Origin of the sequence: Mycobacterium sp. 5-140-3-2 (assembly GCF_035666375.1) — a bacterium.
GTDB classification, from domain to species: Bacteria; Actinomycetota; Actinomycetes; order Mycobacteriales; family Mycobacteriaceae; genus Mycobacterium; species Mycobacterium intracellulare.
Genome location: NZ_CP142025.1, coordinates 4681177 through 4737958, shown reverse-complemented (window position 1 = coordinate 4737958; position 56782 = coordinate 4681177). Strand labels below are relative to the sequence as shown.

At 65.0% G+C, this 56782-nt stretch carries 55 protein-coding genes, 4 pseudogenes and 1 riboswitch (2 of these 60 running past the window's edge); of the genes and pseudogenes, 31 read left to right on the top strand and 28 right to left on the bottom strand.

Going from position 1 to position 56782, the window contains the following annotated elements; all coding sequences use genetic code 11:
• From P6281_RS22160 to P6281_RS22135, 6 genes are all read right to left on the bottom strand, one after another.
• Positions 1-716, bottom strand: the 5' portion of a protein-coding gene (locus tag P6281_RS22160) for a hypothetical protein (protein WP_008260785.1). 28 nt of this gene lie to the left of the window's left edge; only the first 716 of its 744 coding nucleotides appear in the window; it begins with the start codon at positions 714-716; its stop codon lies off the left edge, out of view.
• A complete protein-coding gene (locus P6281_RS22155) occupies positions 713-1621 on the bottom strand; it encodes a hypothetical protein (protein WP_170320627.1) in 909 nt (302 codons plus the stop codon). The genes P6281_RS22160 and P6281_RS22155 overlap by 4 nt, the downstream gene beginning before the upstream one ends.
• A gap of 623 nt (positions 1622-2244) precedes the next feature.
• On the bottom strand, positions 2245-2406 hold the full coding sequence (locus P6281_RS22150) for a hypothetical protein (RefSeq protein WP_008260783.1): 162 nt from the start codon (positions 2404-2406) through the stop codon (positions 2245-2247).
• The gene (locus P6281_RS22145; protein WP_310917267.1) at positions 2399-3901 is read right to left on the bottom strand and encodes a replication initiator; all 1503 of its coding nucleotides are present in this window, start codon (positions 3899-3901) and stop codon (positions 2399-2401) included. The genes P6281_RS22150 and P6281_RS22145 overlap by 8 nt, the downstream gene beginning before the upstream one ends.
• Positions 3902-3903: 2 nt before the next feature.
• Positions 3904-5340 carry an FtsK/SpoIIIE domain-containing protein gene (locus P6281_RS22140; protein WP_014942901.1) on the bottom strand — a complete coding sequence of 479 codons (1437 nt, stop codon included), beginning with the start codon at positions 5338-5340 and terminating at the stop codon, positions 3904-3906.
• Between the two features lie 83 nt (positions 5341-5423).
• A complete protein-coding gene (locus tag P6281_RS22135; RefSeq protein WP_008260780.1) occupies positions 5424-5765 on the bottom strand; it encodes a hypothetical protein in 342 nt (113 codons plus the stop codon).
• Positions 5766-6013: 248 nt separating this feature from the next.
• Between P6281_RS22135 and P6281_RS22130 the strand changes: the two genes are divergently transcribed.
• Positions 6014-6814 carry a helix-turn-helix domain-containing protein gene (locus tag P6281_RS22130; protein WP_008260779.1) on the top strand — a complete coding sequence of 267 codons (801 nt, stop codon included), beginning with the start codon at positions 6014-6016 and terminating at the stop codon, positions 6812-6814.
• A 7-nt stretch (positions 6815-6821) separates the two neighbouring features.
• Positions 6822-7289 (top strand): NUDIX hydrolase, encoded by a 468-nt coding sequence (locus tag P6281_RS22125; RefSeq protein ID WP_008260777.1) that lies wholly within the window; start codon positions 6822-6824, stop codon positions 7287-7289.
• A gap of 7 nt (positions 7290-7296) precedes the next feature.
• On the opposite strand, the gene P6281_RS22120 is transcribed toward P6281_RS22125, so the two are convergent.
• Positions 7297-7833, bottom strand: coding sequence for an HD domain-containing protein (locus P6281_RS22120; RefSeq protein ID WP_036429517.1), 537 nt, complete (start codon positions 7831-7833; stop codon positions 7297-7299).
• Positions 7834-8454: 621 nt separating this feature from the next.
• On the opposite strand from P6281_RS22120, the gene P6281_RS22115 reads away from it, so the two are divergent.
• The gene (locus P6281_RS22115) at positions 8455-9378 is read left to right on the top strand and encodes a cation diffusion facilitator family transporter (protein WP_008260765.1); all 924 of its coding nucleotides are present in this window, start codon (positions 8455-8457) and stop codon (positions 9376-9378) included.
• A gap of 787 nt (positions 9379-10165) precedes the next feature.
• Here P6281_RS22115 and P6281_RS22105 read toward each other — a convergent pair.
• Positions 10166-10516 (bottom strand): hypothetical protein, encoded by a 351-nt coding sequence (locus tag P6281_RS22105; RefSeq protein ID WP_225325533.1) that lies wholly within the window; start codon positions 10514-10516, stop codon positions 10166-10168.
• A gap of 541 nt (positions 10517-11057) precedes the next feature.
• Between P6281_RS22105 and qcrB the strand changes: the two genes are divergently transcribed.
• The gene (gene qcrB, locus P6281_RS22100) at positions 11058-12746 is read left to right on the top strand and encodes a cytochrome bc1 complex cytochrome b subunit (RefSeq protein ID WP_036429510.1); all 1689 of its coding nucleotides are present in this window, start codon (positions 11058-11060) and stop codon (positions 12744-12746) included.
• 606 nt (positions 12747-13352) lie between these two features.
• Here the strand turns inward: qcrB and P6281_RS22095 are convergent.
• From P6281_RS22095 to P6281_RS22075, 5 genes and pseudogenes are all read right to left on the bottom strand, one after another.
• Positions 13353-14951 (bottom strand): Nramp family divalent metal transporter, encoded by a 1599-nt coding sequence (locus P6281_RS22095; RefSeq protein WP_152979319.1) that lies wholly within the window; start codon positions 14949-14951, stop codon positions 13353-13355.
• A gap of 74 nt (positions 14952-15025) precedes the next feature.
• Positions 15026-16318 carry a magnesium transporter MgtE N-terminal domain-containing protein gene (locus P6281_RS22090; protein ID WP_008260758.1) on the bottom strand — a complete coding sequence of 431 codons (1293 nt, stop codon included), beginning with the start codon at positions 16316-16318 and terminating at the stop codon, positions 15026-15028.
• Between the two features lie 179 nt (positions 16319-16497).
• A complete protein-coding gene (gene ctpC, locus P6281_RS22085; RefSeq protein ID WP_014942896.1) occupies positions 16498-18741 on the bottom strand; it encodes a manganese-exporting P-type ATPase CtpC in 2244 nt (747 codons plus the stop codon).
• An 8-nt stretch (positions 18742-18749) separates the two neighbouring features.
• Positions 18750-19031 (bottom strand): DUF1490 family protein, encoded by a 282-nt coding sequence (locus P6281_RS22080; protein WP_008257367.1) that lies wholly within the window; start codon positions 19029-19031, stop codon positions 18750-18752.
• Positions 19032-19245: 214 nt separating this feature from the next.
• Positions 19246-19512 (bottom strand): annotated as a pseudogene (locus P6281_RS22075) (IS21 family transposase); the annotation flags it as partial.
• Positions 19513-19676: 164 nt separating this feature from the next.
• On the opposite strand from P6281_RS22075, the gene P6281_RS22070 reads away from it, so the two are divergent.
• The 5 genes and pseudogenes from P6281_RS22070 (at position 19677) to P6281_RS22050 (ending at position 25162) form a co-directional block, all read left to right on the top strand.
• On the top strand, positions 19677-21503 hold the full coding sequence (locus P6281_RS22070) for an IS481 family transposase (protein ID WP_014942895.1): 1827 nt from the start codon (positions 19677-19679) through the stop codon (positions 21501-21503).
• 561 nt (positions 21504-22064) lie between these two features.
• The gene (gene ltrA, locus P6281_RS22065) at positions 22065-23582 is read left to right on the top strand and encodes a group II intron reverse transcriptase/maturase (protein WP_306454289.1); all 1518 of its coding nucleotides are present in this window, start codon (positions 22065-22067) and stop codon (positions 23580-23582) included.
• A 251-nt stretch (positions 23583-23833) separates the two neighbouring features.
• Positions 23834-24064 (top strand): annotated as a pseudogene (locus P6281_RS22060) (methylated-DNA--[protein]-cysteine S-methyltransferase); the annotation flags it as partial.
• A gap of 52 nt (positions 24065-24116) precedes the next feature.
• Positions 24117-24425 (top strand): hypothetical protein, encoded by a 309-nt coding sequence (locus P6281_RS22055; protein WP_008260736.1) that lies wholly within the window; start codon positions 24117-24119, stop codon positions 24423-24425.
• Positions 24426-24448: 23 nt separating this feature from the next.
• On the top strand, positions 24449-25162 hold the full coding sequence (locus P6281_RS22050) for a hypothetical protein (RefSeq protein ID WP_008260734.1): 714 nt from the start codon (positions 24449-24451) through the stop codon (positions 25160-25162).
• A 40-nt stretch (positions 25163-25202) separates the two neighbouring features.
• On the opposite strand, the gene P6281_RS22045 is transcribed toward P6281_RS22050, so the two are convergent.
• Complete coding sequence (locus tag P6281_RS22045) at positions 25203-26348, bottom strand: PPE family protein (protein ID WP_008260733.1); 1146 nt, start codon at positions 26346-26348, stop codon at positions 25203-25205.
• A gap of 362 nt (positions 26349-26710) precedes the next feature.
• Here P6281_RS22045 and P6281_RS22040 point away from each other — a divergent pair, with 362 nt between their 5' ends.
• The 3 genes and pseudogenes from P6281_RS22040 to P6281_RS22030 form a co-directional block, all read left to right on the top strand.
• A complete protein-coding gene (locus tag P6281_RS22040; RefSeq protein ID WP_008260731.1) occupies positions 26711-27010 on the top strand; it encodes a PE family protein in 300 nt (99 codons plus the stop codon).
• A gap of 12 nt (positions 27011-27022) precedes the next feature.
• On the top strand, positions 27023-28192 hold the full coding sequence (locus P6281_RS22035) for a PPE family protein (RefSeq protein WP_008260723.1): 1170 nt from the start codon (positions 27023-27025) through the stop codon (positions 28190-28192).
• A 124-nt stretch (positions 28193-28316) separates the two neighbouring features.
• Positions 28317-28471 (top strand): annotated as a pseudogene (locus tag P6281_RS22030) (IS256 family transposase); the annotation flags it as partial.
• 387 nt (positions 28472-28858) lie between these two features.
• Here P6281_RS22030 and P6281_RS22025 read toward each other — a convergent pair.
• The 7 genes from P6281_RS22025 to P6281_RS21995 all read right to left on the bottom strand — a co-directional run bounded on the left by P6281_RS22025 (position 28859) and on the right by P6281_RS21995 (position 35658).
• Positions 28859-30526 (bottom strand): NRAMP family divalent metal transporter, encoded by a 1668-nt coding sequence (locus P6281_RS22025; protein ID WP_008260722.1) that lies wholly within the window; start codon positions 30524-30526, stop codon positions 28859-28861.
• Between the two features lie 31 nt (positions 30527-30557).
• Complete coding sequence (locus P6281_RS22020) at positions 30558-30902, bottom strand: CBS domain-containing protein (protein ID WP_225325986.1); 345 nt, start codon at positions 30900-30902, stop codon at positions 30558-30560.
• A 347-nt stretch (positions 30903-31249) separates the two neighbouring features.
• On the bottom strand, positions 31250-31534 hold the full coding sequence (locus P6281_RS22015; protein WP_008260719.1) for a WXG100 family type VII secretion target: 285 nt from the start codon (positions 31532-31534) through the stop codon (positions 31250-31252).
• 28 nt (positions 31535-31562) lie between these two features.
• On the bottom strand, positions 31563-31859 hold the full coding sequence (locus P6281_RS22010) for a WXG100 family type VII secretion target (RefSeq protein ID WP_008260715.1): 297 nt from the start codon (positions 31857-31859) through the stop codon (positions 31563-31565).
• Between the two features lie 115 nt (positions 31860-31974).
• Positions 31975-33195: a PPE family protein gene (locus tag P6281_RS22005; RefSeq protein ID WP_008260714.1), complete on the bottom strand. Its 1221-nt coding sequence runs from the start codon at positions 33193-33195 to the stop codon at positions 31975-31977.
• A gap of 14 nt (positions 33196-33209) precedes the next feature.
• The gene (locus P6281_RS22000; protein WP_036429503.1) at positions 33210-33509 is read right to left on the bottom strand and encodes a PE family protein; all 300 of its coding nucleotides are present in this window, start codon (positions 33507-33509) and stop codon (positions 33210-33212) included.
• Positions 33510-33802: 293 nt separating this feature from the next.
• Positions 33803-33973: riboswitch (M-box (ykoK) riboswitch) on the bottom strand.
• Positions 33974-34387: 414 nt separating this feature from the next.
• Positions 34388-35658 (bottom strand): IS3 family transposase gene (locus tag P6281_RS21995; protein WP_085978347.1). Its coding sequence is split into 2 segments (ribosomal slippage): positions 34388-35385 and positions 35385-35658, totalling 1272 coding nucleotides; the frame shifts between segments, so codons are not numbered across the junction.
• A gap of 1002 nt (positions 35659-36660) precedes the next feature.
• Here P6281_RS21995 and P6281_RS21990 point away from each other — a divergent pair.
• The 7 genes from P6281_RS21990 to P6281_RS21960 all read left to right on the top strand — a co-directional run bounded on the left by P6281_RS21990 (position 36661) and on the right by P6281_RS21960 (position 43478).
• Positions 36661-37788: a pyridoxal-phosphate dependent enzyme gene (locus P6281_RS21990; RefSeq protein ID WP_008260707.1), complete on the top strand. Its 1128-nt coding sequence runs from the start codon at positions 36661-36663 to the stop codon at positions 37786-37788.
• A gap of 145 nt (positions 37789-37933) precedes the next feature.
• A complete protein-coding gene (locus P6281_RS21985; protein ID WP_008260705.1) occupies positions 37934-38965 on the top strand; it encodes a cation diffusion facilitator family transporter in 1032 nt (343 codons plus the stop codon).
• 219 nt (positions 38966-39184) lie between these two features.
• The gene (locus P6281_RS21980) at positions 39185-39421 is read left to right on the top strand and encodes a hypothetical protein (RefSeq protein WP_306454287.1); all 237 of its coding nucleotides are present in this window, start codon (positions 39185-39187) and stop codon (positions 39419-39421) included.
• 109 nt (positions 39422-39530) lie between these two features.
• Positions 39531-40676: a PLP-dependent cysteine synthase family protein gene (locus tag P6281_RS21975; protein ID WP_036429502.1), complete on the top strand. Its 1146-nt coding sequence runs from the start codon at positions 39531-39533 to the stop codon at positions 40674-40676.
• Positions 40673-41977 carry an MFS transporter gene (locus P6281_RS21970; RefSeq protein ID WP_008260700.1) on the top strand — a complete coding sequence of 435 codons (1305 nt, stop codon included), beginning with the start codon at positions 40673-40675 and terminating at the stop codon, positions 41975-41977. The genes P6281_RS21975 and P6281_RS21970 overlap by 4 nt, the downstream gene beginning before the upstream one ends.
• Entirely contained in the window at positions 41974-42273 is a 300-nt protein-coding gene (locus P6281_RS21965; protein ID WP_036429500.1) for a PE family protein, read from the top strand. The genes P6281_RS21970 and P6281_RS21965 overlap by 4 nt, the downstream gene beginning before the upstream one ends.
• A 14-nt stretch (positions 42274-42287) precedes the next feature.
• Positions 42288-43478: a PPE family protein gene (locus P6281_RS21960; RefSeq protein WP_008260696.1), complete on the top strand. Its 1191-nt coding sequence runs from the start codon at positions 42288-42290 to the stop codon at positions 43476-43478.
• 378 nt (positions 43479-43856) lie between these two features.
• Here the strand turns inward: P6281_RS21960 and P6281_RS21955 are convergent, their stop codons facing one another.
• From P6281_RS21955 to P6281_RS21945, 3 genes are all read right to left on the bottom strand, one after another.
• A complete protein-coding gene (locus P6281_RS21955; RefSeq protein ID WP_014942886.1) occupies positions 43857-44192 on the bottom strand; it encodes a TFIIB-type zinc ribbon-containing protein in 336 nt (111 codons plus the stop codon).
• 122 nt (positions 44193-44314) lie between these two features.
• Entirely contained in the window at positions 44315-45052 is a 738-nt protein-coding gene (locus P6281_RS21950; protein WP_008260692.1) for a DUF1275 family protein, read from the bottom strand.
• 330 nt (positions 45053-45382) lie between these two features.
• Positions 45383-46036 (bottom strand): cation transporter, encoded by a 654-nt coding sequence (locus tag P6281_RS21945; RefSeq protein ID WP_043955849.1) that lies wholly within the window; start codon positions 46034-46036, stop codon positions 45383-45385.
• A 610-nt stretch (positions 46037-46646) separates the two neighbouring features.
• Here P6281_RS21945 and P6281_RS21940 point away from each other — a divergent pair.
• From P6281_RS21940 to rplO, 11 genes and pseudogenes are all read left to right on the top strand, one after another.
• Positions 46647-47036 (top strand): annotated as a pseudogene (locus tag P6281_RS21940) (hypothetical protein); the annotation flags it as partial.
• A gap of 229 nt (positions 47037-47265) precedes the next feature.
• Positions 47266-47634, top strand: coding sequence for a 50S ribosomal protein L14 (gene rplN, locus P6281_RS21935; protein WP_003403649.1), 369 nt, complete (start codon positions 47266-47268; stop codon positions 47632-47634).
• Entirely contained in the window at positions 47635-47952 is a 318-nt protein-coding gene (rplX, locus tag P6281_RS21930) for a 50S ribosomal protein L24 (RefSeq protein WP_008260626.1), read from the top strand.
• 1 nt (position 47953) lies between these two features.
• On the top strand, positions 47954-48517 hold the full coding sequence (rplE, locus tag P6281_RS21925) for a 50S ribosomal protein L5 (RefSeq protein ID WP_008260625.1): 564 nt from the start codon (positions 47954-47956) through the stop codon (positions 48515-48517).
• 4 nt (positions 48518-48521) lie between these two features.
• On the top strand, positions 48522-48707 hold the full coding sequence (locus P6281_RS21920; protein ID WP_003873499.1) for a type Z 30S ribosomal protein S14: 186 nt from the start codon (positions 48522-48524) through the stop codon (positions 48705-48707).
• A gap of 244 nt (positions 48708-48951) precedes the next feature.
• Positions 48952-49350 (top strand): 30S ribosomal protein S8, encoded by a 399-nt coding sequence (gene rpsH, locus P6281_RS21915; RefSeq protein ID WP_008260619.1) that lies wholly within the window; start codon positions 48952-48954, stop codon positions 49348-49350.
• Positions 49351-49361: 11 nt separating this feature from the next.
• On the top strand, positions 49362-49901 hold the full coding sequence (gene rplF, locus P6281_RS21910; protein WP_008260611.1) for a 50S ribosomal protein L6: 540 nt from the start codon (positions 49362-49364) through the stop codon (positions 49899-49901).
• A gap of 41 nt (positions 49902-49942) precedes the next feature.
• A complete protein-coding gene (gene rplR, locus P6281_RS21905) occupies positions 49943-50311 on the top strand; it encodes a 50S ribosomal protein L18 (RefSeq protein ID WP_008260609.1) in 369 nt (122 codons plus the stop codon).
• 37 nt (positions 50312-50348) lie between these two features.
• Positions 50349-51029, top strand: coding sequence for a 30S ribosomal protein S5 (rpsE, locus tag P6281_RS21900; protein WP_008260606.1), 681 nt, complete (start codon positions 50349-50351; stop codon positions 51027-51029).
• Positions 51026-51211, top strand: coding sequence for a 50S ribosomal protein L30 (gene rpmD, locus P6281_RS21895; RefSeq protein ID WP_009951873.1), 186 nt, complete (start codon positions 51026-51028; stop codon positions 51209-51211). Before rpsE ends, rpmD begins: the two co-directional genes overlap by 4 nt.
• Positions 51208-51651: a 50S ribosomal protein L15 gene (gene rplO / locus P6281_RS21890; protein ID WP_008260595.1), complete on the top strand. Its 444-nt coding sequence runs from the start codon at positions 51208-51210 to the stop codon at positions 51649-51651. Before rpmD ends, rplO begins: the two co-directional genes overlap by 4 nt.
• Here rplO and P6281_RS21885 read toward each other — a convergent pair.
• Positions 51648-52574, bottom strand: coding sequence for an LLM class flavin-dependent oxidoreductase (locus P6281_RS21885; RefSeq protein WP_201408841.1), 927 nt, complete (start codon positions 52572-52574; stop codon positions 51648-51650). The two genes, rplO and P6281_RS21885, sit on opposite strands and share 4 nt — an antisense overlap.
• Positions 52575-52612: 38 nt before the next feature.
• Between P6281_RS21885 and sppA the strand changes: the two genes are divergently transcribed.
• A complete protein-coding gene (gene sppA / locus P6281_RS21880; protein WP_009951876.1) occupies positions 52613-54400 on the top strand; it encodes a signal peptide peptidase SppA in 1788 nt (595 codons plus the stop codon).
• Between the two features lie 7 nt (positions 54401-54407).
• On the opposite strand, the gene P6281_RS21875 is transcribed toward sppA, so the two are convergent.
• The 3 genes in view from P6281_RS21875 to P6281_RS21865 are tightly spaced (at most 10 nt apart) and all read right to left on the bottom strand, a layout consistent with a single transcriptional unit that may run on beyond the window.
• On the bottom strand, positions 54408-55322 hold the full coding sequence (locus P6281_RS21875; protein WP_009951877.1) for a class I SAM-dependent methyltransferase: 915 nt from the start codon (positions 55320-55322) through the stop codon (positions 54408-54410).
• Between the two features lie 10 nt (positions 55323-55332).
• Positions 55333-56241, bottom strand: a complete 909-nt coding sequence (locus P6281_RS21870) for a class I SAM-dependent methyltransferase (RefSeq protein WP_029383862.1) — start codon at positions 56239-56241, stop codon at positions 55333-55335.
• A protein-coding gene (locus P6281_RS21865) for a class I SAM-dependent methyltransferase (protein WP_014385798.1) crosses the window boundary here: on the bottom strand, positions 56234-56782 show its 3' portion. 396 nt of this gene lie beyond the right edge of the window; only the last 549 of its 945 coding nucleotides appear in the window; its start codon lies beyond the right edge, outside the window; the stop codon is at positions 56234-56236. Before P6281_RS21865 ends, P6281_RS21870 begins: the two co-directional genes overlap by 8 nt.

Genomic DNA, 56782 nt, shown 5'->3' with positions numbered 1-56782 from the left:
CGAAGCAGAACCCGCACCCGGGCCGGAACTAGCCGGGGCGGGCTGACGATCATCCGTCCCGCTGCCCGAGCTGCGTCTTTGCGCTCACCGAACTTGGTGACAGCGGGATCATGCATCCGCCACGGCGAAGCGCGGTACTTCGGTTGCGACGCAACGATCTCCAGCATCGTCTCGATGTCCTTCACGTCGCGGTCGGAGTGCCGCACTGTCCATGCCAGCATCTTCATCACGAACGCGGCCTCAACGTCGGGAAGCGGGACTTCGAATTCCAGATAGGTGCCGTCGGTGAGCCGCGCTGTGACCGCGACCTGGATCGGCGGTGACGCCAGCGCCAGGCGCAATCCGGGCGCCCCGTCAAAGGCCCGTTCCCCGAGGTATCGCTTGCCCGCCTTGGCCTCGGTGGGTACCAGGAGATCGACCGCCTGCCCACCGAGCTCGTATCGGTTTCCGCTGGTGTCCGTGTAGCCCAGCGCAGTGAGCTGGTCGTGCAAGTCGCCGGCGACAGCTACCTGCTCGTCAATTCCGGTATCGGCATCGGAGGTCACCCGCGGGATTCCCGGCACGTCATAGACATGACGTAGCAGCCGCACCATGTGGCCGCCGATGACGCGGTAATCCAGGTCAGCGGCTACGGTGAACACGTCGTGCAGCGCGCGCATCCCGTTGTCATCGGCCACGGCGGTGCACGCGACGATGACCGATACCGCGCCGGTCACCGGCCCGCGATCCAGTCGTCGAGTCGTTGCAGGGCGCCGTCACCAGCATCAGCACCGGCGTTCATATCCTGCAGGACAACCACCGGGTCTGCGGTGATGATGTCGGAATGCTGCACATCGGTGAGCTGGTTCCACCACGCGGCGGTCGCCCACACCGTCGAGTCGGCAGGAACACGTACGGTCAAGGTTGCTTCCTCAGCGGTGGCTTGCACCAGACCGAAGTCGGTGAGGTCGATCAGCTCCTGGGCGTAGACCAGGCCGTGTCTCGGCACCCGCCACGGCGCCAGCACGTCGGCGGCGACCTCACCGCCGGCGATCACCGGCACGGTCAGCTCTGCGCCGAGCCGGATCGCGCTGCGGACCTGGTCGGTGACGGGGTCCATCCCGTACCAGTAGGTCTCAACGACTCCGTCATCGGCTGGCACTGACGCCAGCTCGACGAGCGACTCCCGACGAGCGTCGGGCGCCATGGGGGTATCTGGCAGCGGCTCCTTCTCGACCATCTTCGATACCGCCTGCTGGCTGACGGCGATGGCCGCGGCGAGGTCGCTTTGGCGCAGGTGCTCGCGGGTGAGCACGCAGACCCGCTCGGCCGCGCGCCGCCGCCAGCTACGTTCGCCTGCGCCTCGGTGTGGGCGCGCCCCCACGGGGGCACGATAGGTCGTCCCGGAGAGCACCAGTTCGCCGGTGCTGGCGACGCTGAGGTCCACGTTAGTGTCGGCCAGCAGAGCTGAACGTGCCTCCTCGGATATGGTTTCGCAGATGAGGAAGATCCGGTGGCCGGGGCGGCGATCGCGGCCCAGCACGGATGCTGGTGACGACACTCGGTCGGCCAGGACGAGTTCGGCGGTGACCGCGTGGTTGCCATCGCGGTAGGTGATGCTGCGGGCATCGCCTGTGACCACCGGCACTCCGGCTTCGACCAGGCGTGCAGGCACCGACGTAGGACGCATTTCTTTACTCTAACACCGAGGGAAAGTCAAACAACTATATTTGCGGATGGGGGCACACAGTTGTTTGACTGGTACTGCGGAAGGCGGGTATAATTGGGTTCCCCGACGATGGCTGCGCTGCTTCGTCTACGCGCCGGGTCTTTCTAGTCCATCAGGCCGGGTCTTTCTAGTCCATCAGGTAGACCATCTCGGGTCTTGGCTTCGGTGTCGTATCCAGCGACCTTGGCATGTGGCGCTCGTGCACCACGAGCGCCCGTCGCGGTGGCAAAACTGGGGCGTCGGGTCGGGTATCGGGGTGGTAGCTCATCGCACACTGTCCCGGGCGACCCGGATAACTGGCCAGTGCGCATCGCGTAGTGAACCGGTCGCTGAATCACGGCTGTCCTGTTGCCTGGTCGCAGTCGAGTGTGTGTTGGCTGACGCTTGGCGTCAAGGCTCAACCCCTGGTTGACCGCCGGCGGCACGGCCTTGACATCAACTGTCAGCCAACGGATTGCGCTGATATGGCCAGGCAAGGAACAACTCGAACGTTGATACTCTTTCGTGGCCAGCACCCGGATGTGTCGGCTGTGAGCTCAGCGCAGCAAAGTGGCGATGTCGGCAAGGATGGCGGGGTTGGCGATGGTGACTGCGAGTTGTTGGCGCTCACAGGATTTGATCAGCCAGGCGGTGAATTCTTCACGGCTATAGGGTTTCTCACTCCGCTGGCTCGCGGCGTGCGCCGGGAAGCTAGCCATCGGGCACCTCGACAGGAAAGCCGCTGCGCTGCGGTTGTTGTGCCTCGCGCGCGGTATGACGCTGTTGAATGCGCCGTAGTGAGGCACTGATGATCAAGGTCCGCTCACCGAGGCTGGCATGGCCGGCGCGGTCAAACTCCCACCCCACCAGATCCTCATTATCAACGGGGCTAGCGGAATCGTCACTCGATCCTGAACCAAATTGGCGTGCAGTGCTTTTCGAGTGTTGTTCGCGAGTCCAGGTAGCGCGGCGTTCACGTAGGGAGGTCATCGTGGTGGAGTAACGGCGGGATTTGCTGGTGATGTGGCCGCGGAACCCGAGGGTGTGCAACCAGCGTCTGATGCCGCTTAGCCCTTGGTCGGCGAGCTCGCTGATAGTGGTCAGGATGGCGCGCACATGCTCAGACACATCCAAGTCCGGGATCGCCTCGGTTGAGAGACGGCGTGCGTTGATCCCCAGGTCGGCCACTGATTTAGTGACGTATTTGGCGAGATAGCGCGCCACCTGTCTGCCGGATAGCGATCGGCCGGTAGGTGGATTCTGTTCTGTTGGGGCACTCGTCACCGGCTCACAGGATGCGCTGATGGGCTGGGTGTCGAGCTGTGTGCCGAAAATGATCGTCCGCACGGCGCTGTCGGCGGTTGGGTCCTGGATGGTGAGCGTCACGGCGCGGGCGGCGTACTGAATGATGCTGGCGAGGTCTGTTGCGCTAATCGGTGATTCCCACTCGGTCTGATCGGGATCGTCGTGGGGGTCAAGGCGAATCAGAGCGTGGATGTGCGGGATGGCGCGGGCCTGCAGTTCGACGATTTTGATGAAGCTGACCCGCACCGTATCCAGGTCGCATGTGGCGGCTTTCAGTTCTTTGCGTAGCGCGCGTCGCAGGGCGATGGTGAAGCGGCGCCATAGTTCGGGAAGGTGCCAGGTGAACAGCACGTGCCCGGCATAGTCGTAGCACTCTCGGCAGAGTGGCTGGCCGACGTGTGGATCATCATGGTCGTGGGTGGTGCTGCACCATAAGGGCTTTCCGTGCGGGCAGCGGCGGTATCCACCAATCCGACGGTGGCCGCGGCATACCTGCTGGTCCTTGTCCCTTGACTTCGTGGTGGTGTGGACAGCCCCGTAGCTGGGGGCGGTGAGGGTGACAAATACTTGCGGGCGGTGCGCCACCGCGGCGGGCATGTCGTGGTGGCCGCCTGCGGCGCCGGCGTGTACGAGTTGCCAGGTGTCGCGGGCGTAGAGGTCTGAGCATGAGGGGCAGATGTGGGCGCGTCGGTTGTTGCACCGTGTCCATACCACTCGATCCCGACCGTATTCATCGGTGCTGACCAGTTGAATGGGGTGGGCGCAGAAGCCGACGGATTCTGCTCGTTGCCACCATGTTTCATATCCGAATGAGGAGGCGCGGCGCACCATCTGATCCACCACAGCAGCGGTGTCGATCGAATCAGGAACGCCGGGCAACACCATGGCACCCTTTGGTGTGATGGCCATCGTCACGGACGATCCCCACCCAAGTCGGGACTGCTGGCATTGCGTGGCGTGTCACCGCCGTACCGGCGAACTGGTGCGCTGAACCGCGCAGCGAGGGTGGTGATGTCGTGGTCGGTGACATGGAAGGCTCGCACCCGTTGCGGTTGGGCGCTGCCGTCGATAAGCACATAGCCCACACCCGGCGTCGCATCGGAGATACGGTCACATTCAGCGCCGGCGTCGCGTGCGCCCTGGCCGAGGACCATGGTGGTTTGGGTGGCTTCGGTCAGCCGCAACCCGATGCGCACAGTGAAGAGTTGCCGCACGGGCAGTGTCTCTTTGGCCGGATCTTGCACCGCGGCCACCACACTAATCCCCACGGCCCGGCCCTGGGAGAGCAGCAGACCGAGAAGTTGTTCGATTTCGGCGCGGATTTTGCGGTCGGTGACGTAGGCGGTGAGCGCGGCAATCTCATCAATGACCACGACGAATAGCGGTTCGGATGGTGTGGGGGTGTGTAGACGGGTCTTGCCGCGCAGCCGGTTTGCTCTGGCGTGCATCACCTCCACCAGTTGGCGCAACAGGCGCAGGGTGGTGTCGGTGGCGTCGTGGGTGAACACCGTGAACAGCGGTGCCCCGGCGCCCAGTTCCATGCCCCCTTTAGGGTCGATCACGCATAGCCGCACGAGCCCGGTTTTCACGGTGGGGGCAATCCCGGCGATCAGTGACCACAACACGCTGCCTTTGCCGGCCCCGGTGGCCCCAGCTGTCAGCACGTGATGGCCCAACAGGGGCAGGTACCACCAGTGGCGAGTTTCGGTGATCCCGACCGGCACCGCCCGTAAATCCACTGAGGTTGTCGAAGTGGCTATGGGCAGGTCGACGTGGTCAGCCAGCACGTCGCCGCGCATGAGGGTGATGCGGAGCTCTCCAGGTGCGGTCGAACGGATAGTGATCCGGTCGGCGCGCCAGGCGGCGGCCAGTGCGTCGGCTTGTTTGTGCCAATCAATCAGGGATTGCCCGGTGACCATCCGCAGCGTCAGAACGTCGGTGGTCTTGCCGATGTGTACCGACTGCAGGGTTGGCACGAGGGTGCATTCACCTAGGCGGGCAGTCAGTCCGTGCAAGATGCACACCGATTCCCAGGTGCGGGTGTAGCGCGACCAGGTCAGCCAGCGGTGCCGCACCGGTTCGGTCACCCAGGCATGAAATGACCGCGGGTCAAGCCATGCCCATCCCACATACGCGGCACCGAACGCGACGGCGGTGATCAGGCCCGGCTGTGGGCCGTGGGTGATGGCGACCGCCAGACTGGCGATGATGGGGATACTAATGGCGGGGAAGAGAATCGACCACCACAGCAGGTACCCCATGGCCTTGGCCAGAGACAGAATCAGATCTTCGAACCAGTCGCCTTGAGTCGACCCAGAGCTGTTGGTGTGCTTGTTGTTTGATGCCATGACAAGTGCCTTCCGCGAGTTTCGGCGATAACAGTCCCGTGTTGGGGCGCGACAGGCGCCCACGCCGCGCCCCAACAATCGGGTTATTTCTGCGGGCGCGCCTGTTCGCTGGATATAGCGGCGCCGGTCGTGGGGGTAATGGCGTCGGCGCGGAAGGCCACGCCGTTGCGGTCACCTTGAGCCCAGGGGATGGCCACCAGTCCTGACACCGATACCTGCTGTGTCACACCGATTTTCGGGTCACCGGCTACGGTCACATTGAGTACTTCGCCGCCGGTGTCATCCAACGCCAGCAGCTGCGCAGCGTAGAGCGGTACGCCGGTCGCGGTGTCGACTTTGGGGCTGCCGGTGTCGAAATTCAGCCGCGGCTCGGCCGCCCTGGTGACAATGAACCGCGTCCCGGATGTATCAATTCTCAAACGCATTGTCCTGCTGTTCCTTTCGTGATCTGTACACGCCCGATCAGGCGCAGATTTCAGTTCACGCGGACACAGCAGGCATCACCAGGGACCTTTGCCTACGTTGCCGACACGGCCACGGGCATTACAGACACAGGCAGGGACATAACCGCCGGCATTGCCCGACACCGGGCCAGTCGCCGCCGTCATGGCACACTGGAACCCGAGGCCGCCACACGCGGCGGCATCGACACGGGAGGTCTGTGCGAGGGGCCATGGAAAGTGCCGATGATTGCCCGGTTTTCGCGATGATGCCCAACGAGCGGCTCAAACAACGACTCCACGCCAAGGGGCTATCGCCGGCTCAGTTCGCCCGCGCGATCGAGGTGGACCTCAAGACCGTTCGACGCTGGCTGTCCAACACCGATCTCAACGTCCGGGGGGACAATGCCCGCCGCGCCGCCGACGCACTCGACTGCACTCCACACGACCTGTGGCCCAACCAATTCCCGCCCTCCACGATCAGCACACTCTCTACGATCACCAGTGCGCCATTCACCGCGACGCTCTACGCCAGCCGCACCCAGTTACCGATCACCGCATGGAAGCAGCATTTCGCTCATGCGAGCACCGGCATCGACATTCTGGTGATTGCGGCTACGTTCCTGTTCGACACGCTCGACGGATTCCTCGATATCCTGCTCGACGCCGCCAAGCGCGGCGTGCAGGTCCGTTTTCTCACCGGAGACCCCGACAGCGCCGCCATGACCATCCGCGGCGCCGAAGAAGGCATCGGAGAAGCCGTCATCGCCCGCTGTCGCACCTCCGTCGAACTCCTCACCCCATATACGGGCACACCGGGACTACACATCCGCACCCACGACAGCACGCTGTACACGTCAATCTTCCGCGTCGATGACACCATGATCGTCAACTTCCACATCTACGGCTCCCCGGGACGCAACAACCCTCTGCTCGTGCTGTCCCGCCACCATGAACCACGCCTCTGGACCACCCTCGAACAGGCGTTTGACCGTGTCTGGGACAACGCCACCGCCCTGACCAGGAAAGGTTGATTTTGGAATGCGGACCGACTACTACAATGACCCTAACGCCCCCCAACCCAACAGCGTGGTCCCGTCCGCCTCAGCCATCGTCACCGACGAACAAGGCCGCATCCTTCTGGTCAAACGCCGCGATAACACCCTATGGGCACTGCCCGGCGGCGGACACGACATCGGCGAAACCATCGCCGACACCGCCGCGCGCGAAGTCAAAGAAGAAACCGGCCTCGACGTCGGAGTCACAGGGCTGGTTGGCGTCTACACCAACCCCCATCACGTCGTAGCATTCTCCGACGGGGAAGTCCGCCAACAATTCTCGCTGTGCTTCACCACCACCGTGCTCGGCGGCACCCTGGCCATCGACCACGAAAGCACCGACATCACCTGGAGCCACCCCGACGACATCGCCGCGCTGGATATGCACCCCTCGATGCGACTGCGCATCGACCACTACCTGCAACACCGCGACCGCCCCTATCTGGGCTGAGCTGGTCTCACAGCCAGCCGCGCACCCGGCCCACCGCTGCCAGCAACTCCTCCCGCGCGGCATCAACAGCCCGATGCACCGGATCATCGGGCCCATAGCGTGCCAAGACATCGCTGAGCCGATCCTCGACCGACACCGCAGAACCATCAGGTCCAGTCGTCAAATCACAAAACGTCAACGCGTCCAACACCTCTCGGGGAGGCTCGCTGAATGCCGATAAGCCCGACACGCCCCGTTCGCATGCCTCCCCGCGCGCTCCGCTATGAAACGCCACCAACGACGCAACCAGCTCCCCAAAGCCTGCCGATCGGGCAAACATCGCGCCATCGAGGGGATGGAAACCGGTTTGGCGCACCGACGGCGCATAGCCGATATCGTGTAGCCAGGCAGCCGCCACCAGACAATCAGCAGTCTCGGCGTCGAAATGTCGGCCAAGCTGCCCCGCTGCCGCGACCACACCCCGCACATGCGCCAACCGCCGAGGCTGCCGAGCAAGCCGCGTCTCGGCCTCCCACCGTGCACGCTCTGCCAGCACCCCGCTCACACCAGCCAGCCTACGAGGCCCACCGTCATCTCGCAGTCCCCATCCCACACCTGCACACCGAACACAGCGTGTAACCAGCACGCATCCAGTGGCCACCTGCGGGCTTCGCTTCGCTCCCTGTGCTCCCGTCCGCTGACGCTCCCGTCCGCGCCGGTCGCTACGCTTCGCCCTCCGTCCGCCACCACAGCAGCGCCCATCAGCAACGACCTCCGCGTGCGCCCTGGCATTACTGAACGGCCGGCGACTCCGCAGCCCCGCCCCACTGCCAGCATGATCCCGGGAAGCTGATCCTAGCTCAGGGCGACGCCACCCCGCTCGTACCAACCGGGCCGGACCGCCTCTGACCTGCGGTGTGAGAATTTTCTTTACTGGTATCAAGCGGCTGTCCGGTCGGCTATTTCCTGGATTCGCTTGCCGTGTGGCGCGAAGCGCACCGGGCTGGCACTCACCCCGCCTTGGCCCCACCTGCTTTCTGCGCCCGCTGCTGGCAGTATGGCGGGTGAACTTTGCCGAGATGGCGACGGCGACGACCCTCAGCTCGCTAGCGTGAAATATGTAGTGGTCATTTAGCTAAACGCGGGAGACATCCAGATGAGCTCATCCAGCAAGCGCGATAACACTATGGAGCCCACTCCCAGCCGGCCCGATGGTGACGGGCACGGGCTGCGCATCGGCAGCGCCGGTGAACGCCATCAGAAACCGTTGATGATCGCATTCGCGTTGACCGCCACCTATGCCATCGTGGAGGTCATCGGCGGTATCGTCACCGGGTCCCTGGCGCTGATCAGTGACGCTGCCCATATGGGTACCGATGTGCTCGGACTCGGGCTCGCCTTGTCCGCGATCTATATGGCAAAGCGGCCGGCCGCAGACCAGCGCACCTATGGCACATACCGGTTGGAGGTGCTGGCCGCAGTAATCAATGGGCTGTTGCTATTTGGCGTCGCCTTTTACGTCCTCTATGAGGCGGTGCGGCGCTTCCTCGCGCCGCCAGAGGTACTGGGTGTGCCGATGTTGATCGTGGCCACGGTCGGGCTGGCGGTCAACATCATTTCCTTTCGGCTGCTCACCGCAGGCGCCAAGGAGAGCCTGAATGTCAAGGGGGCCTACCTGGAGGTGCTCTCCGACATGCTCGGTTCGATCGGCGTCATCGTCGGAGCCATCGTGATAGCAATCACCGGATTCCGCTATATCGACGCCATTGTCGCCGCGGCTATCGGCCTGTTCATCCTTCCGCGCACCTGGCAACTCATGCGTCAAGCGCTGCGCATCATCATGGAGGTCGCACCCCCCGGAGTCGACGTCAACGGCGCCGCCCGTGACCTGACCGCAATTCCGGGTGTCCGTGAGGTCCACGACCTGCACATCTGGACGGTCACCAGCGGCATGGAGGCCGCAACCGCACACGTGGTGATAACCGATGGCGCCAACTGGCACGCTGTGCTGGACTCAAGCCGCCAACTCCTTGCCGAACGCTACGGGGTAACCCATTCCACAATCGAGGTCGAGCCTGCCGGCCACGTCGAACAACCCGCCGGCTTCTGACCGCAGCGAGCAAACGGGTGTCCGAAGCGAAGCCTCGACACCAACGTGGGCCGCCGGAAGCCGCTGACGACACCTTGCATCTGTCGTGAACCAGGCTCGCGCGACGCGAAACGTTTACACCGCGCAGTCTGAACGACCACCAGAGAACGGCAGTGTGCTCGCTTCTCGTCGGCTCAACAACGCGTTCGGCACGGTTCCAGCCGGGTGCATGGAACATGCTGGTACCACACAGCAGTGCGAGTCGGGCACCCGGGCATTTGGACCCGTAAGCCTATGGGCACGTTCCTACACAACGCGTCCCAGGAGGTCCAATGATTGGAGGTCGGCGGCTGATCTTACGCCCGAAGTTGCGCGTGTGTTCGCCGACCTGATCAACGGACCACTGGCGCGGACGCCCTTGGAGCGTTCGGCGCCAACAGGATCCGATCCCGCTGCCTTCGCCCACAACCTGCCGCGCGTTGCCGCAAGCTGGGATCAACCGCAACTCCGTCGCGCGGGACGCCACACTGCGCCACAAGGTCGTCGACGTTTCGGCCCGCCTGACCCGACCTCAACGCCGACCTCTTCTGCATCTGCTCAGCCATTGGCCCTGGGCTGACGCATGGCTGACGTTGTGGTGCAACATGATCGGACAGCGCCCACCACGGCTGACCGCCTGACGATCGCCGAGAAGGCCGGAGCGGAGCAACAAGGAAGCCGGGCAGACCAGCGGATACAGCACGCCGTCCGTCGAAATCATGATCAGACCAGTCGGCGTCAGCTAACACCAGCCCCCGGTGGATTCAGGCTAAGGCAGCGACGGCAGCGTGATCTCCGATGGCAGCGTGATTTTCGACGGCAGTGATGGGAGGGTGATTTCCGACGGCAGCGACGGCAGCCGAAAGCCGCCCGACGTGCTGGTGGTCGGCGCGGTAGTTGCCGTAGTTGTCGTTATGGAGGGGCTGCCGCCCTGGCCGCCTGTGAACAGAGCGACGATGCCCCAGGTGATCAGGGCGATGAGGATCGCGAGGACCGCTCCTAACAACACCACGCGCCTGCGATACCAAGGGGTGAGACGCGGCTGGTTTCGACTCTGGCCGAGATTTGTATAGCTAATCTGGTCATCGCCACCGTTATTCGGAGATTCGTAGCGGGCCACGGTGCCCGATCGTAACAGTTACCATTCACGCCCGGAACGCTTCCGGGTCGATGGGCGCGAGCCAGGTGGTATCGCTGGCGCCCAGCCGCAGTCGCAAAGTGAAGAACGGGCTACTGCGCGTGGGCAATTGCTGGGTTCCCCTCATGACACGAAATTTGAAAGCCGTCACGGAGTTTAGCGCTGCTACTGACAGCGATTCTACTGCAGGTGAGCACTTAACCGCGTGACATCCGCGGGCCAGATATCCACGACGCGGTGGCGCGGAGCCGCGATACTGATGACGCGAACAGTCGACCCGAACAGTCGACCCTGCTTGCCGTGGTGCTTGGCCGTAGGTAAGCAGTATGCACGCGCCTCAAAGCATGGGGGGTGTGCCGCGAACGAGCCTCGACTATTGTGCCTGCGGCCCACTGCTGCGGGTTCGCCGCCCGGGGCAGCCATTGGGGGATCGCGCTACGCGTTTAACGGCCCCAGAAATGGTAAACACTTTCGCCGTGAAGCGATGCGTCCACTGCTCACTTTCGCGGCATCTGCGTTGCCGATGAGCCAAAAATTCGATGACGTGCTCGTTGATCAGGGCGGCGCGCTTGATTCGCGGTATCACCCCTCGGCGGCGCTACGGCGTCAGCTCAATAAGGTGTTTCCCACGCATTGGTCGTTTCTGCTAGGCGAGGTGGCCCTGTACAGCTTCATCGTGCTGGTGATCACGGGGGTGTATCTGACCCTGTTCTTTGACCCGTCGATGACTGAGGTCACCTACAACGGGGTCTATCAACCGCTGCGCGGCGTGGCGATGTCGAAGGCCTACCAGTCGACGCTGGGTATCAGTTTCGAAGTGCGCAGCGGGTTGTTCGTCCGGCAGGTCCACCATTGGGCGGCGTTGATGTTCGCCGCGGGGATCATGGTGCATCTGGCCCGAGTCTTTTTCACCGGGGCGTTTCGGCGGCCCCGGGAAGCGAACTGGGTGATCGGCGCGCTGCTGCTGATTCTGGCCATGTTCGAGGGCTACTTCGGCTATTCGCTACCCGATGATCTGCTGTCGGGCACCGGGCTGCGCATCGCGTTGTCATCGATCACGATGAGCGTCCCGGTAATCGGCACATGGCTGCACTGGGCGCTATTCGGTGGCGACTTTCCCGGCGACATCATCGTTTCGCGCATGTACGCCATCCATGTCCTGATTCTCCCGGCGATCTTCGCGGCACTCATCGGCGTGCATGTGGCGTTGGTGTGGTTTCAGAAACACACCCAGTTTCCCGGTCCCGGCCGCACCGAGAACAACGTGGTGGGTGTGCGGGTCATGCCGGTGTTCGCGGTCAAGTCCGGCGCGTTTTTCGCGATGACGGTAGCCATCTTGGGTCTGATGGGTGGGCTGTTGCAGATCAACCCGATCTGGAATCTCGGTCCCTACAAGCCGTCGCAGGTGTCGGCCGGTTCCCAACCCGATTTCTATTTGATGTGGACCGAGGGGCTGGCTCGCCTTTGGCCGGCGTGGGAACTGTACGTGTGGGGCCACACCGTGCCCGCGGCGTTCTGGGTGGCGCTGCTCATGGGAGTGGTATTCGTCCTGTTGACGAGTTATCCGCTCATCGAGAACAAGATCACCGGCGACAACGCCCACCATAACCTGCTGCAGCGGCCGCGCGACGCGCCGGTGCGCACCGCCATAGGGGCGATGGCGATCGCCTTCTACCTGGTGCTGACCTTCAGCGGAATGAACGACATCTTGGCCTACAAGTTTGAAGTCTCGCTGAACGCTACGACCTGGATCGGTCGCATCGGGATGGTGGTGCTGCCGCCGATCATTTACTACATCACCTACCGGTGGTGCGTCGGACTCCAGCGCAGCGACCGCGCGGTGCTTCAGCACGGCGTCGAGACCGGCATCATTAATCGCCTTCCGCACGGCGCCTACATAGAAATACATCAACCGCTAGGAGACGTCGACGAAGACGGTCACCCAATTCCATTGGAATATCAGGGCGCGGCAGTACCCAAGCGGATGAACAAGCTCGGCGCCAGCGGCGCCCCCGGCACGGGCAGTTTCCTGCGGCCAGATCCGGCCGAGGAAAGCGACGCACTCGCCCGCGCCGCGCAATCCGCTGAACGGCACGCGATCGCTGCGCTGCGGCAACGCCAGACAGTCACTAGTTCAGGCGACGGGCGAGCGATCAGAGACGACAGCCAGAAAGCCGAGATTCCCCCGAGGTCGCAGAGGCATCAGCTATAAGGGGTAGCGATGTAGAAAAACCGAAGAAGTACGACAGAGAGTTACGCGGAGCAGCGGTTCGGATGCAATCCCACCCCGTAGGGGATGCCATTCGGCGACGTCAACACCCGTTCTTTGACCGAGGAGGGCACCACCCCACACCCGGGCAGGCCGCCGCCGTTTCGTCAGCCGTGAACACGTTGCACCACCCAGACCTCGCCGGCGCGCCGCTCGCACGCTCAACCCGTGGCAAGCCAAACAACGATGTCGTAGCCCCACACACGGTCCTTGTCCTTGCAGCGCCGCAGCAAAGAGCAGTATTATGCTGGTCGTCGACCGTTTCCCACGAGACATATTCGTTTGGGCCACTGGTTTTCCCTCAGGGTGTCAAAGGTCTTTTAACGCGGGAGCGTTGCGGACCACCGACATGATTTCGGCTGGTGCGCGCGCAACATCATCGACATTCGATGATCATGAACGGCACTGCCAGAGCGGCCGCAATGGTGGCGAGGATGGCGTTCCGGTGATCTGTTGGATGTCGTTGTAGTGCGGTAGGTATTTGGCTTCGGCGGCGAATCGCCCGTTGCGTGGCGTGCTCATTTGGTGACCTTTCGGATTGGCCCAAATTCATCGGCCGCTGAGCTGGACAGCCTTGACGATGAGCAGGACGGCGCCGACGACGAGGTAGCCGCGCAGCGCAATCATGCCTAGACGGGTCCCTGGCGACCACGTCACGGGCTCTAACAAGGTCAGTGGTGGCATTCGCCAGCTATTGCGGTCAATAGGCCGCGCCGGGCTCGATGCCGCCGGTGGTGAGGGCTGGCGGCGACCCATCCAACGAAGTGCCGGTACCGTGGCTGCGGCGAGTATGACCAAGGTCAGTGCCAGGTAGCCGGCGACAACGATCACGTCGAGGCCGGGGAACAAGGTAGTCGCCATCAGGATTCCCGACAGCAACAGCAGGACGCCGACGATCAGCCCGGCAACCCAGTTGAGCCAGGGCCGATTCACCCAGGGGCCCAATACTTCCCGGTCGTTGCACAGCAGCAGGAGGAACACGCTGGCGCTGGGCAACAGCAAGCCAGCGAGGGCCTGCACGGCGGTGGTGATCAACCCAAGGGGGGCGCCAGGAATCAGCACGATCGCCGCCGCAAACGACACCATCGCGCTGTAAGAAAGGTAGAACGGTTTGGCATCGGCGAACCCCCGGTGCAGCGAGTGTTTCAGGCCGAATACGTCGCCAAAGGCGTAGCTGGTGGCCAGGGTCACTGCGGCGGCGCCGACGATCGAGGCGTCCATCAGCACGATCGCGAACAACCAGCCGAGCGTCGAATTGTGTTGGCCCAGCAGATGCGAGATGGCGCCGGCGTCGGTGAAACCACCTGCTGTGCCAGTGGAGCGCGCCGCCCAATCGCCGATCATGACCAGCGCGGTGGCGCCGATCACCACGATGAACGCCCCCAACACCGTATCGGCGCGCTCGTAGCCCATAAATCGAGGTGTAATGCGCTTGTCGACGACGTTGGACTGCTGAAAAAACAGCTGCCAAGGCGCCACGGTGGTGCCGACGATGGCAATGATCAAAAGCACCGCATCCGAGGTCACGCCACCGGAGATGTTCGGCACCACAAATGATTTGGCGGCCTGGGCCCACTGTGGGTGCGCCATCAACAGGATTGGGATCTGCACCAAAGTGATGGCGATGAAGACGAACATAGCCCGCTCCCACCGGCGAAAGCTGCCGCTGGCCATGATCGCGATGAGCGCGATCGCTGAGACCGGAACGACAATGTATTTGGAGATACCGATGTAGGTGGCGGCCAAAGTGATGCCGATGAACTCGGTGACGATCGTGAGGAAGTTGAGCAGGAACAGGTCGCCGACGGAGAACCAGCCCCAGCCGCGGCCGAAGCGTTCGTTGATCAAGCGGGCGTGTCCGACGCCGGTAACCGCGCCGAGCCGGACCACCATCTCTTGGTTGACGATGAGCACCGGGATGAGCAGGAGTAGCACCCACAGCAGGGAGTAGCCATAATTTTGGCCAGCTTGGGTGTAGGTGGCCACCCCGCCGGCATCGTTATCGCCGACCATCACAATGATTCCGGGACCGATAATGGCAAGCAGCGTCAGCAGCCGCGTCTTGAAAGTGCGGGGATGGTCGGTTTCCGCGACGTTAATGCGCCCGAAGGCGCCCTCGATATTACCGAGGTGAGCCGAGTCAAGCACAGCGGTGCGCTTCGGTGGTGGCGACTCGGATCGGTGAGTCGCTGCTGCGTGGCCGGTGGCCTTCTCGCCGGAGGTCACGGCGCCTCACTCTCTGGTGCAGGCGCGTCGCGATCGTCATGCGGTGGGGTGATTTCGCGGACCGGGCGGGGGGCGGGTTCGCGGCGACGCCAATCCTCGGGGATGGTGGCTTCTAGCACGTCGTCGACGGTGACAACCCCGAGCACGCGGTCCTGGCCGTCGACGACGGGGATGGAGTAGAGGTTGAAGTCGGCCATCAATAGGGCGACGTCGGTCAGATCGGCTTCAGCGCCGATTCGAATTGGGTCGCAATCCATCAGTGCTTCAACGGTTTGACCGGGTTCGGCTTGCAGCAGGTCGATCACCGACACGACACCAGCCAGGCGGTTGTCTTCATCAAGGACATGCATCTTGACCAATGCCTCGGGCTGTATCGTCGTGGCGCCCGCGATCAGTGCCAGCGCCGTGCCGGCAGTGGTGCTTGCGGCGCAGGAGACGAAGTCGACGTTCATCAGGCCGCCGGCACTGTCGGGGTTAAAGCCCATCAGGGTGATCACCTTCGTGCGCTGCGGGCCCGGCATCAGCTCCAGCACGCGCCGGCGCCGCGATTGACGCAGGTCTGCGATCGCGTCGGCGGCGTCGTCGGCGCGCATCCGGCCCAATAGTGCGGCGACCTCGTCATCGGCCATGTCATTGAGCAATCGGCTGGCCTTGTCAGGGTCGAGTTCTTCGAACACGTCGGCTTCCAATTCCGGGTCGCTGCGGACCCGGTCGAGGATCTCCCCACCCTCGGCTTTGTCAGCGTCTTCGAGAAGATCAGCGATGTCGGCGGGTTTGAACCCGCCGAGCCGGCCTGACTGACGTCGCGATGCACCGGAGCGGGCGTGGCCGATCAGTGGTTCGAATGCCTTCCAATCTCGGGCCGCATGCCCACCCCGACTTTTGACTAGTCCGAAGAACCGCGCCGGGCGGCGAGTATCCAGACGGGCAAGCACCCACCCGCCGCCGGTATCTTCGAGCTCCACGTCATAGGCGCGTACCAACTCCACGGCAGCCACATCGATCAACCGGTGTCCTAGCACATCAGCGCGCAGCAACACCTCGCCGTCGCGGCGTTCGAAACCGCGCAGATCGATTTTGTGTGTCGCCAATACCACGCGGTCTGGGGCGTACTGAGAAATGGAGGGGCTGCCGATGAACACCCGCCGCCTCCCCACCACAGCGACGATCCCACTCACCAACGGATACTCGTCGGCGCCGCGCAGCCGCACGATCACGTCCTGCACCCGGCCCACAGCCTCGCCCGACCGGGCCAGGACCGGCGCGTGCAGCAACTCTGAGAGATGCATAACCGGGTGCGACCCGACCTGCTCAGCCGACGGCTTTGGTCCACTCACTTGTGCTCCCCTTTCTCACCGGGCGCTCCTCGGCCTCAGGCGTTAAGCGGCCCACTCGAACGGGAGGCCCGTGAGCCCAGACACGCGCCCTTTAAGGATGGCGCTGCGGGGAGGCGCGACAGCATGGGCAATCAATTGGCGACCGGGGACGACACCGCGGCTTGCTGACGGGTGGTGCCGACAGGCGCCCCCGTTGAGTGTTCGTTCGCGGTCGCGGTTTGACCGTTCATCAGGCGGTAGCGGATGAGTCGAGAGCTGTTGGTGACCACCGCGACCGAGGATGCGTTGTGCAGGATCGCGGCGAGCACCGGCGATAGGGCCCCTCCGGCGCCCATGAGCAGACCGACGGAGTTGACGGCGATGGACATGCCGTAGTTCTGCCGGATCACCGCGACGGCTCGTGCACCCAGATCGGGTACGTCAAGCAGGCGCTGCAGGTTGTCGTTGGCCAGTGCGATATCGGCGGTTTCCACGGCGACGTCGGTGCCGGCCAGCCCCATGGCGATCCCGATATCGGCGGTCGCCAGTGCCGGCGCGTCATTGACGCCGTCACCGATCATCGCGACGACGTAACCTTCGTCTTGAAGTTGGCGCACCGCCTGAAGCTTGTCTTCGGGTAGCACCTCGGCGCGCCACTCGTCGATACCGAGTTCGCCGGCCACCACCTCGGCGGTATCCGGATGATCACCAGTCAGCATCACGATGCGCCGAATGCCCTTGCTGCGCAACTTGTTCAGCACGTCGGCGGCCTCGGGGCGGATTTCGTCGCGCAGGCTAATCAGCCCGACCAGCGTGCCGTCCACGGCAAGCAGCAGCGGGGTCTCGGCCTGGCGGCGCAGTTTGTTGACCCACTCGGTTGCCTTCTTGGACACGCGGACTTTTTCGGCACGCAGCAGCGAGGGGCTACCCAGCAGCAAAACGCGGCCATCAGCCCAGGTGCGCATGCCCAGGCCGACCAGCACTTCGCACTGTTCGTGCGGCGGGATCGTGATGTGGCGTTCGGTGGTCGAGCGGATCACCGCTTCGGCGAGCGGATGACGTGAGTGGATCTCTGAGCTGGCCGCGTAGGCCAGGACCTCTTCGGGTTGCCAGTCCTTCTGGAAGGCAACAACATTCGTCACGACGGGGCGCCCAACGGTCAGCGTCCCGGTTTTGTCGAACACGATGGCGTTCACTCGCCCGGCTTGTTCGAGGTGTGACCCGCCCTTGATCAGGATGCCGCGGCGCGCCCCGTTGCCGATCGCGGCGCTGATCGCGGTCGGGGTCGACAATCCCACCGCGCATGGGCACGCGATCAACAGCATGGTCATCGCGCGCCGGATGTCGCCGGTCAGCAGCAGAGTTGCCGCGGACACGATGAACGAGATCGGGACAAATCGGCGCGAGAAGTTCTCACCGACGGTTTGAATCGGTGCCCGGTCGTGTTGGGCCTCTTCGACGCGGGAAATGATGCGCCCGATCGTGGTTTCGCTGCCCACCGCGGCCGCGCGCACCACCAGGCGTCCGCGTACCACCACCGATCCGGCGTGTACACGGGAGCCGACGACCATGCCGACCGGCAACGTCTCTCCGGTGATCGCCGACTGGTCGACCACCGCTTCGCCGTCGAGCACCTCGCCGTCCACCGGGATCGCCACGTGATCGTGAATGACGACCTCGTCGCCGATTTGCAAGGTATCGATGGGGACTTGGACTTCGCTGCCATCATTGGCCCTGATCCAGGCGGTGTCCGCGGTGCCGCGCAACAGGTCGGCGATGGCCCGCCGGGTGCGGCGCAGCGTCAGGTCCTGCAGGTACTCGCCGATATTGAGTAGCCACAGCACGGTCAGTGCGACCACGTTCTCCCGCAACACCATGCTGGCCACCGTGGCCACCGTCACCAGCGTGTCGGTGCCGGCGCGGCCAGAACGAAGCGAGCGTAGCGCCCCGCGGAAGAACGGATAGCCCATGAACACCGTCGCGCCGGTGGCCACCAACTGACCCTTGGGGCCCAGCAGCGGCGGGCGGCGGAAACCGTAGCGGCGCACACCCAACAACACCAGCGCCGCCCCGCCGATCGCGATGCGCAGTACCTCAGTGTTGCGGACGTCCGCCGAGCGCGGCGTACGCGCGGGAATCAGCTCAGCTGCAACGTCTTTGGCCGCCGCAATGGCCGCCATGATCGCCGAGCGATCGCAACGCTTGGGTGAATACCACACCACGACCGATCCGGTGTGGGGATAGGCGTGCACCGCGCGCACCCCGGTCTGCTTGTCCACCTTGTCTTCGACGGCCACCGCACGACGGGAATCCGAACGAACCCACGGAACATGCAATCTCATCCGCCCCGCCGCATCGGAGAGGACTTCTACGGCGGTGTCCTCGACAACAGTCATAACAGCGATCAGTGGTCGTGGTCGTGGACCGCGGCCGCAGCCGGTGGGGAAGCCTCTTCGCCGATGCGTTCACGCGCCTCGGCGACCACGTCAGCCGCCTTCAGCCGAGCCGACTCCGCTACCACTTCTGCGCGACGCGTCCCTCGCAAACTCAACTCCGCGGCCGCGACCGTCGCCCGACGCACCGGCGCCCCACCAGCCGCCTTACGCAACAGCTCATAGGCACTCACGCCCACCAATCCCGTGAACACCGTAGCGGCCGCCTTCGCCGCTAGCGCATGCGGAAACATCAACTTCCTCCTCGTGTTCGGCCCTGTCGGGCGCATTTCATCTACTACTCATTCGACCGTAACATAGATACATCGCAATATCACTATGAATCGACCTTTGGCGAACATCATCAGGGGGGACGTACCCGGATCGTGTTCCCTAGGTCCGGGATTGCAATAATGAGGTGTAAACGGCCATCGGCCACAGCGTGTCGGGCCGGAGGGGCCGTCTGATGACTAAGGCGCGTCGGGCCGAACGCCACGGCTCCCCGTAGTGTTTGGCCGCCCGGGCGAATGCGGCCGTGACTCGGCCGTTTCCGGGGTCGCAGAGGGTGGCCATTCGGTCGAATCTCCAGACTCGGGTCACGCCGCCGAGTTCACGGGTCACCTGGTCCAGGGCGGCGAGCAGGTGCGGTTGATCCTGCGACGGCGACCACGCCGCTCGCCACTTGCCGGAATGGGCCAGAACTCGACGATTGACAACGAGCAGGTGCGCGGTTTTGTCTTACCCGCAGGACTCAGGTTAGTTGGCAGTTTTGGCGAGTCCCTGTCGGTGTTTGGTTTCAAGAGATCTTTGACGGTCTGTTCTCAAGAGACGCTTGACGTTTCGGCCTTATTCGTGATCTTGTTCGGTCCGGCTTTGTTGGTGTCGGGGTGGGCGGGGTTGTGGATCAGCAGGGGTTGGTGGAGTACCGGTATCGGGCGGTGTGCGAGGTGCTGGGTGGCTCGCCGATCGGTGAGGTCGCGTTGCGCTACGGCACGACGCGCCAGTCGCTGGACTCGTGGCGGGCGCGGTTTAAACAGGAGGGCATGGATGGGCTGGCTGATCGGTCTCGTCGGCCGCATTCCAGCCCGAGCATGTTGTGCGCTGATGTCGAGGCCCTGATCTGTCAGATGCGTCGGCAGCATCCGCGCTGGGGGGCTCGCCGGATCAGCCATGAACTGGGACGTCAGGGTCTGGAGCGAGTGCCGTCGCGGGCAACGGTGCATCGGGTGTTGGTGCGCAATGGCCTGGTCGATCCCCAAGCCCAGCAGCACAAACGCAAATACAAGAGCTGGCAACGCGAAGCGCCGATGCATCTGTGGCAGCTCGACATCGTCGGCGGGGTGCCGTTGGCCGATGGGCGCGAGTGCAAACTATTGACCGGCGTCGATGACCATTCCCGGTTCGTCGTGGTGGCCACTGTGTTGGCCACTCCGTCCGCGCGGGAGGTGGCTGAGGCTTTCACCGCGGCGATGCGCCGCTACGGGGTGCCCGCCGAAGTGTTGACCGATAACGGTGGTCAGTTCACTGGGCGGTTCATCAAGCCGCTGCCGGTTGAGGTGATCTTTGAGAAGATCTGCCGCGACAACGGCATCAAACAGCGGCTGACCAAGCCCCGCTCACCGACCACGACCGGCAAGATCGAACGATTCCACAAGACGCTGCGCACCGAGTTCCTCGATCACGTGGCGCCGTTCGAATCGATCGTTGCCGCCCAGCAAGCGATCGACGGTTGGATCGCCGCCTATAACCATCAGCGCCCGCATCAAGCGCTGGATATGGCGGTGCCGGCCAGCTTGTTTCGACCCAACGGCCCGACTCGCCTCGACGCCGAGCAGTCCACTGCTCCCGGGGTTGCGGCCCCGGCGGCGCTGGTGATCGATGTGATCGAGCCACCCCCGCTGCCGCCCGCTGCGGGCACTGCCCTCGAGTTCGACGTGCGGGTCCCGCCCAGCGGAGAGGTCACGATCCGCTCCGGGCGCCAGTCGGTCGCCGTGCATAAGAGCCTGGCCGGACGAACCCTGCACGTGTGGGCCGATCTGCGCAGCATTCACGTCAGCCTCGACGGCGAGGTCCTGCGCACGGTGCGCTCTCGACTCATTCCCGATGATCTGCGATACATGGCGATGCGCGGGGCCCGGCCGGCCGGCCCCGAACCCGAGCGCCCCGCGTTACGCCGCGCCAACGGCACCGCGGTGATCCGGCCCGGTGATGCGGTGGAGATCGAACGCACCGTCACCAAAGACGGCACCGTCTCGATCGCCGGCACCACCCACCTAATCGGGTTCGCCTGGGCCGGACGGCGCGTCACGCTGCGCCTCGACGGACACTTGATGCACGCCGTGATCGACAACGCCCTCGTCGGCACCTGGCCCTGCCCCATAGACACCGGGCAGCTGGGCCGTCTGAGCGGCGCACGTCCACCGGCCACGCCGCTGCCACCCCCACCGATGCCCGCGGGATCGCTGCGTGCTCAACGCAAGGTCCACGACAGCGGCCGGATCATGGTCGCTGGCCAAAACATCAAGCTCGGTCCCCGTCACCGCGGCAAGATCGTCACCGTCGTCATCGAGGACACCCACTTGCGCATACTGCACGGCGAGGAAGAGATCGCCGTCCGTCCCCGACGAAACCTCAAACCCATCACCCGGTTTCACGTCAGCGGCGCAGGAGCCATCCCCCAAAATCGTCAAGCATCTCCTGACGGCAAAACGTCAAAAATGTCCTGAGCCCATACATTGAGTGCGCCGTGAGGCGCTGTGTATTCGAGAGGGGGTGTGAGACCTCCTCTGCCGATCCTGTCGCAGCAGGGCGGTGAAGCTGGGGGCAGCCCGATCCGGGTGATGCCGGTGAGGGTGGCAAGCGGCCCCGACAAAGTCGGAACGTGTCAGCACTGCCAGATGGTGCGGGTCCGGCGAGCGAGATGGAAAGGAGTACGAGAGGAACCGGCGTTTACGTCTCTCAAGGCTGGATCGGCTCGAACCTGGTGGATGTGGGCCGAGAGCGGTGCGTCCCAACATGTTTAGCGTGTTGTTGGGAACTCCTGGGTCGGCTTCAACGACCGACCCGGAGACCACGGTGAAGTGCTGCGGGGTAGTCGTGGTGATGCCGCAGGGACCGAGTCGGGCTCCTCCTTCATCGAGCGAATCACAGTGAACACGGGAACCGTTCTGGTCTCGCCGGTGTTCCGGGCATCCAGTCTTGGGGCGTCGGCTGGGCGCATCGACAGCCGATCAGTCCAGGACGGGGCGGAGCCGCCGTAGTACTTCGAGCCGGGGAAAGCCCGGCACATGGGGAAGGGCGGCAGCGGTTATCGAGAAGGGAAGGACACTGCAATGCCGGAAGATGCGCCAGTGAATACCGGCGCTCTCGATCAGGATGCCCCGCTGGGGCCTTGGTCGCGGGTATCGGGGATGCAGACCAAGCTTCACCATTGGGCAGCGGCCGATCCCGGCCGCAGGTTCGATGATCTGTTCAACTTCGTGTGCGACTCGGCGACGCTGCTGGTGGCGTTTGACCGGGTCGCAGGCAACACCGGCGCGAAGACTCCTGGCGTGGACGGCATGACCGTCGTGACGATGGAGGACACCGTCGGTGTGGCCGGCTTCCTGATCGACCTGCGAGCCCAGTTGAAATCGGGTTCGTTCCGCCCGCTACCGGTACGGGAACGCATCATCCCCAAGCCCGGTGGGAGCGGAAAGGTGCGGCGGCTGGGTATTCCCACCGTCGCCGACCGGGTGGTTCAGGCGGCGCTCAAGCTGGTGCTGGAACCTATTTTCGAGGCCGACTTCGTGCCGGTCTCTTACGGGTTTCGGCCGATGCGGCGAGCGCACGACGCGGTCGCGGAGATTCAACGTTTCGGCACCAAGGGTTATCGCTGGGTGCTGGACGCGGATATCGAAGCGTGTTTCGACTCGATCGAGCACTCGGCCCTGATGGATCGGGTGCGCGCACGGGTCAAGGACAAGCGCGTGCTCGCGCTGGTGAAGGCGTTCCTCAAGGCCGGGGTGATGACCGAACTCGGCATCCGTGAGGCCAGCTTCACCGGCACGCCGCAGGGAGGCATCTTGTCCCCGCTGTTGGCCAACATCGCCTTGGGCGCGCTCGATGAGCACGTGCACGGGCCGTGGATGCCTGGCGGGATCATGAGCACTCCTCGCCGACGCGCCCGACGTCGCGCCAAGGACCTGCCGAATTGGCGAATCGTCCGCTATGCAGATGATTTCGTCGTCCTCGTGCACGGCAACCAGGCCGACGTCGAAGCCTTGCGCGAAGACATCGCCAAGGTGCTGATTCCGCTGGGGTTGCGGCTTTCCGAGGCCAAGACCCGGATCGTGCACATGGGTGACGGGTTAGACTTCCTTGGGTTCCACATCCAGTGGCGCCGCAAGCGTGGAACGACCAAGTGGTACGTCTACACCTTCATCGCCGACCGGCCCGTCCGGTCGTTGAAGGACAAGGTACGTGCCCTGACGAGCAGGTTGTCGCAGCAACCACCCAGGGTCGTGCTGATCCGGCTCAACCAGATCATGCGCGGCTGGTCGGCTTACTTCCGGCATGCAGTGGCTAAACACACCATGAGCTCCCTGGAAAACTTCGTGTGGCACAGGGTGATTCGATGGTTCCGAAAGCTGCACCGCTGGAATGGAAGAGACATCCGCCGACATCACACCGGTCTGCATGGCCGGTGGACCAGACCCTCGGCGGACGGGATCGAACTGTTCAACCTGGCCTCGGTACCCATCACGCGGTACCGCTACCGGGGCAACACGATCCCCAACCCCTGGACGGTGGCACACCCCGCCTGACGGCAGATGCCGTGGAGAGCCCGCTGCGTGGAAACACGCACGGCGGGTTCGGAGAGCGGCCTGGGGAAACGGACCGATGGCAACACCGGCACCGCGCCCCAGGCCGACTCAACCAGTCCCAGTGGATTTCGTCGAACGCTCCGCCCGTTGGCGCCCGTGGTGTTCCTAGGCCATCCAATATCTTTGGGTCATTCTTGAGCTTCCGGTAAACCATTGGCCGCCGTCGAGGTCGCATATCGAGTGCCGCACCCCCGACAGGGGAGACGAGGTCGTACGGACGCATCGCCGAGCAGATCGGCGCTGCGGGGTCCGCGCGCGCGGTGGGATTGGCCAATGGGCATAACCCGATCGCGATCGTCGTGCCGTGCCACCGGGTGATCGGCGCGAACGGCAGCCTCACGGGCTACGGCGGCGGCCTGCAGCGCAAACGCGCCCTGCTGGACCTGGAAAAGATCCACGGTTGCGCGACGCTGTTCGATTAATGGCTCGCGCTTCTTTTGCGGGGTCGGTCGAACGGCGCTATCGTCCATAATTGTGGACGACAGTGCGAAGGACCCGGCGGTGGTGCTGCCGTACCTGGTCGGTCGGCCTTTGGCGGCTACCGAGGTCTACGAAGCGTTCGGCTACCGCAAGTCCGCGTACTATAAGGCGGCTCGCGAAGGCAGGTTGATTACCGCGGACAACTTGATCAGGGCGGCCAAGTATTTGGGGTTGAATCCGGTTGACCTGCAAGTCCGCTTCGGCTTGATCGACCCCGACTCGGTCACCGAGTATGTGGAGTCCCAGGCCGGCCCGCCCAGGCTGCGTGATCTTCGTCCCGATCCCAACAGTCCGCCGGTCTGAGCGGGACTGCCGGGACCGTTTGAATGATCAAAACCGCACTCATCGTCGCCACCTTGGCCGCCCTGCTGTGCAGCCTGTGGATCCGGCGCGACACCTGGCGCTCGAGGTGGGAGGCCGGCGCTACCCGCAACATCGCATTGCATGGCTGCGCGGTGCTGCTGATGTCGCAGTGGGCCGCGGCCGCGCTCGGACCGCTCCTGCACCGCATCTTCGGGCTGTGGAACGTACAACATCTGCTCGGCCACATCTGCTGGATCTTCGCGGTGACGGCGATCATCCGCCACGGACTCATCCGCCTGGTCGACGAAACCCACGAGAGCGAGCTGTTGCGCAAGCACGTGACGCGCCCGCTACGGATTGGGGTTCCGTTGCTGGTGGCGCTGTTCGTCATCGCCGACGAAGGCCATCATCTTGACTTTTTCGCGGCCCCCGCCGACTTCTGGTTGCTGGCCTATTGGCTGGTCCTGGGTGCCCTGATGATCTACCTGCTCTCCTACGCCGGGCGAGTGCTGCTGATCCTGCGGACGGATCCCCGCTCAACGACGACCGTCGACCTCTATCTGATCTCGGCGGGATTCGGGGTGGCGGCGAGCGTGATTCAAATCGGCACCGCTTGGGCGGGCACCGATATCGCCTTGTCCGTCTGGTTGTGCGCCTGTCTGAGCGCCATTGGCTTCGCGTATGGATCTGCCCGGTCTTGGCAGGCGAAGGTCGCCTGGTTCACGTCCGGCAAGTAGGCCCACGCCGCGCGTTCGCCGCGCCGCGGACCCTAAGCGTCTATCCGCCGACGACGTGCCGAGCCACCACCATCGGGCGGAACCCGTACCGCTGCCCGACAATCTTGCCGCCAGCCGCCCGGCCCGTGCCCGTCAGCGGCATGCCGCGGAGCAACCCGCTTCCCTTGGCCTCGGAGCCGGCGCTGACGGTGCTGACCGCCGGGGGCGCTGTTTCCGCGCTTGTCGCCGGTGCCGCGGCGGCCCAACTCTGCGGCACCGACAAGTGACCCACCGTGGCCGCCCTGCCCAGACCCGCCGAGACGGGCGAGGCAGAGGACGTCGGGCCACCGCCCAGGGTTCCGCCCAGGGTTCCACCCAGACGAGGCACGGCCGCCGCGGCCTGAGTTCCTTTGCTGGCGGCGGCCGGCCTCCCACCTAGCCAGAGCTTCATAAAGTGGTCATAGTCGCCCAGTTGGTAATATAGGATGCCAAGGTCGCTGGTATACATTTTTACCCAGTCTTTCCAGGCCACCGGTTTGGATGATTCCGATGACGCAGCCGATGCATTCAGTACTGCGCTGGAGGCCGATGTTGGGTTTGCCAGCCCCGAGGTGGACGCGCTGGATTGCGCGCTTGTTTCGGCCGCGTTGGCGACCGCGGTGGCTTGACCGGCCTGCCCCGCCGGGTTGGTGGTGGATGGCGGCCGGTCGAAGGTGGTCAACGTTGAGGCGCCGGCTGACGCCGCGGCGTAGCCATACATCGCGGCCGCGTCCTGGGCCCACATTTCGGCGTACTGGGCCTCGGTGGCCGCAATCGCCGGCAGGTTTTGGCCGAAGAAGTTCGTCGCGATCAGCATCATCAGTTGCGCGCGGTTGGCCGCGATCACCGGCGGCGGAACCGTCATCGCGAACGCCGCCTCGTAGGCACCCGCGGCGGCCTTCGCCTGGACGGCCGTCTGCTCAGCCTGCGCGGCCGCCGCGGTCAGCCACGCCGCATACGGGGCCGAGGCGGCGGCCATCGTCGCCGAGGCCGGACCCCTCCACACGGCGGTGAGTTCGGCGATCAACGAACTGTAGGAGGCTGCCGTGGTGTACAGATCGATGGCCACCCCGTCCCAGGCTGCGGCCGCGGCCAGCATTGGCCCCGACCCCGCGCCAACGTACATCCGCCCGGAGTTGATCTCCGGCGGAAGCGCCCCGTAGTCCACTAATGGGTCCCTTCGTCTTGTCGACGGCGGTCGCACGCACCCCAACGCCGCCCGAAACCGTGGTCAGATACTGGTGCGCGAGTACCGTCCAGCGCCGCCGACACCGTCGGCCGTGGAGTCACGAACGCGATGCCGTTCCGCGGCCGCGGTGGCTACCCCTCAAGCGTGGACGTTTGTACACATATGCGATTCTAAGAACATATATGTACGTCACAGTTCACAGCTATGAACTGAATCTAGCTGACGATGAACATTTGTCTTTGGACATACACTATTGCGCGCGCAGCACTTAACCTCGCGGAGGAGCGGCTTTAGCGGCCCTTCCACACCGTTGACCGGAACCAGCGAGGAGAGAAATCACCGTGTCGTTCGTGACCACCCAACCCGAAGCGTTATCCGCCGCAGCCCAGAACCTGGCAACTATCGGCGCGGCGCTGGCCGCACAGAATGCGGCGGCATCGGCGCCGACGATGGGCGTGGTTCCCGCGGCGACCGATGAGGTCTCAGTGCTGATCGCGGCCCAGTTCGCCACGCACGCCCAGATGTATCAGAACGTCTGCGCCCAGGCCACGATGATTCACGACAGCTTCGTGAGAATGCTGCACTTCGGCGCCGGTTCCTATGCGGCCACCGAAGCCATCAACGCCGCCGCGGCCAGCTAAGGAGGGTGACAAGTGCTGGATTTCGGAGCGCTACCCCCCGAATTCAATTCTGCGCGCATGTATTCCGGCCCCGGTTCGGCATCGATGATGGCCGCGGCATGGGCCTGGAACATGCTGGCCGCCGAGCTGGACTCTGCAGCCACCGCCTACGACACCGTCATCACACAACTGACCAGCGAAGGGTGGATGGGCCCGGCATCAGCCCAAATGGCCGAGGCGGCCCAACCTTATGTGACGTGGATGCGTACCAGCGCGGCGCAAGCCGAACAGGCCGCCACATCAGCCAGAGCCGCCGCGGGGGCGTACGAGACCGCGTTCGCCGCCACGGTGCCCCCACCACTGATCGAAACGAACCGCACCCTGCTCACCCAGGCGATTTCCACCAATGTCCTCGGCCAAAACATTCCGCTGATCACCCAACTCGAGGCCCAATACGGTGAAATGTGGGCGCAAGACGCCGCCGCGATGTACGGCTACGCGGCCCAAACCGCACCAACTGCCGAAGTGACGCCGTTCACCGAGCCGGCCCAAACCACCAACCCCGCCGGACAGGCCATGCAGGCCGCCGCGGTCACCCGAGCCGCCGGCACCTCGGCCGGCACGGACGCGCAGACGCAACTGTTATCCTCCACGCCCTCTGCACTGCAAAGCCTCGCATCACCTAGTTCATCAACCGCATCCACAACACCGATCTCGGATGCGTTGAAACAGAACGAGTTTGTGAGCTTGTGGTCGCAATACGCCAGCCCCACCCAGAACACCCTCGCGATGATGTATCGCGCTACCGGCATGACAACGCACTTTCAATCACTCGGCAAGGCACTAGCACCCGCCGCCAAAGCCGCCAGCGACGGCGCCAAGGCCGCCGCGGCCCTGCCCACCGTTGGCGCGTCGCTGCGCGGCGTGGCCGGTGGTGGCGGCGCCATATCGGCAAGTTTGGCTTCTGCTGCACCGGTCGGTGGGCTGTCCGTACCGCCCACCTGGTCTGCCGCGACCCCGGCGGTCCCTTCGGGGGCATCATCGATCCCGGTCAGCCGCTTCATCACCACGCCCGACACGTCAGGGCCCGGAAACCTGCTGGGCGGAATGCCGCTGGCGGGCGTCGGCGGAAGTTCGGGCGGCACCGGTCCGCGCTACGGGATCCGCCCGACGGTGATGGCGCGCCCCCCGTTTGCCGGATAACGCGACGACGTCCCAACCATTTGCGCCGAGATCCAGTTCAGCGCAACGCTGTTCGAGTGGCCCACGGACACCGCGCCGCTTTTTGAGCGCGGCTGGGCCATCCGTGTCCGCGGACACTTCCCGCTTCCCGACCAATCAGGCTGCACTCGAATACCTCTACTTAATCACGCGGTCACTGCACCTGACCGGGACAGGACAGAAGCGATGGACATGCGTTCAAGATTGGCAGTGAACGCCTTCGCGATCTGCTTCGCCGACCGCATGCCGGAAAGTGAAACACCTAACCGAAGATGCCGCTTACACCGTAATCTGACGGACCCCGATGGGCCGGCCCCAGGATGTCTAAGCGGCATCCCAGCAATGCCATCGATCGCGACCCGCCGGCGAGGAATCTTCAGATGTTTCCCACCGCTCAAGCCTGCGCGTTCATTGGCGGGGCGCTCGCGGTCCAGCTTGGACGGCACCGACAGCTGTTCGATCGAGCCCGCTCAGCCGACGCGCGTGAAGGTTTTGTTGCCCAGACCTGGTTGCGCGGCGACAGAGTTCGCAAGCAGGTCTGCTCGGTGAAGCTGCGGTTACAAGTGCGTGGGGGGGCGTTTGGGTGAAGCTCACTCGCGCTGGCGAGGCCACTAAGTGAGCTGCTGCGTCCGACGCGCACGGTCGTCGTCAGGTGCTACCGAGTTGGATGGCTTTGGCCACGAGCAAAATCGCCCCGACTACGAGGTAGCCACGCAAGGCCAGCATGCCTAGCCGAGTTCCGGCCGACCAGGACACCGGTTTCAACGAGGTCAACGGCGGCATTCGCCAGGTGGCCCGTTGGGCTGTGGCCAGGTCAAGGGGGGGGCTGGTCAGGCCATTGTGTTTCGGGCGGTGGCGGCCATACCACCGCAGCACACCGAAAACGGTTGCGGAGCATAGGGCGATACCGACGGTGAGGTCGGCGGCGAGTGAGACGATGTCGAGGCGGGGGAATACGGTCGTGGCCATGAGTATTCCCGAAAGTAGCAACAGCACACTGACGATGAGCCCTGACGCTACGTTGAGCCACGGCCGGTTCACCCAGGGGCCTAAGACTTCCCGGTCGTTGCACAACAGCACCAAAAAGACAGTCGCGCTGGGCAGCAGCAACCCGGCCAGCGCTTGCACGCCGGTCGTGATCAACCCCAACGGCGCCCCGGGGATTAGCACGATCGCTGCGGCGATCACGACCATCCCGGTGTAGGACAGGTAGAATGGCTTGGCGTCACCGAAGCCACGGTGCAGGGAATGCTTGAGCCCGAGTACATCCCCGAAGGCATAGCTGCTGGCCAGGGTCACCGCAGCCGCCCCAATGATGGAGGCGTCGAGCAACACGATCGCGAACACCGACCCGAGGGTGGTGTTGATTTGGCCGAGCAGGTGCGCAACCGTGCCGGCGTCGGCGAAGCGCCCACGGCTGTTGGTGGCCCGCGCGGCCCAGTCGCCGGTCATGATCAACGCCGCCGCACCGATCACCACGACGAAGGCACCCAGTGTGGTGTCGGCGCGCTCGTAGCCGATGAAACGCGGCGTGATGCGCTTGTCGACAATGTTGGACTGCTGAAAGAACAGCTGCCACGGGGCCACCGTGGTGCCGACCATCGCGATGATCAACAGCACCGCGTCCGAGGTGACTCCGCCACGCATGCCCGGGATGACAAACGATTTCGCGGCGCGCCCCGCATCTGGATGGGACATCAACAACATTGGGATTTGCAGCAGCGTGATCGCGATGAACGCGAGCATCGCGCGTTCCCAGCGCTGGAAGCTGCCGGTGGCCATGATGGTGATCAGCGCGATCGCGGCCAGCGGGACGACCACATATCGGGGGATGCCGATGTAGTCGGCCGCCAGGGTGATGCCAATGAATTCGGTGACCAGGGTCAGAAAGTTCAGCAGGAACAGGTCACCCACGGAAAACCAGCCCCAGCCGCGGCCGAACCGCTCATTGATCAACCGCGCGTGTCCGACCCCGGTGACCGCACCGAGCCGGACCACCATCTCCTGGTTAACAATCAGCACCGGGATCAACAACACCAGCACCCACAGCAGGCTGTAGCCGTAGTTCTGTCCGGCCTGCACGTAGGTCGAGACGCCTCCGGCGTCGTTGTCGCCGACCATCACGATCAAGCCGGGCCCGATGATCGCCAGCATGGTGGCTAGGCGGATTTTCAGGCTACGCGGACGGGCGTTGTCGCCGAGGCCGATTCGGCCCAGCGCACCTTCGATGTCGCCGACGTGTGCGCTGTCCAGCACCGCGGTGCCGTGCGGCGCCGCCAACACTGTGTCGGAAGTGGGGCGGTCCAAGAGTGTCATAGCCAGTCTCCTTCTTCGCTGCTCATCGAGGTCAGGTCTTCGCGAACCAGGCGTGGCCCGGGCGCTCGCTAGCGCCAGTCGTCGGGAATGGTGGCCTGAGCACGGCATCGACGGTCACCACCCCCAGCGCCTGACCCTCGTCATCGACGACCGAAATGGTGTGTAAGTTGTAGTCGGCTATCAATACCGCGGCATCGATCAGATCGGCATCGGGAGTCACCAAGATGGGATTCGAATCCATCAGTGTCGCAACCGCATCCGCAAGGTTCGATTGCAAAGTGCGATCACTGACACCACGCCGGCCAGCCGCCCGCGCTCGTGGAGGACGTGCAGCTGCAGACGCCCATGTTTCGCAGGAGACAATGTCGAGGTTCATCAAACGGCCTGCGCTGTGCGGGTTTGAATCCCAACAAGGGCGATCACCGTGGGAGCGCTGGGGTGCGGGCATCAATTCCAGAACACGGCGCCGGGTGGGACTGGCGCAAAATGAAGGCCGCGTCGTCGGCGTCGTCGGCACGGATCCGGGCGCGCAACGCGGCGACCTCGTGGGAGGGCGGGCAACTTGGCCGCCGGGTGTCTTCAGCAGTCCGAGCAGGCGGAGCGGTCGTCGGGTCTCGGTCGCCGGTTTGTTCATGGATCTCTCCTTGGCGCAACATGTGGATCAGTGGTGGGTGGTGGTAGCACGGGAGCGGCAATACGGCTGCCGCGCTTGGGGTTAGGCGGTTAGGCCCAGCTGGAGCCCACGGCGCTGTCGGTGCTGGCCATGTGGGAACCGGCCGTTTGTACTTTGGAGCCGTGAGCGTTGGCCTGCTCGTAGATCACCTGGAAGTTGCGGCCCAATTGGGTGATGAACTCCTGGCAGGCCAGTGAGCCCGCGCCGCCCCAGAAGTCGCCGGCGGCAAGCACATCGCGAATGATGGCCTGATGCTCAGCCTCTAGGGTGGCGGCTTGGGTGCGGATCAGCGCACCGTGGGCGTCGACGTCGCCGAACTGGTAGTTGATCGTCATCGGTGTTCTCCTCACGGGTGCAAAGCAGTTAGTTGCCCAGGATCTGCTGGGAGGCCTGTTCTTGGTCCTCGTAGTTGCTGGCGTCACGAATCAGGTTGTCGCGCACCCCGTGCAGCATGGTGACGATATTGCGAAAGGCGGTGTTCATCTGGCTCACGGTGTTGTAGGAGGTGGCTTGAGCGCTACCGCTCCAGCCGTCGCCGGCGATGTTTTGCGAGGACGCCAGTATCTTGCGGGCCTCGTCCTCCACGGTTCGGGCGTGCACTTCGAAACGCCCTGCCATCGAGCGCATCTCGTGCGGGTCGGTCGTAAAACGCGTAGTCATCTGAATGTCTCCTTATCTAGAAATCATCGAGTGCCACATAAGCGGTGAATCGTGGCCGAACTGCTTATGCGGTTGGGGCCGTCGAACTGAGGCTCGCAGCCGATCCCCGTATCTGCTATCCGGCGATGGGTGAGCGGGCCATTACGGTGAGCCGGAGCCCGTATTTGGGAGCACTGCCTATGTGGCTTCCGGCCGTGTTCGCCATCGGCATGCCGGGCATCATGGGCATCACACCTGCCGGAGCCGCGGTGAGGGGCGTGCCGCCCAGCCCTGAGGCAAGAGAGCTAGGGGGTGGGGTTAGGGCGGTCCAGCTCGCGGGCACCGATAGCGGGCCGATCGACGCGGCCCGTCCAAGGGCCGCGGATGCGGCGCCGCCGGGTCCCAGGCTCGTCAGACCCAATAGGCCTCCGAGGGGGCCGGTTGTGACAGCTTCTCCGATGGCGTTTCCCGCGGCGCCCCCGGCTGCGCCGGCGCCCAACAAACTCGTGAAGGCACCCAATGTGTTACTGGGCGTGTAAAACCCGGACGAGAAGATGGTGTTCCAGATGTTCGCGTTGGGCCCCCACTGGTTCCAGAAGTCGTTGAGCTGTGAATTCCCAGACCCACCAGAGCCAGTCAGTTGGCCGAGGATTTCCGAAAGTCCCGACGTCGACGACGAAGACGACGCGGGTGAAGCGAGGCTCTGCAACTTTGTGGGTACCGTGGAGGTCAGCTGTGACAGTGCCGTCTGCGTGCTCGTGCCTGCCGACGTAGCAGTGGCCTGGCTGACCGTCGCGGCCTGCCCGTCCAGCCCCGCCGCATTGGTTGTCTGTTGTGGCGCGGTGAATGGCGTCACCGTCGAGGCGGCCGCCGAAGCGGCGGCGTAGCCGTACATTGCGGCAGCGTCCTGGGCCCACATTTCGCCGTAGTGCGCCTCGGTGGTCGCGATCGCCGGCGTGTTCTGCCCCAAGACGTTGGTGGCGACCAACGCGCTCAAAAGGCTACGGTTGGCCGCGATTACCGGTGGGGGCACCGTCATCGAGTACGCGGTCTCATAGGCACCCGCGGCTGCGGTGGCCTGGGTAGCGGTTTGTTCAGCCTGCATCCCAGTCGTGTTCATCCAGGCGACGAGAGGTGCTGCGGCGGCCGCCATCGATATCGACGCCGGGCCGCGCCAGCCTTCGCTGCTCAATCTCGAGATCGTCGAGCTGTAGGAGGTTGCCGCCGAACGCAATTCAGCGGCCAGCGTGTCCCAGGCCGCGGCGGCGCTAAGCATCGGCGCTGAGCCCGCGCCGGAATACATTCTTGCGGAATTGATTTCCGGCGGCAACGCGCCGAAATCGATCATGACAGTCATTGGACACACTTCCTTTAGCCGGCCGCGATTGTGTTGAGGGCCTCGGTGGCGGCGTACGAAACGGCACTGGCCGCTAAGGTCCGCACGAACAGGTCACAAACTGCTGCGGCTTGTGCGCTCACCGCTTGATACAGCTGCGCGTGCGCAACGAACTGGGTCGCGGTCAGCGCCGAAACCTCGTCGGCCGCTGCAGGAATCACGCCTGTCGTAGGCGTAGATGCGGCCGCGTTCTGGGCGGCGAGCCCTGAGCCGATATTGCGCAAATCATTGGCTGTCGTCGCCAGTATTTCTGGCTGTGCGGTCACAAAAGACATCGGACTTCTCCTCAAGGGGAATGCAGACTGAAGCTGCGGCTGTGGTCGTGTCAGAGCACGCCAAAAAGACGCACGTCCACGAAGCGGGACGCGGGCGAGTGCGAACCGAAGCGGCGCAAGCCGATTCAGATAGTGGAAATGGTGCCGGGGCCGGATCCGAACGAAATGCTCATCGGACTCGGATAGGGACTATCACCGCGACTCATCTCGCTCTCACCTCCTCACGGCCAGGGCACACGGGGGTGCCAACAGTCGCACACCGGGGATGAGGCAACCCGGCGATTCAGCCGGGCGCGGCACCCCTCTCGTCACAGCTTTGGCACCACACGGCGTATCCGGCTGAGCCGGAAGCCACTTGGGCTCAACCCTTAAGCCGGGAAGAGCTGTCCTGACCCGGGGCGTCTCTCGACGTTCGAGGTCAGTGGCCTATGTCCGTGCAGACGCCTCACCTACCGAGGTTTATGCGAACGTTATCTTGGCACTCAAGGCGGCACCAGTCAACCCGGCGCGTTGACTCACCAACAATGCCCGCCTGCCCCCTTCGTTGTCCCAAAGAGAAATGCTGCCCGCGAAGTGGCGTGTTGAAGCGGCGAAACCGGTGCGGCGCAGCAGGCCCAGACGATGGGATTGACGGTGGGTGAACGCCAGCGTTTGCACCGGGCCTTTACTAGGCCGTGCTGGACATGCCGGCTGGCATGTGGCTGGCGCCGATGCTGGGTGAGCTGGTGAGGATCTTGCGGCGGTTCGGCGCACTGGACATTGATGGCGACACCGGGGGCGCCGCTATGACCGCGCCATATCGTCGGCCATCTATTGCCGTGTGGCGCCCGAAGGCGAGAAGTACGAATTGAACCGCCCCGAGTTCGATGCACACGCGGTTATGGGTGTGCAGCCTCTGATTGGGCTGTGTTCGTAGCGTAGTAGATCGTCTCGTACTCGGTCGGTGGGATGCGGCCCAGGCGGTGCATGAGCCGGCTGGTGTTGTACCAGTGCACCCAGTCGGCGGTGAGCAGTTCCACGTCGGTCAGGCGCTGCAGGGGGCCGCGCCGGAAGGGCGAATCCGCCCGGACGGCTTCGGTCTTGTACAGCCCTATCGTTGTTTCGGCCAGAGCGTTGTCGAAGGCGTCCCCGACAGTGCCGATTGAGGCCACCAGCCCGGACAGGGTCAAGGTTTCCCCGAACCGCACCGACGTATATTGCGACCCTGCGTCCGAATGGTGAATAGTGTTGCCCATCAATGGATTGCCTTCATTGAACCGCAGTTGCGCCGCATGCCTGATCGCCTGACGCACGAACCGGTCTTCCTTGCTTGCCGAGCAGGTCCAGCCCACGATCCGCCCGGCGTAGGCATCAATGGCGAACGCGGTGTAGACGAACACCCCGGTGGCCAGGCGCACGTAGGTGAAATCCGCGACGAGCAGCACGTTGGGGGCGCGCACCCGGAACTGGCGTTTGACCAGATCCGCCGCCCGGGTCGCGGCCGGGTCGGCCACGGTGGTGCGGACCTTTTTGCGCCGGGTGACCCCGCGCCAGCCGTTGACGCGCATCAGTCGTTCCACGGTGCAGCGGGCCACGGTGATGCCCTGGCGTTGCAAGTGAGCCCACATTTTCGTGGCCCCGTACAAGGACTCCGGTTTGCGCCGGCCGTGCTCGTCGGGTTCGTAGTAGCCGGCCAGCACCTCGGTAATGACGGTGTCCCACAGGGCCCGCGCCGACGGTGGGCGGGCCAGCCAGGCATAGAAGGTTCTCGGGGCGATCACGCAGCCGTGCTCAGTGAGCACGCGGCAGATCGGAGCGACCCCGAACCGAGCACGATGCTCGGCGATGAACGCACAGATCAACGGTGTCGCGGGTCGCTCTCCCGCACGAAGAAACTTGTTGCCGCCTTGAGGATTTCGATGGTTTCCTCAAGTTCGCGGTTCTTGCGTTTGAGCTCACGCAACTCGCGCACGGTATCGGTGGGCGCCCCGTCGCGGACCCCGGTGTCGACCTCGGCCTGGTTGATCCAGCGTCGTAACGATTCATACGACACCCCCAAACGCTTGGCGACCGCGGTCAGGCAGGCCGTACGGGTGGCGTACTCCTCGGCATGGTCGCTGACCAACCGCACCGCCCGGGCCTTGAACTCCTCGTCGTACTTCTTCGGCATGATGCGAACAACCTTCCCTCGAAAGAAGGTGTGCATCGAACTCGGGGCGGTTCAAATTGACGGACCGTTGACGCAACCGAACCGCGGTCATGCAAAGCAGCCAAACCGGCGCGGGTTAACGCTCGATCTGGTTCGTTAAGTGAGCTGGTGGTGAGCAAGCGCTGAACGAGTCGTGACAAGTGGGGCACATATTGTCGTAGCTAGGCTTTTGCCGACGACATCGTTCCCGTGCGGTGCTAGCTTCGGGGTTGTTATGAGAATCGACGTTGCCGATCCGACAATGCTGCGATCCCGTTTGGTCGCGGTAGCAGCCACAGTGTGGTTGATGTTGTGGATGGTAATCGGTGGCGCACACCACCACGAAAGTAGAACTAACTCAACGGATCTGGAAATCGTTGCCGGTGAAGCGCTGACTTCGCTTGAATCGTCGCAAGTGGTCAGGGATCAGCTTCCCCCAGACCATGCGCACGCAGAAAGGGATTCGTCGACACACCACGACGACCAGTTCATGGCCGCCGCCTTGACACCGTCTGTGGCCGCGTTGGCGAGTTTCGGCGCCGCGGTCAGCCCGGTTGGGGGGGCGGGGTGGTCGGCTTATCCCGCGGCGGCGCCGGGGCGGGGTCCGCCCACTGTGCTTGCAGTGCGTTGCGCCGGTCGAGATCTGTTGACTCGGCTCTGCTTGTCTCGTCGCTGATCAGTCGCCGTCAGGCCGTTGCGCTTCGCGTCGCCGGCCGGTGAACGCTTCTTACCAATTGTCGCGTGTCGCGCGTTGATGGAAGTGACGATCAGATGATTGACGTTGTTCACACTGGCAATAATCTTGCGGGCAGTCCACCTCGTACCGCCACCGGGGCGCGCTCCTGCTGGCGGCGCAGGCCTGCCACCTATGGGCGGCTGGTGTCTTGGTGTGACATGCTTCGGTGCCCAGGATCTCGGCGTCCCAGAGCATTGCGGAACCGTGGTTTCTGGGCGAAGCTTGAGTGCTTCAACCCAGGTGGCAGCATGAAGGAAGTCCTTGCCACGCAGTTGGTCGATAAGGCGCGCGACCGCGGCGGGTTGCTGCCCGAAGCTCGGACCGCGGAGTTTTCCGGCGGCAACCTATGTTTGGGACTGGTTCTAGCGGGCGAGGTGTGCGTGGGTCCGGTAGCGGTTGTCATCGATACCGGGATGATGGAACCGATCATTGGGCGGATGCTTGCTGCCTACTGCGCCGACGTTGTCCTCGTCGATGCACCGCGCCCGGTTGGTGGATGGGAACAAGCCCGCAAAGATCGGGTCGTGCAGGCGTTGGCCACCGATCACGGTGCATGGATTCCGGTTCAGTACACCAACTTTGACAACGTTGTCGGTGATCAATCCCTGGATTTTGAATTGCCCGTCCAGCGCGGTGGAATCGATGTACGGGTGTGCCTGGCGGCTACCGGCAGCTATTCGGCAGGAGTTGTGCGAATGCTACTTCAACAGAGCGAGCAGGCGCCGAGATCCGCATCGGTTTTGCAGGATTGGCGGATCATCCTGGTCAACGGGTCTTTGCTGCTCTTGGCCGCGATGATGGGTTTGTATCTAGTGACTTTCCAGGTCTATCTTGTCCTGCCTGTGCAGGTGTCGGTGCTAACGCCGTGGTCCCAATGCTGTTTTGCCGCTGGTGTGTTCGCGATTTCAGGTGTGGTGGTCGTTGCCGGCCAGTTGCGGACCACCCCATGGTTGTCCGACAGATGGGGTTGCTGGCGTAGCTTGATCGCCGGTCTAGCCATCCTGGCAGTGTCGTATCTGCCGCTGATCATCCTGGCCGACGATCGGAGCTCAAGTTCGCCACCGGACGTCGAAGCACTCGCAGTCTCCGCAGCGCTGCTTGCGCTAGGATCGGCCCCGGCGATCCCATTCGAACTGCATGCTGCAAATACTTTTACCCGTAACCGTTCGGGGGCAACACCTTACCGGTTCTATGGCACCGTCGTCGCAATCAGAACCCTGATCTGCAATGGGCGACAGCGGCAATCTCCGGCACAGCGGTACATCGCGGGCATCACGAAATGCTCTGCGCTGCATTGTTTTTTGTTAGCGCCGCCGCAGCACTTGCGCTCAATCCGCTCTATCGCGAACAGCGGTCAGGCAACCGCGATCATCTGAACAAAGGCCTTAAGCCGTGCGTCACGGCGTAGTCAACACGAGGAAAGAAAAGAGGCGCAACTCATATGGAAAACCGAACAGGAACGTCTGACAGAGCAAGTCTAGCCGGGGATTTAGTCCCCAGCCGGCCGCCGAGGGTGCGGCCATGAGCGGGCACAGCCACGCCCACGGGCACGGGCACACAACCGATGCTGACCGGCGGTGGCTAGCCGGCGCCCTGGCGGTGATCACAGCATTCATGGTCGGCGAAGTGGCGGTAGGAATCGTTGCACGATCCCTCGCACTGATCTCGGACGCGGCGCACATGCTTACCGACGCGGCCTCAATCGCTTTGGCGCTGTGGGCTATCGGGTTGGCAGCACGGCCGGCAGCGGGCCGTATGACCTACGGTTGGCGACGGGCGGAAATCTTGTCTGCGCTGGCCAACGGCCTGACTTTACTAGTTTTGGCGGGCTGGCTGGCCTATGAGGCGGCCCGTCGACTAATTGACCCGCCGCCGGTCACCGGCAGGCTGGTGCTGATGACGGCACTGATCGGGGTCGTGGTGAACGTGACCGCGACGTGGATGATCAGCCGCGCCAATCGCTCCAGCCTGAACGTCGAGGGTGCTTTCCAGCACATCCTCAACGACCTGTTCGCTTTCATCGCAACGGCAATCGCCGGCGTGGTGATTGTGTTCACCGGGTTCGCACGCGCCGACGCCCTCGCCACGCTCGTCGTGGTGGTGTTGATGGCGAAGGCCGGGACGGGATTGGTGCGTGCTGCAAGCCTGGTACTCCTGGAGGCCGCGCCTCGCGGGTTCGAGCCTGAAAAGATTGGCCAGGCGATGGCGGCACGCGACGCGGTGGTCGAAGTTCACGACCTGCATGTTTGGGAAATAACGTCAGGGCAAACGGCACTTTCAGCGCACGTGATCGTGGATGAGGACCGCGATTGCCATGAAACCCGGGCCGAGTTAGCGGCGTTGCTGGCGCACACGCACGGAATTTCACACATCACCCTGCAGCTTGAGCACCAAAAATCAGGCAGGCTCAACGAACACGGTTTCGCAGGCGCATGCGCGCACTGCGCAGAACCGCACGGGCTCACCCACCGCTCAGTAAACAACCAAGCCCATTATCACGAGTCGGATACAGGCGGCACCGACTCCTCGTCGTTGTCGCATCTCCGCGGTTAAGAACGGGCTGTAATGAGGTTGGGCGGCGCTAGCTGGTTACTACGGCTGCGGTATGTGGCGGTGGTGGGAACTGCAGTGTGGTTGGCGGCGTGGGGCGTGCTAATCGGCGCCGACAGTGTGATCATGCCTTCGCACTCATCGGTGGCGCGGCCTGCACCTGCGGTTGTGGCCTCGACAAGTGGTGGTGATCATCCCAGTTTCGGCGTCGATCATTCGCATGTGGGCAAAGGATTGTCGGGCGAGCATCCTGAGCAGTTCACCACGGCGGTGTTGCCGCGCTCGGGTACTGCGGTGGCCGCGCTGGCCGCGTTGGGTGTGGTGTTGGCCGTGGCCGTGGCCGTCGCTGGTGGGCTGGCCTGGTTTGGGGTGCCCGCCGGGCGCGGCCCCCCGCGTGCCCCGGCTTTTTCTGTTACCGGTCAAGACGTCTTGACCCGGTTCTGCTTGTCTCGTCGCTGACTGGTCAGCGCCAGGCCGTTTCTGCCCTTTGTGGCGGCGGCCGGTGACCGCTGACCCATGTCAAGTGCCGCGCTCTGGTTCGCGGCTTCGCAGGAAAGCGACGATTCCGATGACTGAAGTTCGTTCTTTTGACAACATTTGTGTTCATTCCGTTGCGGCGCTGACGGTCCTCGAGCCGCGCGACTGCGGCCAGCGTGCCCCTGGTACCTATCGGCGACCCGCCGCGCTGGTGGGTAACACGCCGGTGTTGCGGATCTCGGCCCCGCTGGTCCCGCCCGGACGCGGGTTTTGGGCCAAGTTGGAGGGGTTCAACCCCGGCGGCAGCATGAAAGACCGCCCCGCCCTGCACATGGTCGAAGCCGCCCGGGCCCGCGGCGAACTCACACCCGGGGCCCGCATCGTGGATTCCACCAGCGGCAGCCTCGGATTGGGCCTGGCGCTGGCCGGGCAAGCCTACGGGCATCCGGTCACCGTGGTCACCGACACCGGCATGGAACCGATCGTGCGCCACATGCTGGCCGCCTACGGCGCCGATGTCGAGCTGGTCACCGAGCCGCACCCGGTGGGGGGCTGGCAACAGGCCCGCAAAGACCGCGTCGCCCAAGTCCTGGCCGCCGAGCCGGGGGCTTGGTGCCCCGACCAATACAGCAACCCCGACAACATCACCGGCTACCGATCGTTGGCGTTGGAGCTGCTTGATCAGCTCGGCAACGTCGACGTGCTGGTCTGCTCGGTAGGCACCGGGGGACACTCCGCCGGCGTGGCGCGGGTGCTGCGCCGATTCAACCCCGACATGAAACTGATCGGGGTCGACACCATCGGCTCGACCATTTTCGGCCAACCGGCCACCACCCGGCTCATGCGCGGACTGGGCTCCAGCATCCACCCGGCCAACATCGACTACCCCGCCTTCAACGAGGTGCACTGGGTGGCCCCACACGAAGCCGTCTGGGCGGCACGCACTTTGGCGGCCAGCCAGTTCGCCAGCGGCGGCTGGAGCGTCGGCGCCGTCACGCTGGTCGCCGGCTGGGCCGCGCGCACCTACCCCAAAGACACCCGCATCGCCGCAGTGTTTCCCGACGGACCCCAACGCTACTTCGACACCATCTACAACGACGACTACTGCCGCGAGCACCAGCTGTTGAACTGGCAACCCGTCGCCGAGCCCACCACCCTCACCGACCCCAACCAACACGTCATCACCTCCTGGACCCGCACCACCACCATCACCAACCCCACACTGGTGTCGCGATGAAGGGCTTTATCGCGCGGTTTCGCGGATTCGACGGGCCCAGCCGGGTACTGATGATCAACCAGTTCGGCATCAACATGGGTTTTTACATGCTGATGCCGTATCTGGCGGGGTACCTGGCTGGCCCGCTCGGGCTGGCCGCCTGGGCGGTGGGATTGGTGCTGGGCGTGCGGAATTTCTCCCAGCAGGGCATGTTCATCGTGGGCGGCACGCTGGCCGACCGGCTGGGCTACAAGCCGTTGATCGTGGCTGGATGTCTGTTGCGCACAGGCGGTTTCGCGCTGCTTGTGGTGGCTCACTCGTTGCCGGCTGTGCTTATCGCCGCGGCGGCAACCGGTTTCGCCGGCGCCTTGTTCAACCCGGCGGTGCGTGCCTATCTGGCCGCTGACGCCGGAGATCGCCGGGTGGAGGCCTTCGCCATGTTCAGCCTCTTCTATCAGGCCGGAATCCTGTTGGGTCCGCTGGTCGGACTGGTCCTGGTGGCCGTTGACTTTCAGGTCACGGCGGCGGCAGCGGCGGCCGTGTTCGCAGTGTTGACCGTGGCGCAGCTGTTGGCGTTGCCGCAACGCGGTGTCGATTCGGCGCCGCAGCAGAAGTCGTTTCTGCAGGACTGGCGGGTTGTCGCCGGCAACCGGCCGTTCCTGCTCTTCGCGGCGGCGATGATCGGCTCCTACGTGTTGACGTTCCAGGTGTACCTGGCGCTGCCGCTGCAGGCGTCGATGCTGACGCCGCGCTCTGGAAAGGCTTTGGTTGCAGTTCTTTTCGTTGTCTCTGGCCTGGTTGCGGTGATCGGACAGCTGCGCATCACCCGTTGGTTCACCAAACGCTGGGGATCTGGACGTAGCCTGGCCATCGGTGTGGCCATCCTGGCGGCCTCGTTTGTGCCGCTGACGGTCGTCCCCGACGGCCATCGGTTCGGGACACCCGCGGCGGTGGGGGCCCTGCTGGTGTCGGCGGCACTGCTGGCCGTCGGTTCGGCCGCGGTCTTCCCCTTCGAGATGGACACCGTCGTCTCGCTGGCCGGAGGCCGGCTCGTGGCCACCCATTACGGGTTCTACAACACCATCGTCGGAGCCGGAATCCTCGTCGGCAACCTGGCTACCGGATCGATATTCGGTGCGGCACAACGGCTCAGCGCCGGCGCACTGGTGTGGGGCGGGCTGGTTCTCATCGGCATCATCGCCACAGTTGCCCTGCACCACCTCAACCCCGCCCGCTCCGCCGGACCCGCGTTCTCCGATGCGCGGGTTGAGTCGTGTCCATCAGAAGAAGTCCAGGCGGAAACAGTGAGGAGCAGCCCATGATTTTTGTGACTACCCAGCCGAAGGCTCTGACTGCACCGGCAGACGATATGCAGGGCATCGGCTCGGCGATGAGCGCCGAAAACGCGGCCGTGGCCGCCCCGACGACCGGGGTGGTTCCCGCCGCCGCCGGTGAGGTGTCGGCGTTGACGGCGCTGCAGTTCGCCGCGCGCGCGCAGATGTACCAGGCCGTCAGCGCCCAAGCTGCGGCGATCCACGAATTAGTCGCGAAACCCCTTGGTGTCAGAGCTGATTCGTATGCGCTCACCGAGGCCGCCAACGCGATCGCGGCCGGCTAAGCACTCCGAGGTGAATGATGGATTTCGCAGCTTTGCCACCCGAGATCAACTCGGCAAGGATTTATGCCGGTCCGGGCCCGGGCTCGATGCTGGCCGCAGCGTCGGCCTGGGCGGGGCTCGCCGAGCAGCTATATGCGGAGGCCGCTTCGTATTCCTCGGTGGTTTCAGGGCTGACGAGCGGACCGTGGCTGGGTCCGGCGTCGGCGGCGATGGCCGCCGCGAGCGCCCCTTTCGTGGCGTGGATGGACACCACTGCCGCCACGGCACAGCAGACGGCTTCGCAGGCCATGGCGGCCGCGGCCGCCTATGAGTCGGCCTTTGCGATGACGGTGCCGCCACCAGTCATCGCGGCCAACCGCAGCCTGTTGCTGTCGCTGATCGCGACCAACATCCTCGGGCAAAACACGCCCGCGATCGCGGCCACCGAGGCACAGTACGCGGCGATGTGGGCCCAAGACGTCGCCGCGATGTATGGCTACGCCGCCGCCTCGGCCAGTGCGTCGCTCCTGACCCCGTTCACCCCGCCGCAGCCCGCCAGCAACCCGGCCGGCCTGGCCGGACAGGGGACCGCGGTCGGCCAAGCTGTCGGCAGCTCGGCCAGCACCGACGCGCAAGCGGTCCTGTCTCAGGTGACCTCCACGGTGCCCACGGCCCTGCAGCAGCTCGCCTCCCCGCTATCGTCCACGTCCGAGTCATCGACGGGGTCGCTGTCGTCGTTGAGTTCGTCGCTCAGTTCCATGAATCCGGCGTTGTCGATGACAAGTTCGGTTGGGTGGATATCGAGTGCGCTGCTCTCGAACGCGAATCAGCTGAAATCTCTGATGCCGGCCGTCACCGCCGCCAGCACCGCAGCTTCGGGACCGGGGCTGACGGGCGCGCTTGCGTCCAGCGCGCTGGGAGCACCCGGCTCAGCAGGACTCGGCGGGGCGGCCGTGTCGGCGGGCGTGGGCCGGGCGGCCACGGTCGGGGCGTTGTCGGTGCCCCAAACCTGGGCATCGGCGGCCCCAGCAATGAGTTCTGCCGCGACGGCGCTGCCCAGCACCAGCCTGGCCACTGCCCCAGGAGCCACAACGGGGGCTCCCGCAAGCATGCTCGGCGCGCCGCTGGCAACGATGGCCGGGCGCGGCATAGGCAACGTCGGCGAAACCGACCTCCGGTTCATGCCCCGCCTGACAGTGCTACCACCCTCGACGACCCTCGGATAACAAAGGAGGAACACCACACCGCCGTAGTCCGGGGCTGTGGCCATATCGAGCAGAAGTGTGGGGTCCCGCCGCACCGCTTCATCTCACATGTGTTAAAAGATGACTCGAGGGGACGCCAGGTCGCGATCGTGAAACGGACCGACACCGTCGCACCGAAAAACGTCAAGCTACGCTGCGATCCGCGCCGCACACAGACGACCCGTTGCGGCGATTTACAAATCAATGCCAGGATCGCGCCGCTCAGATCCTGGGCACGCCGGCGCTGAGTTGGCTGAATTGACTAATTCAAGAACAACCCAGCATGGCATCAGTTACGGCGGACGCTACCGGTAGCAGACCACGACCAATCCTTAACCGGACCGCGTCAACACATCAATGTCAGTGATGTCCGCCGCGATATCCTCCGTGGCGACCACCGTAATAGCCTTCTCCGAACAATCCACCCAAAAATCCTCTAGGGCGGGGATTTTCGACGTACGCGGGCTGCGCTGGGTACTGCGCAGGCGCATACCCTCCCGGCGGTGGCGCGGGTTGGGGTGGCTGTTGGGCGGCGTAGAACTTGGCCTCGGCCTCGGAGAGTTGCTCTAGTTCGCCCCGGTCCAGGAAGACGCCGCCGCAACCCGTGCACTGATCGATCGTCACGCCGAAGCGCTGCACCGGCAGCATCTGCGACACACACCGCGGACACAGCAGCGTTGACTCTTTGGCCTCCATTGATCCGCGCTCGTCTGCCATTTGGACCTCCCTAATCAGGCAACGGCGATGCCTTACCCGCCCAGACTAACAAACTATAAACGCATGCGCATATACGAATGCGCATGGCTTGGGCTCCGCGGTTACCCCGCCGTCGCCTGATCAGCAAGGGAGCGATGCGAGCGCTCGGGGGCCGATATCGCGCGGGCCAATCGGGTGCTGCGCCGCCGGCTATACAGCAGGCTGGCTATCGCGACAGCCAGGCAGGCGGCAGCTGGAAGAAGCAGTGCGTTGTGGCCCAACCGGCCGCCAATGAGGGCGCCCGTCGCGCCGCCGCCGACGAATAGCACCACGGTCGTCGTGAGCACCGCGGCCTTCCACTTGTCCATCCCGTGGCGGCGGCTGCGGCCCAGTATCAATCCGAGGTCGGTGATGGTGCCGGTGAAGTGCGTTGTGCGGATTGCCATCCCGGGCGAGTTCGAGGTCATCGCGTTTTGCAGCCCGCACGCGGCCGCAGCCAGCAGCGCCTTGAACCCGGGAATCTCGATACCGGCTGCGGCCAACAGCAGCGCGGCCTCGGCGAGCAGGACCGCGGCGTGGCGCGCACTGGTGTGGGTTTGCACCGGCGCCAGTACAGCGCCGGCCCCGGCGGCTCCGGCCAGAAATCCGCCTACGATCAGTGCGATCATGCAGCTCTCGTACAGCAGCGGATTGGCTGAATCCATGCCCAGCTGGGTGCTCAACGCGGTCAGGTTGCCCACCGGAAACGCCAAGACCAGCAGCGCCACCGAATTGATGAATCCGGCAACCCCGGCCAGCAGCCCGTTGTAGCCGAGCACCAGCGCCCGCAGGCGCGTCTCACGGGTTGGCGTGTCCGGCATGTCTTTCCTGTCCGGTGATAGGCGGTGGCACAACGCTACCAAGACCGCGTTAAGAGAAGTCGCCTCCGCCCAACGCTGCTGCCCGAGAAAACCTATAAAATTTCGGATTGGGGGCCACTGCTGGCGCCATCACAACTGCCAGTCGCCATGGTTGTTCGACATGGGAGGTGCCCGCATAGCGGGCCCATTGGTGAACGCGAGTTATGGAGTAGTCCCAAAGGCGGGGGTGGTCAGCGATCCGGCACAACCACGGCCGATGGCGGAGGTCACCAGCAGCCGCCTGCCCCATCCCCCCGCGGCTGACGGTGCTCGCTGACGTGTCGTTCTGATTCAACATCCACAGTCCTCGCCGCGCCAGGCTCGAATGCCTTGCCACACGGCGACCGCGGCGATCGCAAGCCCGATCGCCGGATCAAACCACCAGCTCCCCGGCCAGTGGGCAGTTACCGCCAGGCCGACCAACACCGCGGCGGCCTGGGCCGCACAAAGATAGTTCTGGGTACCTTCGCCAGCGGTGGCCGGCGAGCCCAGCCGGACGGCGAGTTGCTTTTTGGCCCGGCCGAGGATAGGCATCGCCAACAAGGTAGCGGCCGTCAACACGATACCGATCATCGACGTCTCAGCGTGGTGCCCACCAGCGAGGTGCCGAATAGATTCGGCGGCGATGTAGGGGGCTGTCAGCCAAAACGACACCGCAACACCGTGCTGGGCGCGCCGTTCGGCGGTCTCGGACAGAGTCCGCGAGCCGGTGAACCGCCACGCCACCATCGCGCTGGCCAAGCCCTCTGGCGCGCTGCTTAGCGCCCACCCAGTCAGTGCGATAGACCCGACCGCCAGGCCCTGCCACAGCCCCACGACACCCTCGGTGAGCATCGCGATCAGGCTGACCCAGGCCAGACGCCGCGCCCAACGCGCGGCGCGATGCCATTCCCCGTCCCGCGCCAGAGACGTCTGCCCGACGTGCGTGGACTCCGCGCAGCACAGATCATCTGCAAGCTCGGTGGGATCGCCGACTGGACGGAAACTACTCACGAGGTTGGCTCCGTTAGCCAGCCGTCCGCGCCGCAGCTCGGGCACAAACCCACCGCATGGCCCATCACGGCCGACACGGCCCCCGAATAGCTGAGCCCATCAGCGAATGAGTGCTGCATCAACCGGGACAACAAAGTCAGCCCCGGTGGATCGGACACCGCCACGCCTCGGAGATGTAGGCAAACAGCGCATATCGATATCACCGACCGCTCCAAAACCACCAGCTGCAACTCATTAATAGACTGCAACATTTGCACTGGGCCATCTTATAGCCGGCGCGCAACCGCCCCGGCACCGCCACACTGTGACGGCTTCCGTTGAATTTGCGCAACATGGTGCGCGCACGCTCACTCCCATCCCGGGGTTCTGCGGTGGTAAACATCGAGGTCTCAGATGGCAGTGCTGATCCCGGTGCGGAGTTCTCAGCCCTGGCGTGGCGCGGTGGACTCCGATGAGGTGACGATGTGGCGCATCCAACCAGCACTCGCCGTGTGCCCGGTTTGCGGATCCTTAACGCGAATCCTTCTAGGCCCAAAGTAAGCGGGCACATTCATGACTTATCACTAACCTCAAGGCGCTGTGCCGTACGCATCATTTGGTGAAAACGTTTTGGGGCTGGCAGGAAAAGCAGCTGCCCGATGGCACGCTGATCTTCACCTCCCCGGCCGGGCACACCTATGTGACCACCCCGGGCAGCGCGCTGTTGTTTCCCAGCTTGTGCGCGGCCACCGGCGCGATCGCGGCCCCCGAAGCCGACCCGCCCCCGAACCACTGCGGCCAGCGCACCGCGATGATGCCCCAACGCCGCCGCACCCGCACCCAAGACCGCGCCACCCGCATCGCAGCAGAACGCAAACACAACCGCGACGCCCGGCTGGCCCGGCGGGCCCCGTCGGCGACCTGCTCCTGGCCCACCGTCTACGGTCCCGACGACGATCCGCCGCCGTTCTAGGTGCAGAATTTCCTGATCTCGATGCCGTCGGAGCGGAATTTGGCTCTGAGCTGGTCGTCCCCTAGACTCTAGGGGTTGCCTTGGGCAGACCTCGGCCGGTGCGAATCGGCCCCGCGTGCCCTTCGGTGACAAAGACCGCGCACGTCAGGTTTTTGGTGGGTCATGCCCGCCGAATGCTCACCCAGGTGGGTTCTCCTGCCGTGCACACGCAACCAGGTCAGGAGATCGAGTGATTCAGCAGGAATCGCGGCTGAAGGTCGCCGACAACACCGGCGCCAAGGAGATCTTGTGCATCCGTGTGCTCGGCGGTTCGTCGCGACGCTACGCCGGCATCGGCGATGTCATCGTCGCCACCGTCAAGGACGCCATCCCCGGCGGCAACGTCAAGCGTGGGGACGTCGTCAAGGCCGTCGTGGTGCGCACGGTCAAGGAGCGCAGGCGCCCCGACGGCAGCTACATCAAATTCGACGAGAACGCCGCGGTGATCATCAAGCCCGACAACGACCCACGCGGGACGCGCATCTTCGGGCCCGTCGGCCGCGAACTGCGCGAGAAGCGGTTCATGAAGATCATCTCGCTGGCTCCGGAGGTTTTGTAGATGAAGGTCAAAAAGGACGACACCGTCCTGGTGATCGCGGGTAAGGACAAGGGCGCCAAAGGCAAGGTGCTCAAGGTCTACCCCGAGCGCAACCGGGTGCTGGTCGAGGGCGTCAACGCCATCAAGAAGCACACCGCGATTTCGACCAACCAGCGCGGAGCCCAGTCGGGCGGAATCGTCACCCAGGAAGCCCCGATCGACGCGTCCAACGTGATGGTGGTCGACTCGGACGGCAAGCCGACCCGCGTCGGCTACCGGGTCGACGAGGAGACCGGCAAGCGCGTCCGCATCTCCAAGCGCAACGGCAAGGACATCTGACATGACCACTGCAGAGAAGGTGCAGCCGCGCCTGAAAGAGCGCTACCGCAACGAGATTCGCGATGCGTTGCACAAGGAATTCGGCTACGGCAACGTGATGCAGATCCCGACGGTGACCAAGGTCGTCGTCAACATGGGTGTCGGCGACGCCGCCCGGGACGCGAAGTTGATCAACGGCGCCGTCAGCGACCTGGCGCTGATCACCGGGCAGCGGCCCGAGATCCGTCGCGCCCGCAAATCCATCGCGCAGTTCAAATTGCGTGAGGGCATGCCGATCGGCGCGCGGGTCACCCTGCGCGGGGACCGGATGTGGGAGTTCCTCGACCGTCTCACCTCGATCGCGCTGCCCCGTATCCGCGACTTCCGCGGCCTTTCGCCCAAGCAGTTCGACGGTGTCGGCAACTACACCTTCGGGCTGGCCGAGCAGTCGGTGTTCCACGAGATCGACGTGGACAAGATCGACCGGGTCCGCGGCATGGACATCAACGTCGTCACCTCGGCGACGACTGACGAAGAAGGACGAGCGCTGCTGCGGGCCCTCGGCTTTCCCTTCAAGGAGAACTGAGTAAATGGCAAAGAAGGCACTGGTCAACAAGGCCGCACGCAAGCCGAAGTTCGCGGTGCGCGGCTACACGCGCTGCAACAAGTGCGGCCGGCCGCGCGCGGTCTTCCGCAAATTCGGCCTGTGCAGGATCTGCCTGCGCGAGATGGCGCATGCGGGCGAGCTGCCCGGCGTGCAAAAGAGCAGCTGGTAAACAGCGCAAACCCCCAGACCAACCCAGAAAAGTGCGCGACAGGCCCGGGCCGGGAACCACCGCGAGGAAGGTGACAGACACTGTCATGACTGCGACATCGACGATGCAGAGCGCAGCGATGAAGAGGAGTGGCGCTCGATGACTGCGACAGCGACGAAGCAGAGCGCAGCGATGAAGAGGAGTGGCGCTCGATGACTGCGACAGCGACGAAGCAGAGCGCAGCGATGAAGAGGAGTGGCGCTCGATGACTATGACGGACCCGATCGCAGACTTCTTGACACGTCTGCGCAACGCCAATTCGGCGTATCACGACGAGGTGACGTTGCCGCACTCGAAGCTCAAGGCGAACATCGCCCAGATCCTCAAGAGCGAGGGCTACATCAGCGATTACCGCACCGAGGATGCTCGGGTCGGCAAGTCGCTGATCGTTCAGCTCAAGTACGGGCCGAGCCGGGAGCGCAGCATCGCCGGCTTGCGCCGCGTGTCCAAGCCCGGCCTGCGGGTGTACGCGAAATCCACCAATCTGCCGCGCGTGCTCGGCGGCCTGGGAGTGGCGATCATCTCCACCTCCTCGGGCCTGCTGACCGACCGCCAGGCAGCCCGACAGGGCGTGGGCGGCGAAGTCCTCGCGTACGTGTGGTGAGGGGGTAAAAGATGTCGCGTATTGGTAAGCAGCCGGTTCCGGTTCCCGCCGGAGTCGACGTAACGATCGACGGTCAGAAGGTCTCGGTGAAAGGCCCCAAGGGCACGCTGGATCTGACCGTGGCCGAGCCGATCACCGTGGCGCGCAACGACGATGGCGCGATCGTGGTCACCCGCCCCAACGACGAGCGGCGCAACCGCTCGCTGCACGGGCTGTCGCGCACCCTGGTGTCCAACCTGGTCACCGGCGTGACGCAGGGCTACACCACCAAGATGGAGATCTTCGGTGTCGGTTACCGCGTGCAGCTCAAGGGCTCCAACCTCGAGTTCGCGCTGGGCTACAGCCATCCCGTGGTGATCGAGGCGCCCGACGGCATCACGTTCGCCGTGCAGTCGCCGACGAAGTTCACCATCACCGGGATCGACAAGCAGAAGGTCGGCCAGATCTCGGCGAACATCCGCCGTCTGCGTCGCCCCGACCCGTACAAGGGCAAGGGCGTGCGCTACGAGGGCGAGCAGATCCGCCGCAAGGTCGGAAAGACAGGTAAGTAATCATGGCGCAATCACAAGCTGGCGCCGCCGCGCGAAAGCCGGTGGGGCAGAGCGTATCCGCGACTCGGCGCGTCTCTCGGCTGCGCCGGCACGCCCGGCTGCGCAAGAAGATCGAGGGCACGCCGCAGCGTCCGCGGCTGGTGGTCAACCGATCCGCGCGACACATTCATGTGCAACTGGTCAACGACGAGAACGGGACCACGGTGGCCGCCGCGTCGTCGATCGAGGACGACGTGCGCAGCCTGCAGGGGGACAAGAAAGCCCGCAGCGTGCGGGTGGGCCAGCTGATCGCGGAGCGCGCCAAGGCCGCCGGCATCGACAGCGTGGTCTTCGACCGCGGCGGATACACCTACGGCGGACGGATCGCGGCGCTGGCCGATGCCGCACGCGAGAACGGATTGCAATTCTGATGACTGAGAACGTGTACACGACTGGAAGGACCGCATAATGGCGGAGCAGCCCGCCGGCGGACAAGGCGCCGGCGACAGCCGTGACTCGCGCGGTGACCGCGACAGCCGCGGTCGGCGCGGCGACGGCGGTCGTGGCCGCGACCGCGACGGCGACAAGAGCAACTACCTGGAGCGGGTCGTCGCCATCAACCGCGTCTCCAAGGTGGTCAAGGGTGGTCGGCGATTCAGCTTCACCGCGCTGGTGATCGTCGGTGACGGCAACGGCATGGTCGGCGTCGGCTACGGCAAGGCCAAGGAAGTTCCCGCCGCCATCGCCAAGGGCGTCGAGGAGGCCCGCAAGGGCTTCTTCCGGGTGCCGCTGATCCGCGGGACCATCACGCACCCGGTGCAGGGTGAAGCGGCCGCCGGCGTGGTGCTGCTGCGCCCGGCCAGCCCGGGTACCGGTGTGATCGCCGGCGGCGCCGCCCGCGCGGTGCTGGAATGCGCTGGCGTGCACGACATCCTGGCCAAGTCGCTGGGCAGTGACAACGCCATCAACGTGGTGCACGCGACCGTCGCCGCGCTCAAGCTGCTGCAGCGCCCCGAGGAGGTTGCCGCCCGCCGCGGACTGCCCATCGAGGACGTTGCGCCGGCCGGAATGCTCAAGGCGCGACGGGAAAGCGACGCGCTGGCCAGTGCGGCGGCACGTGAGGCGCAGATTTCGGGGACCCAACCATGAGCAGTCAACTGAAGATCACCCAGGTGCGCAGCACCATCGGGGCCCGCTGGAAGCAGCGTGAGTCCCTGCGCACCCTCGGCCTGCGACGGATCCGCCACTCGGTGATCCGCGAGGACAACCCGCAGACCCGCGGCCTGATCGCGGTGGTCAGCCACCTGGTCGAGGTAGAGGAGGCCAAGTGACTATCAAGCTGCACGACCTGAAACCCGCCCGCGGCTCGAAGACCGCCCGCACCCGCGTCGGTCGCGGTGAAGGCTCCAAGGGCAAGACCGCCGGCCGCGGTACCAAGGGCACCAAGGCGCGCAAGAACGTGCCGGCCACCTTCGAGGGTGGTCAGATGCCGATCCACATGCGGCTGCCCAAGCTCAAGGGGTTCCGCAACCGGTTCCGCACCGAGTACGAGATCGTCAACGTCGGCGACCTCAATCGGCTTTTCCCGCAAGGCGGTTCGATCGGCGTGGACGAGCTGGTGGCCAAGGGCGCCGTTCGCAAGAACTCGCTGATCAAGGTCCTCGGCGACGGCAAGTTGACCGTCAAGGTCGAGGTGACCGCGCACAAGTTCAGCGGCAGCGCACGCGAGAAGATCACCGCCGCCGGCGGCTCGGCCACCGAGCTGTCCTAACTCAGCTGCGGAATCACTTCCGCGGCAAGGCGTTCCATCTGCTCGCGGTTCTCGCTCGCGTCGATGCCGACGGGATTCAGTAACAGCATCTGCGCCCCGGCGTCGATGACCTCGCGCAGCCCGCGGGCCACGTCGTCGGGGGTGCCGGAGACCGGCACGTCCTGCACGCCGGGCATCCGCCCGTAGATGCGATCCAGCCCGGCGAGCACGCGTTCCCGCGCCCTGGCGGCGTCGTCGTCGACCGTCAGGTAGACCCGCTTGGCGATGGTGAACCCGGCGGGGTCCTTGTGTTGCGCGTCGAGCTCGCGGCGCACGACGGCGACGGCCCCGGCGAACGACTCGGTGGTCGACGAGCCGGCGCCCAGGAACGAATCGCCGTGCCGCACGGCGCGGGCCAGGGCCTTCGGGGCGAGGCCCCCGAACCAGATCGGCGGGTGCGGTCGTTGCACCGGCTTGGGCGCGACGGGCAGGTCGTCGACCTCGCGGAAGCGGCCGTGGAACGTCACCCGGGGGTCGTCGGACCAGGCGGCCTTCATCAGCTCCAGGCCCTCGGTGAAATACGAGATGAAGGTGTCCCTGTCGACGCCGAAGGCGGCGAATTTCCGCCGCCCGCCACCGGGGGCGACACCCACGTCGAGGCGGCCGTGGCTGAGCCGGTCGACGGCGGTGATCGCCGAGGCCAGCTGCAGCGGTTCGTGCAGCGACGTCACCAGCACGCCGACGCCCAGGCGCAGCCGCTCGGTGCAGGCGGCGCAATAGGCCAGTAGCTCCATCGGGGCCAGCAGCGGCGCGGGTCCGATGATCTGTTCGAGCACCCAGCCACCCTCGAACCCAAGCTCCTCGGCGCGGGTGAGAAAGGACCGCAGCCCCGCCGCGTCGAACGTCTCGTAGTCGAACTGCGGGATGGCGATGGAAAACCTCACCGGACCACCGTACGGTGGCCGGTCGGTAGTCTGCAGGCATGTTCGCTTTCCTGCCCTCGATACCCGGTTTGTCAAAAGGCGCGGACGAGGTGCGCGCGCTGGCCGACCGGGTCGACACCGCACGTCATCACGGCGTGCCCAACGGCTGCGTGCTCGAATTGGATCTGCGCTCAATGCCGCCGGAGACGTCGGGGTTCGACCCGCTGGCGATGATCACCGGCGGGAGCCGTCCGGTGTCGCTGCGCGACACGGTGTCCGCCATCTACCGGGCGGCCGAGGATCCGCGGGTCGCCGGGCTGATCGCCCGCGTGCAACTGACGGCGTCGCCGTCGGCCGCGGTGCAGGAGCTGCGCGAGGCCATCGTCGCGTTCACCGCCGCCAAGCCGTCACTGGCCTGGGCCGAGACCTACCCGGGCACGTTGTCGTACTACCTGGCCTCGGCCTTCGGCGAGGTCTGGATGCAGCCGGCGGGAAGCGTCGGGCTGATCGGCTTCGCCAGCAACGCCACCTTTTTACGCGACGCGTTCGACAAGGCCGGCATCGAAGCCGAAGTCGTCGCGCGCGGCGAATACAAGTCGGCGGCAAACCGTTTCACCGAGCACGGCTTCACCGAGGCCCACCGCGAGGCCGTCACCCGGATGCTCGAGAGCATCCGGGAGCAGGTGTGGGAAGCGGTGGGGACATCACGCAAGCTCGACGCCGCCGCCCTGGACGCCCTGGCCGATCGCGCCCCGCTGTTGCGCGAGGAGGCCGTGTCCTCGGGCCTGGTCGACCGTATCGGATTCCGGGACGAAGCCTATGACCGCATCGCGGAACTGGTTGGCGTGAAAGATGTTTCGGAGGAGAATGCGCCGCCGCGGCTGTATCTGTCGCGCTACGCCGGCGCGGCACGGTCGCGGCTGATCCCGCCGGCGCCGTCGGTGCCCGGTCGCCGGCCCAAGCCGACGGTGGCCGTCATCAACGTCGACGGCACGATCGTCGACGGGCGCGGTGGACCCCAGTTCCTGCCGTTCGGCACCTCCACGGTCGGCAGCGACACCATAGCGCCGGCGCTGCGGGAGGCCGCCGCCGACGATTCGGTGTCGGCGATCGTGGTGCGCGTCAATAGCCCCGGCGGCTCGGTCACCGCGTCGGAAACCCTGTGGCGCGAGGTGAAAAAGGCCCGCAAACGGGGCAAGCCGGTGGTGGCGTCGATGGGGTCGGTCGCCGCCTCCGGCGGTTACTACATCGCCGTGGCGGCCGACGCGGTCGTCGCCAGCCCCGCGACGATCACCGGTTCGATCGGCGTGCTCACCGGCAAGCTGGTGATCCGTGATCTGCTGGGGCGGCTGGGCGTCGGCTCGGACACCGTGCGCACCAACGCCAACGCCGACGCCTGGGCGATCGACACGCCGTTCACGCCGGAGCAGCGCGCCCACCGGGAGGCCGAGGCCGACCTGCTGTACGCCGACTTCGTGGCGCGGGTGGCCGACGGGCGCAACCTGACCAAAGACGCCGTCGACCGGGTCGCGCGGGGCCGGGTCTGGACCGGCGCCGACGCGCTGGAGCGGGGCCTGGTCGACGAGCTGGGCGGGTTCCGAACCGCGCTGCGGCGCGCGAAAATCCTTGCCGGACTGGACGAGGACGCCGACGTGCGCATCGTCACCTACCCGGGCGGTTCGCTGCTGGACATGCTTCGGCCCCGGGCGTCCTCGCAGCCGGCCGCCGCGTCGCTGCCCGACGCGCTGGGGGCGCTGCTGGGCCGCACCATCGGCGGCATCGTGGACAACGTCGAACGGTCCGTCAGCGGCGCCAGCGCGCTGTGGGCGGGGCCCTGGCGGCTCTAGGGTTTAGCTAGCCGCCGAGCCTGCCGCTGATGAAGACGATCTCACCGAGCGGGTCGTCGTCCTCCGGGGCGCGCACGTCGAACCCGCCGCGCTCGAAAAGCTCGGTGCGGGTCACGCCCTCGGCGTGCCACCCGGTGCTCGACAGGTAGTCCACGACATGGTTGCGGTCGCCGGTGTAGACCAGCGACGCCATGTCGATGTCCACGCCGTGGTCCCGGAACGAACCGGACATCTCCCGCACCTTCTCGGCGTCGAAATCCACGATGCCGGGCACGAATTCGGTGGCGATGGTGCTGCCGGGCGCGCTGAGCGCGGTGATGTTGTCGAACAGCCGGTCCTGGGCGTCCGGCGGCAGGTAGATCAGCAGGCCCTCGGCCAGCCACGCCGTCGGTGCGGTCGTATCGAACCCGGCGTCCTTCAGCGCGGTCGGCCAGTCCGCCCGCAGGTCGATGCCGACGGTGCGCCGATCGGCGGTCGGCTCGGCGCCGATGCCGGCCAGCGTGCTGGTTTTGAACTCGATCACCTGGGGCTGGTCGATCTCGTAGACGACCGTGCCGTCCGGCCACGGCAACCGGTAGGCGCGCGCGTCCAGCCCGGAGGCCAGGATCACCACCTGACGCACGCCGGCGCCGACGGCGTCCATGAAATAGTCGTCGAAGTACCTGGTGCGCACCGTCATTCCGTCGATCATCGCCTGAACGCGCACCGACGAGGCGTTCTCGATCGCATCGATGTCGAGCTCGCCGTCCATCATCTTGGTGAAGAATTCCACCCCGACCGCCCGCACCAGCGGCTCGGCGAACGGATCGTTGATCAGACCCCGCGGATCCTTCGTCGCCATCGCCCGCCCCGCCGCGACCATCGTCGCGGTGGCGCCGACGCTGGACGCCAGATCCCAGTTGTCGTCGTGAGTGCGTGGCATGGGAAAAACCTTACTCGAGCGTCGCGGCGACGTAGCTCAGCTCACCGAAGGTGGCCGCCATCTCGTCCTCGGGAAACTCAAACCCGTTGCGGGCGTATAGTTCCCGGGCGGGATGCGCGCTCACCTGCCAGCCATGGCCGTTCAGGTAGTCGACGACGACGTTGCGCTCGCCCCGGTAGAACAGGTCGGCCGCATTCAGGTCGAAGCCGAAGCGCTGCCACCGCTCGGAGATGCGGCGCAGGCGCTCGTCGGAGAACGCGTCGGGGTCGGGCACGTGTTCGGTCGCCACCCGGCTGCCCGGCGCGGACAGCGCGGTGATGTTGTCGAACAGCCGGTCCTGCGCCTCGGGCGGCAGGTAGGGCAGCAGCCCCTCGGCGCTCCAGGCGGTCGGCTGGGTGACGTCAAAACCACCGTCGCGCAAGGCCGCCGGCCAGTCGTCGCGCAGGTCGATGCTGATCGTGCGGCGCTGCGCGGTGGGGGCGGCGCCGAGGCCGGCCAGCGTGTCGGTCTTGAAGGCGATGACGTCGGGCTGGTCGATCTCGTAGACCACGGTTCCCGCCGGCCACCGCAGGCGGTAGGCCCGGGTGTCCAGGCCGGAGGCCAGGATGACCGCCTGCTTGATGCCCGCGTTCGTCGCGTCCAGGAAGAAGTCGTCGAAAAACCTGGTGCGCACCGTGATCTGCTCGGCCCGCGCCCGGCGGTTGAACAGCGGGTCGTCCTCGAAGTCGATCTCGCCGTCGATGATCCGGATGAAGGGATCCAGGCCGACGGCGCGGACCAGCGGGTCGGCCAGCGGATCGTCGAGCAGCGCGTCGGGACCCTTCGACGCGACCGCGCGGGACGCGGCGACCATGGTCGCCGTCGCCCCCACGCTGTGTGCCGGCCCCCAGCTGTCGCCCTCGGCGCGCCCCTCACTCATAGGTGCCGCTCGTGTAGAGCATCTCGCCCATCCGCATGTCGTCGTCGCCGAGCGGGTCAAGCCCGTTGGCGGCGAACAGATCCCGGATGCTGGCGCTGTTCAGGCGCCACCCGTGAGCGGCCAGGTAGGGGGCGGCCTCGTTGCGGTCGCCGAAGTAGACCAGCCCCGCCATGTCGAGATCGAAGCCGTGCGCGCGCCAGCGCTCGGAGATCGCCTGCATGCGCTCCTTGAGCTTCTCGTCGTCGCCGGGTGCGGGGTTGGGCGCGCTCTCGGTGGCCAGCCGGCTGCCCGGCGCGCTGAGCTCGGTGATGGTGTCCAGCAGGCGATCCTGTGCCTCCGGCGGCAGGTAGCCGAGCAGGCCCTCGGCGCTCCACGCCGTCGGCTGGGCGGGATCGAATCCGGCGTCCTTGAGCGCTGTGGGCCAGTCGTCGCGCAGGTCGACGGCCACCACGCGCCGCTCGGCGGTGGGGGCGGCGCCCAGCTCGGCCAGCGAGCGGGTCTTGAATTCGATGACCTGCGGCTGGTCCACCTCGTAGACCAC

What these genes read in the sequence shown, in the direction of transcription:
- P6281_RS22150 (WP_008260783.1), bottom strand. Translation starts at nt 2,406, where the DNA reads ATGGCTAGCTTCCCGGCGCACGCCGCGAGCCAGCGGAGTGAGAAACCC.
- P6281_RS22145 (WP_310917267.1), bottom strand. Translation starts at nt 3,901, where the DNA reads ATGGCCATCACACCAAAGGGTGCCATGGTGTTGCCCGGCGTTCCTGAT.
- P6281_RS22140 (WP_014942901.1), bottom strand. Translation starts at nt 5,340, where the DNA reads ATGGCATCAAACAACAAGCACACCAACAGCTCTGGGTCGACTCAAGGC.
- P6281_RS22135 (WP_008260780.1), bottom strand. Translation starts at nt 5,765, where the DNA reads ATGCGTTTGAGAATTGATACATCCGGGACGCGGTTCATTGTCACCAGG.
- P6281_RS22130 (WP_008260779.1), top strand. Translation starts at nt 6,014, where the DNA reads ATGGAAAGTGCCGATGATTGCCCGGTTTTCGCGATGATGCCCAACGAG.
- P6281_RS22125 (WP_008260777.1), top strand. Translation starts at nt 6,822, where the DNA reads ATGCGGACCGACTACTACAATGACCCTAACGCCCCCCAACCCAACAGC.
- P6281_RS22115 (WP_008260765.1), top strand. Translation starts at nt 8,455, where the DNA reads ATGGAGCCCACTCCCAGCCGGCCCGATGGTGACGGGCACGGGCTGCGC.
- qcrB (WP_036429510.1), top strand. Translation starts at nt 11,058, where the DNA reads ATGAGCCAAAAATTCGATGACGTGCTCGTTGATCAGGGCGGCGCGCTT.
- P6281_RS22090 (WP_008260758.1), bottom strand. Translation starts at nt 16,318, where the DNA reads ATGCATCTCTCAGAGTTGCTGCACGCGCCGGTCCTGGCCCGGTCGGGC.
- ctpC (WP_014942896.1), bottom strand. Translation starts at nt 18,741, where the DNA reads ATGACTGTTGTCGAGGACACCGCCGTAGAAGTCCTCTCCGATGCGGCG.
- P6281_RS22080 (WP_008257367.1), bottom strand. Translation starts at nt 19,031, where the DNA reads ATGTTTCCGCATGCGCTAGCGGCGAAGGCGGCCGCTACGGTGTTCACG.
- ltrA (WP_306454289.1), top strand. Translation starts at nt 22,065, where the DNA reads ATGGGGAAGGGCGGCAGCGGTTATCGAGAAGGGAAGGACACTGCAATG.
- P6281_RS22050 (WP_008260734.1), top strand. Translation starts at nt 24,449, where the DNA reads ATGATCAAAACCGCACTCATCGTCGCCACCTTGGCCGCCCTGCTGTGC.
- P6281_RS22025 (WP_008260722.1), bottom strand. Translation starts at nt 30,526, where the DNA reads ATGACACTCTTGGACCGCCCCACTTCCGACACAGTGTTGGCGGCGCCG.
- P6281_RS22020 (WP_225325986.1), bottom strand. Translation starts at nt 30,902, where the DNA reads ATGAACCTCGACATTGTCTCCTGCGAAACATGGGCGTCTGCAGCTGCA.
- P6281_RS22015 (WP_008260719.1), bottom strand. Translation starts at nt 31,534, where the DNA reads ATGACGATCAACTACCAGTTCGGCGACGTCGACGCCCACGGTGCGCTG.
- P6281_RS22010 (WP_008260715.1), bottom strand. Translation starts at nt 31,859, where the DNA reads ATGACTACGCGTTTTACGACCGACCCGCACGAGATGCGCTCGATGGCA.
- P6281_RS22005 (WP_008260714.1), bottom strand. Translation starts at nt 33,195, where the DNA reads ATGACTGTCATGATCGATTTCGGCGCGTTGCCGCCGGAAATCAATTCC.
- P6281_RS22000 (WP_036429503.1), bottom strand. Translation starts at nt 33,509, where the DNA reads ATGTCTTTTGTGACCGCACAGCCAGAAATACTGGCGACGACAGCCAAT.
- P6281_RS21990 (WP_008260707.1), top strand. Translation starts at nt 36,661, where the DNA reads ATGAAGGAAGTCCTTGCCACGCAGTTGGTCGATAAGGCGCGCGACCGC.
- P6281_RS21985 (WP_008260705.1), top strand. Translation starts at nt 37,934, where the DNA reads ATGAGCGGGCACAGCCACGCCCACGGGCACGGGCACACAACCGATGCT.
- P6281_RS21975 (WP_036429502.1), top strand. Translation starts at nt 39,531, where the DNA reads ATGACTGAAGTTCGTTCTTTTGACAACATTTGTGTTCATTCCGTTGCG.
- P6281_RS21970 (WP_008260700.1), top strand. Translation starts at nt 40,673, where the DNA reads ATGAAGGGCTTTATCGCGCGGTTTCGCGGATTCGACGGGCCCAGCCGG.
- P6281_RS21965 (WP_036429500.1), top strand. Translation starts at nt 41,974, where the DNA reads ATGATTTTTGTGACTACCCAGCCGAAGGCTCTGACTGCACCGGCAGAC.
- P6281_RS21960 (WP_008260696.1), top strand. Translation starts at nt 42,288, where the DNA reads ATGATGGATTTCGCAGCTTTGCCACCCGAGATCAACTCGGCAAGGATT.
- P6281_RS21955 (WP_014942886.1), bottom strand. Translation starts at nt 44,192, where the DNA reads ATGGAGGCCAAAGAGTCAACGCTGCTGTGTCCGCGGTGTGTGTCGCAG.
- P6281_RS21950 (WP_008260692.1), bottom strand. Translation starts at nt 45,052, where the DNA reads ATGCCGGACACGCCAACCCGTGAGACGCGCCTGCGGGCGCTGGTGCTC.
- rplX (WP_008260626.1), top strand. Translation starts at nt 47,635, where the DNA reads ATGAAGGTCAAAAAGGACGACACCGTCCTGGTGATCGCGGGTAAGGAC.
- rplE (WP_008260625.1), top strand. Translation starts at nt 47,954, where the DNA reads ATGACCACTGCAGAGAAGGTGCAGCCGCGCCTGAAAGAGCGCTACCGC.
- P6281_RS21920 (WP_003873499.1), top strand. Translation starts at nt 48,522, where the DNA reads ATGGCAAAGAAGGCACTGGTCAACAAGGCCGCACGCAAGCCGAAGTTC.
- rpsH (WP_008260619.1), top strand. Translation starts at nt 48,952, where the DNA reads ATGACTATGACGGACCCGATCGCAGACTTCTTGACACGTCTGCGCAAC.
- rplF (WP_008260611.1), top strand. Translation starts at nt 49,362, where the DNA reads ATGTCGCGTATTGGTAAGCAGCCGGTTCCGGTTCCCGCCGGAGTCGAC.
- rpsE (WP_008260606.1), top strand. Translation starts at nt 50,349, where the DNA reads ATGGCGGAGCAGCCCGCCGGCGGACAAGGCGCCGGCGACAGCCGTGAC.
- rpmD (WP_009951873.1), top strand. Translation starts at nt 51,026, where the DNA reads ATGAGCAGTCAACTGAAGATCACCCAGGTGCGCAGCACCATCGGGGCC.
- sppA (WP_009951876.1), top strand. Translation starts at nt 52,613, where the DNA reads ATGTTCGCTTTCCTGCCCTCGATACCCGGTTTGTCAAAAGGCGCGGAC.
- P6281_RS21875 (WP_009951877.1), bottom strand. Translation starts at nt 55,322, where the DNA reads ATGCCACGCACTCACGACGACAACTGGGATCTGGCGTCCAGCGTCGGC.
- P6281_RS21870 (WP_029383862.1), bottom strand. Translation starts at nt 56,241, where the DNA reads ATGAGTGAGGGGCGCGCCGAGGGCGACAGCTGGGGGCCGGCACACAGC.